Consider the following 57,252-nt stretch of genomic DNA (forward strand, 5'->3'; position numbering starts at 1 on the left):
ACCGCCTGGCCAGCGTCCGCTACGCCGACCGCATCTACGTCCTCGACCACGGCAAGATCACCGAACAAGGCGACCACGCCACCCTCATGACCCTCGACGGCCTCTACGCCGACCTCTACACCCTCCAGGCCACCGCCTACCGCTGAGGGCCTGTGCGCCGGGCCCAGGCGAGCGCGGGCCTCTGCGGGCGGGGCCTCTGCGGGCGTGGGTCTTATGCGCGGGTCCTAGGCGAGTGCGGCCTCGATGATGGCGCGGGCGATGGGCGCCACGGCGTCGGCCCGCGCGCCTGGACGCTCCAGGACGACCCCCACGGCCACCTCGGGCGCCTCAGCGGGCGCGAAGGCGGTGACGAGCGCATTGTCCTCGGTGCCCGGCAGCGTCTCCAGGATGGCGGTCTTGGCGGCCACCTCCACCCCGGGAATGGCCGCCCCCGTCCCCATGCCGCCCGCGCGCGTCACCGTCGTCATCATCCCCGCCAGGTGGCCGGCCAGCGTGGCGGGCAGAGCGGTCCGGTAGGGCGCGGGATTGGCGCGGTTGATGAGGGATCCGTCCGGCAGGCGTACCTCCTCCACCAGGTACGGCCGCATCAGCACCCCTTCGTTGGCCACGGCCGCCGACAACATGGCGATCATCAGCGGCGTGGCCCGGTTGTCGTGGTGCCCGATGGCCGCCAGCGCCGTCTGGGGCCGGTCCATGGCCAGCGGATACCTGCTGGTGGCCGTCGCCAGCGGGACCGTCAGGTTGGGGGCGTTGAAGCCGAACGCCTCCGCCTGGTCCCTGAGCAGGTCCTGCCCGAGCTGGAGCCCGATGTTGGCGAAGGCGGTGTTGCAGGAGGCCTGGAATGCGTACGTCAGGGTCGGGCGGGCGTCGCCGCAGGCCGTGTTGCCGGCGTTCTGGAGGTAGGTGGGGGTGCCGGGCAGTTGCAGCCGGGAAGGGGCGTCCACCAGCGCGGTGGGCGTGTACTCGCCGGAGGCCAGCGCCGCCGCCGTGGTGACCAGCTTGAACGTGGACCCGGGCGGATAGAGCTGGTTCAGCGCCCGGTTCAGCAGGGGCTGCGCGGGCGTCTGCCGGAGCCGCCTGGTGGTCTCGGCGATCTCGGCGGGCTCGAAGCCGGTGAAGGAGTTCGGGTCGAACGACGGATAGCTGGCCAGCCCCAGGATCGCCCCGGTCGCCGGGTTGATGGCCACCGCCGCCCCGGGGATCCCCGTCTCCTTGAGGCTCTGGTACGCCGCCCACTGCACCCGGTCGCTGATCGTCAGCCGGACGCCGGCTCCCTCGACGCGCCCGTCCCTGACCAGCGAACGCACCCTGACCTTGGGGTCGTCCCCGGACAGGACCGCGTCCTGCGCCTGTTCGATGCCGGTGGCGCGGCGCAGCGAGAGGTAGCCGGTGACGGGCGCGTAGAGCTCGCCGTTCCTGTAGAGACGCCGGTAGCCGTACGGGCCCGAGCCGGCCGGGCGGCTGGTGGCGATGACGGTGCCGTCGTAGGTGAGGATGTCGCCGCGCGGATGGTCGAACTTGGCGATGAGCGGGCGCTCGTTCCTGCGGTCGGCGTTGAGCGCGTGCGAGCCGAAGGCCTGGATGAGTGTGACGTGGACGAGCAGCGTGAACAGCATCACCGCGCAGAGCTGGGCGACTCGGCGCATCGGCAGATTGATCCGCCTCGCTCTCGGTCCGGCCATGGATCTTGGTCTAACAGCCGGACCGCAAAGGCGGCGCTACAGGAAGCTTCGGTAGTAGGAAATCTTGTTGTGGATGTAGCTCTGCCGCTCGGCGAGGTTCGCGATCTGGCCCTGGACCTGCCGGTCGTGCTCCTCCAGGAGCTTGATGCGGTCGGGGATCGTGTGGTCGCCGGCGCGTACGAGCTCGGCGAAGCGCAGCATCTTGGCGATGGGCATCCCCGTGTCGCGCAGGCAGCGGACCATGCCCAGCCAGCCCACGTCCTCCTGGCTGAACCTGCGCTGGCCGGCCGAGTTCCGGTCGATGCGCTCCAGCAGGCCGATCTTCTCGTAGTAGCGCAGGGTGTCGAGGCTGAAGCCGGTCTCCTCGACCACTTCCGCGGGGGTGTACACGCTCACGCGTATCAATATCCCACCTGGAGCCCACTCCAGGTCAAGCGGCTTGACATGGAGTGGACTCCAGCTCGCAGAGTCGTGCCCATGAACATCGCACTCGGCACGATCCCCTTCGGGACCAGCGTGAGCCTGGACGACACCTTCGCCATCCTCGACCGGTTCGTCGAGGCCGGCGGCACGAAGCTCGACACGGCCAACAACTACCCGTTCTGGGTCGAGGGCCGCTCGGGAGACGAGAGCGAGCTGGCCATCGGGGACTGGCTGGCCGCCCGCGGCAACCGGGACGAGATCGTGATCAGCACGAAGGGCGGCGCGCGCCCCAGCGTCCCCGGCGACCTCACCCTGGACTCCGCGGAGGGCCTGTCCGCGGCGGCCGTGGCCAAGGCCGCGGAGGGCAGCCTGCGGAGATTGCGGACGGACTACATCGATGTGTATTGGTCGCACATCGAAGACCGTTCCGTCCCGCTCGAAGAGACCTTGGGCGCGCTCGACGGGCTGGCCACGCAGGGCAAGGTCCGCAGCGTGGGCGCGAGCAACATCGCGGCCTGGCGGCTGGAGCGGGCCAGGAACATCTCCGCGGTGCGCGGCTGGCTGCCCTACACCCACCTGCAGCTGCGTCACACGTATCTGCGGCCGCGCCCGCTCACCAGGCTCGCGGAGGCGGGGCACACGCTGGTCTCCGACGAGACCCTCGACTACCTGGCCGCCGAGCCGGACGTGACGCTGTGGGCGTACAACACGCTGATGTTCGGGGCGTACACGCGGGAGGACCGGCCGATCCCGGCCAGCTACGACCACCCGGGCACCGCCCGCCGCCTCGCCGTCCTGCGCGAGGTCGCGAGCGAGCTGGGCGCCACCCCGAACCAGGTCGTGCTGGCCTGGCTGATGGCCGACGGCGTCCTGCCGATCGTGGGCGTCTCCACGATGGCCCAGCTGGAGGAGGCCATCGGGGCCGCTGACCTCAAGCTGGACGCCGAGCTGCGCACCCGGCTGGACTCCCCCGCCTGACCCGCCGACCTCCACCGGCCCTCACCGGCCCTCACCGGATGGCCGGGCAGGTGGCGGCGGCGGCCGGTCACGGCAGGTGGTCGGCCAGATAGCGGCGGACCAGTTGCTTGCACTCCGCGACCAGGAGGGGATCGCCGCACGGATCGATCTTGAAGGCCAGCTTGAGCACCGCGTCCGTGGCCTCGACCGCGACCAGCAGCGCGCGGTCGAGCCCGGGGCCCGCGGGCGCGTCCAGAAGGTCGCGCGTGAGGCTGCGCAGCCGCTCCGCCACCACGGCGTTGTTGTCCTGCTTCCCGTCGAGCGCCCGCTTGGTGCCCTCGACGGGAGTCCCGCCCGGCGTGGCGAGCACCTCGCCGAAGTCCACCACGGCGAACCCGGGCGTGCTGCGCTTCATGCCGACGAACTCGTCGATGGCGAGATCCACCAGATCCGTCCAGTGCCCGAGGTCGGCCTCCGCGATGCGCTCGGTGACGCGGTGCAGGAACGCCTCCAGGTTGCGCCGCGCCAGTGCCCGCACCAGGCCCTGCTTGTCGTGGAAGAACTGGTAGAACGTGCCGATCGGCACCTCGGCCCGGCGCGCGACCTCCTTGGTGGTCAGTGATTCGTAGCCGACCTCGTCGAGCAGGTGCGCACACTCGTCGAGCATCCGCTCCACCCGCTCCACGCTCCGGCGCTGGGCGGGACGGCGGCGCAAGGTACTCGTCATGTCCCCATCCTGGCGTATCACCAGCAGGAAAAGCTGCCCACTTAGACGTCAGATAACATGAGCCGAACTCGCGTCGTAGTGAGGAGCCATGGATGTTCCTATGGGGTACGGCCACGGCCGCCTACCAGATCGAGGGCGCCGCCGAGGAGGACGGCAGGGGCCTCTCCATCTGGGACACCTTCGCCCGCGAGCCCGGCCGCACCAGGGACGGGCACACCGGGGACGTGGCGTGCGACCACTACCACCGCTGGCGCGAGGACGTCGCGCTCATGTCCGGCCTCGGGCTGAACGCCTACCGCTTCTCGATCTCCTGGCCGCGCGTCCAGCCGCTCGGCGACGGCGCGGTGAACGCGCGCGGGCTCGACTTCTACGACCGGCTCGTGGACGCCCTGCTGGCGGCGGGGATCCAGCCGGTGCCCACGCTGTTCCACTGGGACCTGCCCCAGGCGCTGCAGGACCGTGGCGGCTGGATGAACCGCGAGATCGCCCCGATCTTCGCCGAGTACGCCCGCGTCGTCGCCGAGCGCCTGGCCGACCGCGTCCCGCTGTGGATCACCCTGAACGAGCCGTTCGTCCACATGGCCTTCGGCCACGCCCTGGGCATGCATGCCCCCGGCCAGGCACTCCTGACGGGCGCGCTGCCGGTCGCGCATCACCAGCTCCTCGCCCACGGCCTGGCCGTGGGGGCGCTCCGGGCGTCGGGCGCGCGCCAGGTGGCGCTCACCAACAACTGCACGCCCGTCTGGCCGGCCTCGGCGGAGGAGCCCGACGTGCGGGCCGCCGACGCGTACGACGTCCTGCACAACCGCCTGTTCAACGATCCCGTGCTTATCGGCAAATATCCGGACCTGTCGGCGTACACCGGCGACCTCGGCTTCGTCCACGACGGCGACCTGGAGATCATCTCCGCACCCCTCGACGCGCTGGGCATCAACTACTACAACCCCACCCGCATCGCCGCCCCGGCCGACGACGGGCTGCCCTTCAGCGACGCGGGCATCACCGGCCATCCGGTCACCGCCTTCGGCTGGCCGGTCGTCCCCGACGGCCTGCGCGAGCTGCTGACCGGGCTCAAGGCCCGCTACGGCGACGCGCTGCCCCCGATCCACATCACCGAGAACGGCTGCTCGCAGGAGGACGTCCTCACCGAGCGCGGCACGGTCGAGGACGCGGGCCGGATCGCCTACCTGGAGGGCCACATCGGGGCGCTGCGCCAGGCCATGGACGAGGGCGTGGACGTACGCGGCTACTTCGTCTGGTCGCTGCTGGACAACTTCGAGTGGGCCGAGGGCTACCACCAGCGCTTCGGCCTCGTACACGTGGACTTCGCGACCCAGCGCCGCACCCCGAAGGCGTCCTACGCGTGGCTCAGGAGCTTTCTAGCCGATCAGAACACCGACACGTGAACGTGGTCGTAGTGGTTGGCCGTCACGCCGCCGCGGTCCGACATCGGGTCCCAGCCGCCGCCTGAGCGGATGTCGTAGTAGCGCTGCTTCCAGATGATGTACATCACGCCCAGCCTGGAGCCGTTCTGGATGAGCCATTCGGCCAGGGCGTCACCGCGGTCGGCGTCGGCCCCTGAGGCCATCCTGCCGCCGCTGGACATCATGAAGTCGCAGGCCCGGCCCTTGCCGTGCTCGCCGGGGTCGCCTTGGCGCAGGCAGCCGACGCCGTACTTCATGGGGAAGTTCTGCATGATCTCCGCGCGGACCGTGATCATGCGCTGCGTCAGGCCGTCGGCCCCGCCGGGCTGCTGGAAACCGTACTTGGCCAGCAGGCGCTCGACGTCGCGCCGCTTGGCCTGCATGGCCTTGATCTCCTTGCGCAGCTTCTCGATCTTGTCGTTGGCGTCGACCTTCGCGTTCTTCGACTTCTCAATCAGCTTCTGGATGTTCTGGACGCGCTGGGTGCGCTCGGCGGCCATGTAGGCCATGTTGGACACCTGCCCCAGCAGTTTGTACGGGTCGTCGTTGGGCGTGATGAGCGAGACGTTGTCCAACGGGCCCACGATGTAGGAGGTCTGGGCGATCCGCGCCAAATCGGCCTGGGCGGCCTTGAGCTGCGCCTGGAGGCCGCCGGAGGTGTCCGTGGCCTTCTTGGCCTGGATCCTGATCTCCTCCAGGCTCTGGATCTGGCCGCGGTAGAGCTCGTTGAGCTTGGTCGCCTGCTTGGTGAGCTTGCGCAGCTCAGCGGGGCTGGGATCGGCCGCGGCGGGCTGCGGCGCGGGGAGTCCGAGCAGCCCGGCGAGAACGGCGACAAGAACGGCCACCCGCCAGATTCTCACGCCCGTCCCTCCCCTCATAGACGGACCGAAACTATAGAAGATGATCTTGATTCCTGTCATCCGAACGGCGGAACTGGCGCACCCTTGGTGATATTTTTAGGCATTTGTCCGAATTAAGGAGAACCTAAAAAGTTGGGTCTTGTATAGATCGCTCCAACGGTCTGAGATGGCGATCGAACTCGTCTCTGCGAAGGGGCAGACCGTGTCTCGAACCTTGACAATCGCCGCCGCCGTGATCATCGGCTTAGGCACCTCAATCGTGGCTCTTCCCGCGCAGGCCTCCGTGGACCCGTTGCCCGCGCGCGACCGCATCGAACTGTACGAGCTCGACAGCCCGCCCGGCACCGGCCAGACGCTCAGGGAGAAGGGCTTCGACGTCGTCCAGCAGGAGAACACGGGAAGCCAGGAGCACGTCGAGCTGACCGCCGCCCAGACCGACCTCGACGCGCTGAAGAAGCTCGGCTACCAGCCGCAGCCCGTACGCAACCCGCAGGGCCAGACCCAGCTGGAGGCCGCCAGGGCGCAGGCCGCGGGCGGCTACACCGTCTACAAGTCCTACTCGGAGCCCGGCGGCATCGCCGACCAGCTCAAGGCCATCGCGAGCGCCAACAGGGACATCGTCAAGCTCCAGTCGATCGGCAAGTCGCTGCGCGGCCAGGACATCCTGGCCGCCAAGGTCACCACCGGCGCCAGGCTGCTGCCCGACGGCATCAAGCCCGCCACCCTCTACTCGGCCACCCAGCACGCCCGCGAGTGGATCTCCACCCAGGTCGACCTGCGCCTGCTGAAGTACGTGGTCGCGAACAAGAGCGCGCTCAGGGACCTGCTCAACAAGACCGAGCTGTGGTTCGTCCCGGTGGCCAACCCCGACGGGTACGACTTCACCTTCACCGAGGGCAACCGCCTGTGGCGCAAGAACCTGCGCGACCACGACGGCGACGGCCAGATCACGGGCATCGACGGCGTCGACCCGAACAGGAACTTCCCCACGAACTTCCACTACGACGAGGAAGGCTCGTCGAGCATCCCCAGCAGCGAGACCTACCGCGGCACCGCGCCGGCCAGCGAGCCCGAGACCAGGGCCATGGACGGCCTGCTGCGGCGCGTCAGGTTCGAGATGCAGCTCAACTACCACTCCTACGGCCCGCTACTGCTCTACCCGCTCGGCGTGCAGATCGCCACGGAGACGGCCGACAACCCGATCTACGAGGCGCTCACCGGGAACGACGCGAACCCCGCCATCCCCGGCTTCGACCCGGACCTCGGCGCCGAGCTCTACACCACCAACGGCGACACCAACGACCAGGCGCACGCCCAGTACGGCACGCTGTCCTGGACACCCGAGCTCAACGAGGGCTGCGACGGCTGCGCCTTCGTCTTCCCCGATGACGAGGCGCTGGTGCAGGCCGAGTTCGAGAAGGGCCTGCCGTTCGCGCTCGACGTCGCCAAGTCGGCGGTCAACCCGGTCGAGCCGGTGAGCCACCTGGGCAACAGGACCCCGGACTTCGAGCTCGACCCGTTCGAGCTCAGCTACGGCAGGGACCAGGTCGTCCAGGTCAACGCCAAGCGCAAGCTCGGCCCGGTGTTCCTGAACTACCAGGTCAACGGCGGCCGTACCAAGACCTCCCTGACCGGCGAGTGGAAGGGCGGCGAGCGCTACGGCAAGGGCTACGACCGCTACTACCACCGGCTGCGCGGCAAGGTCACCGGCGCCAGGCCGGGCGACAAGGTCAAGGTCTGGTTCAGCTCGATCGGTAAGAAGAGCGCCGCCTTCACCTACACCGTCGCCACCGACATCGGCGGCCAGGTGCTGGTGCTGGCCGCGGAGGACGTCACCGGCATCAGCCCGGCGCAGGGCGTGACCGAGGCCAAGTACGCCGACGAGTACGCCGCCGCGCTCACCGCGGCCGGCTACACCTCGGACGTGTACGACATGGACAAGGCCGGCCGCAAGGCCCCGCACCCGCTCGGCGTGCTCAGCCACTACAAGGCGGTGGTCTGGGAGACCGGCGACGACATCATCCCGAGGACGACCGGCCAGGTGGGCGGCACCACCTCCAAGGGCGGCGTGGACACCGAGCTGGCGGTCCGCGACTACCTGAACGAGGGCGGCAAGCTGCTGCACGCCGGCAAGTACCCGTCGTTCGCGCAGAACAACAACGGCGCCTACTTCTACCAGCCCGACCAGCCGGCGCAGCCCGAGTGCACGGTCCCCGACGACCCGCCGTGCATCCCCGTGTTCAACGACTTCCAGCAGTACTGGCTGGGCGCCTACGTCTACTTCGACGACGCGGGCACCGACCAGGCGACCGGCCAGCCGTTCGGCCTCCAGGGCGTGGGCGGCACGTTCGACGGCTTCGGCGCCACGATCGAGCCGGGCCACACCAACTCGTTCGTGGCAACCTCCGCCATCCTGCCCGCGCAGCAGTTCCCGCTGTTCGCGAGCTCGGCCCAGATCAAGTGGGTACGTCCGGGCGGCCCCTTCGACCCGCACACCGGCGCATGGGACGTCTACAGCGGCATCGCCGACGTCTCGTGGAAGCGGCTGACCAAGACCGTCGACCTGACCGGGAAGAGCGGCGGCGACCTGTCGTTCTGGACGTCGTACGACACCGAGAGCGCCTGGGACTTCCTCACCGTCGAGGCCAGGACGGCGGGCGGCGACGACTGGACCACACTGCCGGACGCCAACGGCCACACCAGCACCGACACCGGCGAGAGCTGCAAGACGGAGAACAGCGGCGGCTGGCGCACCATCCACCCGTTCACGCAGCGCTACCAGGGCGTCGCGTGCGAGCCGACCGGCACCTCCGGCTCGTGGCACGCCGCCTCCGGCAACTCGGCCGGCTGGCAGCAGTGGAAGATCGACCTGACCCCGTACGCGGGCAAGCAGGTCGAACTGTCCGTCTCCTACATCAGCGACTGGGGCACCCAGGGCGCGGGCGTCTTCCTGGACGACTTCGCGGTCACCCTGGACGGCGCCACGACCGAGTCCACCTCGTTCGAGGCGGACCTGGGCGGCTGGGCCGTGAGCGATCCGCCCGAGGGCTCGTCCCCGTCGATCAACAACTGGTTCCGCACGGACCAGGTCTTCGAGGAGGGGGCGGGGATCACCACCAAGGACACGGTGTACCTCGGCTTCGGCGCCGAGAGCGTGACCGATCAGGCCACGCGCACGGACCTGGTCAAGAGGTCCATGCGGCATCTGCTCGGCGATCCTCGCTAGCACCGCGGAGGGGTCCGGCACCGGCGTGCCGGGCCCCTCTTGCGTGTCTGGACAGAACATGGTTCGGTCGGCTTGAGACATTCCTCTAGCAAGCAAGCATTCGGTCAAGCAGGAGGCTCACGACATGCGCCAGCACGACACGCTGTTCATCGGGGGCGAATGGGTGGCCCCAGCGGGCACCGGAACGATAGACGTCGTCTCTCCGCACACCGAGGAGCTGGTCGGCCGGGTGCCCGACGGCACGCCAGAGGACATGGACCGCGCGGTCGTGGCGGCGCGGGAGGCGTTCGACCACGGGCCGTGGCCGCGGCTGACGTTCGCCGAGCGGGCCGAGGTCATCAGCCGGCTGGCCGCGATCTACAACGAGCGCCAGGCCGAGATGGCCCAGCTCATCACCGAGGAGATGGGCTCGCCGATCACCTTCTCCAACCTGGCCCAGGCGCCTCAGCCGCTCGGCATGCTGCAGTACTACGCGGAGCTCGGCAAGTCGTTCGCGCAGGAGGAGCAGCGGCCCGGGCTGTTCGGCCCGATCACCGTGCGCAGGGAGCCCGTGGGCGTGGTGGCGGCCGTCGTGCCGTGGAACGTGCCGCAGTTCGTCACGATGACGAAGCTCGCGCCCGCGCTGGTGGCCGGCTGCACGGTCGTGCTGAAGCCGGCGCCCGAGACGCCGCTGGACGCGTACCTGCTGGCCGAGTGGGTGCTCGAAGCCGGCCTGCCGGCGGGCGTGCTCAACATCGTGGCCGCGGGCCGCGAGACCGGCGAGCACCTGGTCTCGCACCCCGGCGTGGACAAGGTGGCCTTCACCGGCTCGACCGCGGCCGGCCGCCGCATCGCCTCCATCTGCGGCGAGCAGCTCAAGCGGGTCAGCCTGGAGCTGGGCGGCAAGTCGGCCGCCATCATCCTCGACGACGCCGACCTGTCCGCCAGCATGGGCATGCTCGCGATCGCCTCGCTCATGAACAACGGCCAGGCGTGCGTGGCGCAGACCCGCATCCTGGCCTCGCAGAGCCGTTACGACGAGGTCGTCGAGGCGGTCGCGACCATGGTCAACTCCCAGCCCGTCGGCGACCCGGCCGACCCGTCCACCGGCATCGGCCCGCTGGTCGCCAGGCGGCAGCAGGAACGCGTCGAGGGCTACATCAGGATCGGCATGGAGGAGGGCGCCAAGGTCGTCGCCGGCGGGCTCGACCGGCCCTACGACCGCGGCTGGTACGTCGCGCCCACCGTCTTCGCCGGCGTCACCAACGACATGCGCATCGCCCGCGAGGAGATCTTCGGGCCGGTCCTGGCCGTGATCCCGTACGACGACGAGGCCGACGCCGTACGCATCGCCAACGACAGCGACTACGGCCTGGCCGGCACGGTGTGGACGGCCGACACCGAGCACGGCATGGACGTGGCCCGCCAGGTCCGCACCGGCACCTACGGCGTGAACTGCTTCATGCTGGAGTCCAACGCGCCCTTCGGCGGCTACAAGGCCAGCGGCATCGGCCGCGAGCTGGGCCCCGAGGGCCTGAGCAGCTACCTGGAGTACAAGACGATCGCCCGGCTCGGCTGACTCGTCATCGGGGGCCCCGCGCGTGCCGCGGGGCCCTCCTCTTCGCGGGCTGTGCACCCAGCGCGCCCCCGCGACGCTAGGTGCACCGAACCGCGGCCTGGATCAGGCCGCCGGACGGGCCCTACTGAGAGCAACCGCCCGACCACAGAAGTATGTCCTATGTCCACCGCATGGGTGGATTCCTTCCCATGGGACTTTCTCCCGGTGGTTTCTTTCCTTCCGCCCTAGGTAGACGTGTATTACTCACAAAAAGTTCGAGGAGATCCATTTGCCGATTCTGCGGATGAGATCGGGGGTCGCCGCGGACTCCGCGTGACCGTAGCCGGGCTCGATCCAGAGCTCCTTGGGCTCGCGTGCGCCCGCGTAGAGCTGGTGCGCGTGTTCGAGCGGGAAGAACGTGTCGGCGTCGCCGTGGACGACCAGCAGCGGGGTCGGCGAGATGAGCGCGGCGGCCTCGTACGGCGGCATCGGGATCGGGTCCCAGCGGCCCCGCATGATCCTCGTGCGCTTGGCCACCCGTGCCGCCAACCGGCCGACTGGCTGCTCGATCGCCCAGTGGACCTGGCGCATCGGCTTGGTGCCCCGGTAGTACCAGCGGGCCGGGCCGCTCACCGCCGCCACCGCGTCCACGCCGCCGCGCAGGCCCGCGTGCCGTACGGCCACCGCCGCGCCCATCGAGAACCCCACCACCGCGATCTTCGAGTAGCCGATCACGCGGGCGTGCCTGACCGCGGCCTCGACGTCGAGGACCTCCAGATCGCCCACGGTCGTCTCACCGCCGGAGCGCCCATGCCCGCGGAAGTCGAACGCGACCACGCCCCCGTAACCGCTCAGCACGTGCACGATGCGCCGCGCCGACCGCTCCCGCCACGACCCCGTGAACCCATGCGCCACAACGATCCCCAGGTCAGCGCTGATGGTGGGGGTGTGGGAGGCATCGATGCGGACCCCGTCCTCGGTCCTGAGCATCACGGGGAAATTGGGCGCGAAAGGCATGGATATGAGCTTATGTTCGCCCGGAATCCGTCCCGTGCTCGGCCGCCCACACCGCGATCTGCGCCCGGGAGGCGAACCCCAGCTTCTCCATGATGTTGGCGATGTGCCGCGCGACGGTCGCCGAGCTGATCACCAGCTCCAGCGCGATGGCCCGGTTGCTCAGCCCGCGGGTGAGCAACCGGGCGATCTCCCGTTCCCGGACGGTCAGCCCGCCGTAACGTGACGCGGGCGCCACGGACGCGGGCAGCCGCTCGGGCACCGCCTCGCTGTCGAGCACCCGCCTGACCACCTCATCCGTCGGCTGCTCCATGCCCCTCGCCCACAGCAGCGCCACCCGGCCCTCGCCGAGCCGAGCCCTGGCCAGCCCCAGCAGCTCCTGGATGCGCCCTGGCGTCCCGAACTGCCCGATGGCGTCCCGGAGCACCGTCGCGGCCGCCGCGGCCAGCACGGCCCCTTCGAGGTCGTCCTGCGCCTGCGCCAGCGCCGACGCGGCCATGAGCGCGCGCACGATCCCCCTGCGCTGGCCCGTCTGCCTGCTCAGAGCCAGCCCGGCGGCCACGTGGACCCGCGCGGCCGCGTAGTCGTGCAGCCCGGCGGCCACCCTGCCGAGCTGGGCCTGGCAGCGCGCCAGCTCCACCCGGTTGTCCATGTCCCGCAGCAGGGGCAGCGCGGAGGAGTGGTGGGACATCGCCGCCTCCAGGTCGCCCGCGGCCTCGGCCACCGCCCCCAGATGGGTCAGCGCCCTGGCCAGCGTCCAGTGGTGCCCCGACTCCCTGGCCAGGGCCAGGGCCTCCGAGCCGCAGCGCTGCGCCTGGTGCAACCGGCCGTGGAACAGCGCCAGGTTGAGCTGCGCGATCCGCACGGTGGCCAGGTTGAACAGGTCGTCGTGGGCGCGGGCCGCCGCCTCCAGCTCCTCCAGGTAACGCAGCGCCTTGTCGCTCTGCCCTGTGCGGAAGAACACGGTCAGCGCCACTCCGTAGGTGATACCGAGCCAGTGCGTGTAGGGGTGCTTCTTCTGCTCCTCGACGCCCTGCACGATGAGCTCCTCGGCGCGGGCCAGCTCGTCGCCGAGCTCCAGCCCGTACGCCAGGCCGCCCTTGGCCACCGCGATCAGCTCGGGCGGCACCGCGGACAGGTCGAGCGCCAGCAGCCGCTCGTGCCAGCCGACGCTCTCCCCCAGGTCGCCGCGGACCGCCAGGATGGCCAGCGCCGCGCGGGCCAGGCGCAGCCCGAGCACGGGCTCCTTCGAGGCCACCGCCCACCCGACCGCGACCCGGCAGTCGTCGAGCAGGCCGCGCCCCTTGGTGAAGTGCGCGAACCGCTCGGGCCACGGCGTGCGCCGATCCAGCGAGCCCGCCTCGTAGCAGTGCTCCATCTCCTCGCAGATCACCCGCAGGTGCCTGCCGCGCAGGCGCTCGGCCTCACCGGCCTCCGCCAGCCGCTCCGCGGCATATTCCCTGATGGTCTCCAGCAGGCGGTAGCGGCCCGCGCCGTCGTGGTGCAGCACCAGCGACTTGTCCACCAGGCCGCCGAGCAGGTCGAGCAGCTCGGCCCTGCGCACGATCCCGCCGTCCGCGCACACCCCCTCGGCCAGCTCCAGGTCGAACAGCCCGGCGAACACCGACAGGCGGCGCAGCAGCACCCGCTCCTTGGGCCTGAGCAGGTCATGGCTCCACTCGACGGTCGCCAGGAGCGTGCGCTGCCTGGCGGGGGCCGTCCTGTCGCCGGTGGTGAGCAGCCTGAACCGGTCGCCGATCCGGTCGGCGATGCGGCCGGGGCTCAGCACGCTGGTACGGGCCGCCGCCAGCTCCAGCGCCAGCGGCAGCCCGTCGAGCGCGCGGCACAGGCGTACGACGTCGTCCATGGAGCCGGTCACCGCCCGCGCGCCCACCGCCAGCGCCCGCTCGACGAAGAGCAGCACGGACTCGGCGTCCGGGTGGTGGTCGTCGGGCAGCTCCAGCGGCGGCACCCGCCAGATCAGCTCGCCGGGGATCCGCAGCGGCTCCCTGCTGGTCAGCAGGAACCGTAGTCCGGGGCACTCGGCGATCAGGCCGGTCACCAGCTCGGCGCAGCGCTCGACCAGGTGCTCGCAGTTGTCCAGCACGACCAGCGTGCGCGCCTCGCGCAGGCGTACGCGCAGGCCGTCGAGCAGCCGCCCAGGAGCCTCGTCACGGACGCCGAGCACCTCGGCCAGCTCGTTGACGATCAGCTCCGGGTCGCCGACGCGGGCCAGCTCCACCAGCCACACGCCGTCGGCGAACCGGGGCACGGCCTGCGCCGCGACGCGCAGCGACAGGCGGGTCTTGCCGATGCCGCCCACCCCGCTGAGCGTGATCACGCGTTGTTCGTGGACCAGCGCGCTCAGCTCGGCCACGTCTCTCGCGCGTCCGACGAAGTGGTTGGGCTCGGCGGGCAGGTTGTGCGGGAGTTGCGCGGTCATGAGGGGCCCAAGCGGTCGCGGCGGATCTCATCGGTGCCCAGTGTCCACCGCTTCAGCCCTCCGCGCGATCACTTTCCGCGCAGACCCGGCGACTGCCCGGATACGGGTGCAGCTCGCCCAGGTCCGCGACGCTCATCACGACGCGGACGCGCGACTCGTCCGCGGCGTCCAGGGCGTGCGGCAGATCGGAGATCATCACCCGCGCGCCGCTCGCCCTGATCCGGTCCCTGAGCGAGCCCTCGTCGAGGTCCGCGGGCACCGGCCAGGCGACGCCGCCCGCGGCGATCACCGCGTCGGCGGCCACCAGCAGGTCGGGTCCGACGGGCAGGCAGATGAGCACGGTGTCACCCGTGCGCACTCCTCTGCGCCGCAACTGGACGGTCGCGACGGCGGACCTCTCATCCAGTTGCTCCTCGGTGAGCTTCAGGCCGGTGCCTGAGTCCACCATGACGATGCGCTCATCCATGCAGCCCACGCTAGGGAGGGCGTCAGATGCATACATGGGGCGGAATATGCAGATCCCTATGCAGAATCGCCGGCGTGCTCGGCGGCCCACACCGCGATCTGCGCGCGCGAGGTGTAACCGAGCTTCTCCATGATGTTGGCGATGTGCCGCGCGACGGTCGCCGGGCTGATCACCAGCTCCTCCGCGATGGCCCGGTTGGACAGCCCCCGGGTGAGCAGGCCCGCGATCTCCCGCTCGCGGACGGTCAGCAGCGAGTGTCTGACCGGCTCGGTCGCCACGGTGCCCCTGACGGCCGTCAGCCGCTCGCCTTCGAGCACGTGGCGGGCGGCCGCGTCGGGGCTCATCGCCCGGCCCCGCGACCAGAGCGAGGTGGTACGGCCGTCGCCCAGCTTGGTGCGGGCCCGGCCGAGCAGCTCCTCGATCCTGATCGTGGCGGAGTGCTGGCCGATCGACTCGCGCAGCGTGGCCGCCGCCGCCGCGGCCAGCACGGCCCCCTCCAGGTCGCCTTCGTACTCCGCCAGCACCGACAGCCCCACCAGGCACCTAGCCACGCCCTGGCGCTGACCGGTCGCCCGGCCCAGCGCGAGGCTCGCCGCCAGCCGCTCCCTGGCGGTGCCGAACTCGTGCAGCATCGCCGCCACCCTGCCGATCCTGGCCAGGCAGCGCGCCAGCTCCAGATCGCTGCCCAGCTCCCGCAACCAGGGGACGGCCAGTTCGTACTGGGTCTGGGCGGTCACCAGATCGCCCCGGGCCTCGGCCACCGCGCCGAGCTGGGCCGCGGTCCTGGCCATGATCCAGCGGTGGCCGTGCGCGCGCGCCCGCGCGAGCGCCTCCTCGCCGTGCCGCTGCGCCTCGCGCAGCCGGCCGCGGGTCAGCGCCACCGCCGACAGCCCGGCCAGCCCCGCCGCCTGGTTCCAGGTGTCGCCGGAGCTCGTGGCCAGCGCCAGCCCATCCTCCGCGTGGTGCAGCGCCTCGTCGATCCTGCCCATCCGCAGCAGCACCACCACCATGAGGCTGTGCATGACGCAGCGCGGGAAGACGTTCGACGGCGACAGCCCCGCCAGGCTCTGCCCCGCCACCTCCAGCGAGCGGCTCAGCTCGTCTCTGGCCTCCAGCCCATAGGCCAGGTACGCCTTGGCGTGCGCGACCTGCTCGTCGGGCACGCCGGTCAGGTCGAGCGAGAACAGACGCTCGATCCAGGCGACGATCTCCGTCAGGTTGCCGCCGATGGGCAGCAGCCCGGTGCTGGTCGAGCACAGGCGCAGGCCCAGCGGCACGTTGCCGAACTCGGCCGCCCAGTCGAGCGCGACCCGCTGGTCGTCGAGCAGGCTCCGGCTCATGGTCAGCGACGCCAGCCGCTGCGGCCACGGAACGTCCGGCGTGACCATCTCGGTCGTGAAGTGGCGCTCCTGCAGCTCGCAGAGCACGCTGAGGTGGCGCTCGCGCAGGACCTCCCGCTCGCCCGCGTGTTCGAGGCGCTCGACCGCGTAACGCTTGATGGTCTCCAGCAGCCAGTAGCGCCTGCGGCTCTCGTCGCACAGCACGAGGGACTTGTCGACCAGGCCGCCGAGCAGGTCGACGATCTCCGGCTCCGAGATGGGCCGCTCGGCGCAGATCTGCTCGGCGAGGTCGAGGTCGAAGGCGCCGGCGAACACCGACAGCCTGCGCAGCAGCACCTGCTCCTTCGCCGACAGCAGGTCGTAGCTCCATTCGACGGCCGCGAGGAGCGTGCGCTGCCGGGCCGGGGCGGTGCGCCCGCCGGTGGTGAGCAGCGAGAACCGGTCGTCTATGCGGTCGGCGATCTGCCCGGGGCTGAGCAGGCTCGTGCGCGCGGCGGCCAGCTCCAGCGCCAGCGGCAGCCCGTCGAGCGCCTGGCACAGGCGCACCACGTCGGGCAGGCTCTCCTGGCCGAGCCTGGTGCCCGCCGCCACGGAACGGTCCATGAAGAGCTGCACGGACTCGGCGTCAGGGGTGCCCATGTCGGGCAGGTCGAGCGGCGGCACCCGCCAGATCAGCTCGCTGGCGATGCGCAACGGCTCCCTGCTGGTGGCCAGGATGCTCAGCCACGGGCAGGCGGCGATCAGCGCCGCGGACACCTCCGCGCACCGGTCGACCAGGTGCTCGCAGTTGTCGAGCAGCAGCAGGCAGCGCAGGCCGCGCAGCCTGGCGGTCACGGTGTCGAGCAGCGGCCGGCCGGGCTCCTCGCGTACGCCGAGCACGCGGGCGATCTCCTGGACGACGAACTCGGACCGGCTGAACCTGGCCAGCTCCACCAGCCACACGCCGTCGGGATAGGCGGGGACCAGACCGGCGGCCACCCGCAGCGCCAGCCGGGTCTTGCCGATGCCGCCGACGCCGCACAGCGTCACCACCCGCGTCTCGCCGAACAACCCGCGCAGATCGTCGAGATCACGCTCACGACCCACGAACCGGTTGGGCTCTGCTGGAAGGTTGTGCCGTGGGGGCTCTGGCATGTGTTCACCCTGCGTCGCGGAAGGATCACACTCTTCCACAGTGTCGCACTTTTCACAGTCCAAGCGAGCTTACGACCGCTCTTTCGTCGACGACACGCAGCATCGGGTCGCCGAGCAGTCGTCTGGCCAGGTCATATGGGGCGACGACCAGGGTGGCCCGGCGCTCCTCGGCCAGCACGCGGCAGCCCACCAGGCTCGGCTCGTGGGCGACGACGACGTGGGCGCCGGACATCATGGCCAGGTCGATCACCCGCAGGCCCCTGAACGACTCGCTGACCGCGTTGATCACGACGTCGTCCTTGCCGATGACCAGCCGCGCGGCCAGCCTGCGCAGGTCGCTCGCCAGCTCGTCGTGGTCGAACGTCCGGCCGCCGTCGAGGCAGACCGCCGGGCCCGCCAGCGGCCCGAACTCCAGGCCGCGCTCGCCCACCAGCTCGGCGAACGGCTTGGCGCCGGCCACCGGCTGGAAGGAGAAGACCTGCTCCACCCGCGCCGCCGCGGGGTCGTAGTGCCGCTGGGTGATCATCATGCGGGCGGCGCCGTAGGACCTGAGCACCGAGACCCCGCCCGCCCAGGCGACCGAGTGGACCGCGACGGGCAGCGTCGCGCCGAGCGGGACGTTGACGAGAACGTGATCGCCGTAACGCAGACCCAGCCGGCGCAGCCCCGCCGCGGCCCGCGTGACCCGCCGCATGAAGGCCGAGTACGACAACACCTCGCCGGTCCTGACATCGCTCACAGCCGGCTGGTCGCCCTGAATCGGTGCCGCGGCCATAACCAGCTCTGTCCAGGTCATGCCGCCAATCTAAGGAGCGCGGCCATGATTGCCATGCGCACAATTGTGCAACCACCTATGTAGGTGTCCCCGTACGCGGCTCGCCATGGGCGCGGCCCTTACCCTTGATCCATGCGGGACGACTCGCTCGATCGCATCCTCGACGCCGCCTACGCGGGGATGCTGGAGCAGGGCCTGCGCCGGCTGACCATGGACGACGTCGCCAGGCGCGCCGGGCTGGCCCGCGTCACCGTCTACCGGCGTTTCGCGCGCAAGGGCGACCTGATCCACGCGGTGATCCTGCGCGAGCTGAACCGGTTTCTGAAAACGTTCGGGCAGGCTGTCGCGCCGCTGCCGACGCCGGCCGACCAGGTGACCGAGGGGTTCGCCATCACGCTGCGGCTCGTACGCGGCCACCCCCTGCTGAGCCGCCTGCTCGCGACCGAGCCCGGGACCATCCTTCCCCAGCTCACGCTGGAGGCGGGGCCCTATCTCGCGGTCGCCAGGGAGCAGCTGGCCGCCCATCTCGACACCCCGGAGGCGGAGGCGGTGGCCGAGATGTTCATCCGGATAGCGCTGTCTTTCGTCCTCATCCCGGACAGCGCGATCCCTCTCCGTAACGACGAAGACGCCCGCGCTTACGCCCGCCGACACCTCGTCCCGCTCCTGCCATCTGGGGGGATCAACTAGACTTATAAGGTCGCGACTTCGCGCGGCCGACCCCACGACAACAGAGCGAGACGTCATCATGCCTTTGAACAGCCGCGACGACCTGCGGAACATCGCGATCATCGCGCACGTCGACCATGGCAAGACCACGCTGGTCGACGCCATGCTCTGGCAGTCCGGGGCCTTCCGTGCGAACCAGGATGTCGATGACCGCGTCATGGACTCCAACGACCTCGAGCGCGAGAAGGGCATCACCATTCTCGCGAAGAACACCGCGGTCAAGCACGGTGGCATGACCCTGAACATCATCGACACCCCCGGCCACGCCGACTTCGGCGGCGAGGTCGAGCGCGGCCTGTCCATGGTCGACGGCGTCGTCCTGCTGGTGGACGCCTCCGAGGGGCCGCTGCCGCAGACCCGTTTCGTGCTGCGCAAGGCGTTCGCCGCCAAGATGCCGGTCATCCTGTGCATCAACAAGGTCGACCGCCCCGACGCCCGGATCAAGGAGGTCGTGGACGAGGTCTACGAGCTCTTCATGGACCTCGACGCCACCGAGGAGCAGATCGACTTCCCGATCGTCTACGCCTCGGCCAAGGCGGGCCGGGCCTCCCTGGCGCGCCCCGCCGACGGCGGCATGCCCGACTCCGAGGACCTCGAGCCGCTGTTCGACATCATCAAGTCGACCATCCCTGCGCCGGTCTACGACCCGAACGCGCCGCTCCAGGCGCATGTCACCAACCTCGACGCGTCCTCCTACCTCGGCCGCATCGCGCTGTGCCGGATCCACCAGGGCGTCATGCGCAAGGGCCAGCAGGTGGCCTGGTGCCGTACCGACGGCTCGATCCAGCGCGTCAAGATCACCGAGCTGCTCATGACCGACGCGCTTGAGCGCAAGCCGGCCGAGGAGGCCGGCCCCGGCGACATCATCGCCATCGCGGGCATCCCCGAGATCATGATCGGCGAGACGCTGGCCGACCCCGAGGACCCGCGCCCGCTGCCGCTGATCACGGTGGACGAGCCCGCCATCTCCATGACCATCGGCACCAACACCTCGCCGCTCGTGGGCAGGGTCAAGGGCTCGAAGGTGACCGCCCGCATGGTGAAGGACCGGCTGGAGAAGGAGCTCGTCGGCAACGTGTCGCTGCGCGTGCTGCCCACCGACCGGCCCGACGCCTGGGAGGTCCAGGGCCGTGGCGAGCTGGCGCTGGCCATCCTGGTCGAGCAGATGCGCCGCGAGGGCTTCGAGCTGACCGTCGGCAAGCCGCAGGTGGTCACCAAGATCGTCGACGGCAAGGTGCACGAGCCCGTCGAGCGCCTGACGGTCGACTGCCCCGAGGAATACCTGGGCGCGGTCACCCAGCTCCTGGCCGTGCGCAAGGGCCGCATGGAGCACATGACCAACCACGGCACGGGCTGGATCCGGATGGAGTTCGTGGTCCCGGCCCGCGGCCTGATCGGCTTCCGTACCGAGTTCCTGACCGAGACGCGCGGCACCGGCCTGGTGCACCACGTGTTCGACTCCTACGAGCCCTGGTTCGGCGAGCTGCGCACCCGCAACAACGGCTCCCTGGTTGCCGACAGGTCCGGTCCCGTGACCGCCTTCGCGATGCTCAACCTGCAGGAGCGCGGCACCCTGTTCGTCCCGCCGACGACCGAGGTCTACGAAGGCATGATCGTCGGCGAGAACTCCAGGTCCGACGACATGGACGTGAACATCACCAAGGAGAAGAAGCTCACCAACATGCGCTCCTCCACCAGCGAGGAGACGGAAAAGGTGATTCCGCCGCGCAACCTGTCGCTGGAGCAGGCGCTGGAGTTCATCCGCGAGGACGAGTGCGTGGAGATCACCCCGGAGACGGTCCGCATCCGCAAGGTCGTGCTCGACGCCTCCACCCGCGGCCGCGCCGCCGCGCGCGCCAAGCGCGCCTGAGCCGAGGATTCCGGCAGCCGCGTTTTGCTCGCTTTTACGCGAACAAAACGCGGCTCCAGGGTAAGCATCGCCAGTAAGGATCCGGGCTCGGCCACGTGCGATGGATTGACGCTCCCGTGTCCCGCCGTAAAGAAAAGTTGTAATGGGAGCAGCTGTAATCACACCGTGACCCGATGAGATAGAACAATCGGGCATGCCGGAGAATCATCCAATTTGTGGGAAAGCTCCGGATCGCCATCGCGTTCGGGCTGGCTCTGGTGTCGTTCGGGGCGATCGTGTGGTGCACCATCGCAGCCAGACCGGTAGCAGGCCCTGCGCCGCCCAGAGGCATCGCGGCGCCCAACCCGTGGGCGGCCGCCGCCGGCCGCGCCGACACCGTCACCCGCTGGGCTCGCCAGGCCACCACCGAGGTGCTGGTCACCAGGGCGAGCGGCCTGGATCTGGCGGCGGTGCCCCAAGGACGGCTCGACCCGCGCCAGCGCCAGGTCAAGGTGACCGTCTTCCACTCGCTCACGATGGCCCCCAAGGACCCGCTCATCGAGGCGTTGCGCCAGGGCGGCGGGTTCCCGGGCGCGCTGCCGCAGGCCATCGACTCCGTGTTCGGCGCGATCAAGGTGGACGGTCCCGGTCTCAGTCCCACGACCCGGCTGGCGCCGGCCCTCGTCTCGGACGCCCGGCGCACCACGGCCAAGTTCACCGTGACGCTGCTGCGGCAGGTCAAGCTGGACGAGCTGCTCAAGCTGGACTTCGGCGCCCCCAGCATCACCGACCCGCTGATCGTGCCCGACAGGACGATCGCGGTGCTGCCCGGCGAGTGGACGGCGCTGCGGCTCGAAGGGATCACGCCGGACCGGGAGCTGGCGGAGCGGCTGGAGTTCACCGTCGGCGGCTACCCGGTGAGCATGACGCTGGCGCCCGACTCCTACGGGTTCGCCGACGTGGTCGTGGCCGACGACTTCTCGTGGGCCACGGCGCTCGGCGTGCTCACCGCGATCGCGCTGGTCATCTACCTGCTGCGCTCGCTCGGCAAGGGATGGTGGCAGCGGCCGCCCAACAGGGAGCTGGTGATCGGGCTCGCGCTGGCGGCGCCCACCCTGCTGATCCCGCTGGTCGCCGAGGACTGGTCGGCGGTGACGTACGTGGTGCTGTTCGTCGCGGTGCCGGCGCTCACGCTGCGGCACGCCGGGCGGATGCTGCCGACCAACCCGCCGTGGACCACCCGTGACCTGCTGATCGTGACCGGTCTTGGGGTGCTGGTCGGGCTCGGCATGCTGGTCTGGTCGTGGCTGCACGGGCAGCTCTCCGGGCAGGCCCTGCTGGCCGGCGGGGCGGTGGCCGCGCTCGCGGCGGCGGGGTCCGCGATCGCGTTCAGCGTGGACCTGGGCGTCCGGCCGGTGATCGTACGCCTGTCCGTGCTGTCGGCCGAGGCCGCGATCGGGCTGCTGGCGCTGGCGCTGTGGCTGCGGGCGTTGCTGGAGGGCGTCTATCCGCCCGACAGCAGCCGGCTGGTCCTGGCGCTGGGCTGGGCCGTGATCCCGATCTCCGCGGTGGCCGTGGCGACCAAGCAGTGGCAGCGCACCGCCGTGGTGGCGGCCGTCCTGATCAGCCTGCTGGTGCAGGGCTGGCCGACCGAGTGGCTGGACTCCGGCTCCTGGAGCCTGGCCGTGGACCAGCCGGTGCCGATGATCGGCAGCCTCGTCCTCGACCCGATCGTGCGCGGGGTGCTCGGCCTGTTGCTCATGGGGTTCGTGATGCTGGTGCTGCGGCTGAGGCGGCTGGGGGGCCAGCTCTCGGCGATCGACAACCCGGTCGCCGAGTCCACCATGATCGCCGTGCTGATGGTGGTCTACATCACGCCTGGCGGCAGCACCACGCTGGCCGACATCGACGTACCGCTGCCGCTGCTGGCGATCACGTCTCTCGTGGCCTGGGCGACGGCCCGATGGCTGCTCACCGGCCCGCGTCCGGTCCTGGCCGAGCCGGCCTCGCATGAGGAGCACCGGCAGCTCATCAGGGCCGCCCTGCACAAGCGGCTCCTGCTCGTCTCCGAACAGGAGCTCTACCGCATCGGGCGGGGCAGGCTCGGCGCGGGCGAGATGTCGATGGCCGACTTCGACCAGCGGCGGCACGCTCTGGAGGCGGCGCTGCGGGAGCACGGGCGGCAGCCCGAGACGGCGTTCGCCACGGCCGCCGGGTGCACGCCGTGGCGCAACGGCGTGTTCGCCTTCACCGTCAGCCTGCTGCTGAGCCTGCCCTTCGCGATCGTGTACGGCTGGCCCGAGGGGGTGGACGTGACCAGCTTCATCTTCGACGGGCGCTACCTCGTCACGCTTCCCGCCTTCGGCTTCCTGTTCGGCTACTTCTGTCCACGGGTCCGCGGCACCCAGCCCATGACCAAGGCGCTGCACCTGACGGCGGCGGCGCTGCTGACCGAGCTGTCGGGCTATCTGTCCACGCTCGTCGAGCCGGACATCGGGCCGTGGGACAAGGCGCAGGTGGTGGGCATCGTGGTGGGGCAGGTGATGATGGTCTGCGTCGGGCTCGGGTTGTTCTGGGAGTGGCGCATCATGCACCTGGCCGGTGAGCCCTGGGCGCGGGTGCGCACGCTGCGCAGCGTGCGCAGCCTGGCGGCGCCGACGCTGGCCATCGTCCTGGCGGCCGGTACGACGGCGGCGACGTCGGCGGCCGGGCAGACCGTGGACCGCATTCTCAAGGGCGACCAGGTCACCAGCGCCCCCAGATGACCGCCCCCGCAGGCGGTCAGCGGCGGGGGAGCTCGCTGCCCCTGACGTGCGCGCAGAGCCACTCGACCAGCGGGCCGAAGGCACGCCAGGTCTCCGCCACGCGCTCGCGCACCGCCGCCGTGTGCACCCACTGCTCCGGCTCGAAGCGCACCCCCGCGTAGAGCGACTTGTGCCGCAGCAGCTCGATCCGCGGATGGTCCTCGGTGAACCCCCTGGGCTTGGTCTTGAGCCGATCTCCGTGGAGCGCGTAGCCGGCCGCCGTCAGCGCGTCCGTGACCGACTCCAGCGCCTTGCCCGTGAGGTCCTCGTCCACGGCCGCGCGGAAGCGGGCGACCTGGTCGGACGCCTGCGTGTAGATGCCGCCCGCGGTGAACAGCCCCGCCGCGCTGATCTCGACGTAGAGCCCGATCCCCGGCTGCAGATCGATGAAGGCACCCTGATGGGTTTTGTAAGGCGTCTTGTCCTTGGAGAAGCGGACATCACGATACGGCCGGAAGAGCTGCGCCGCCCCGAACTCCGCCGCCAGCTCATCGGTGAGCGCGAGCATCGGACCCCGCACGGCCTCTTCGTAGAGCTGCTTGTGCCGGGTGAAGTAGGTCTTGGAGTTGTCCGCCTCGAGCCCCTCGTAATAGCGGAACGCGTCGTCGGGGATGCCGGTGAAACCCATGTCGACAAGGGTCCCACGCGGCACCGACATCCTGCGCGCGGCCAGGCCGGCCGTCACCGTTCCGTGTACGTACGGCCGGGCGCCGGCGTCTTGCCGTACAGCTCCGAGACCGTGACGAACGTGTAGCCCTTCTTGCCGAGCGTGTCCAGCATCGACGGCACGGCGTCCACGGTGGTGCGGTGGATGTCGTGCAGCAGGACGATCGAGCCAGGCTTGGCGTCCCCCGCCCGTTTGGCCACGGTCTTGGGGACCCGGTCGCGCCAGTCCAGGGTGTCCACGTTCCATAGGATCTGGGCCAGCCCCTCGCGCCGGGTCTCGGCCGCCACCTCGTCGTCCGTGGACCCGTACGGCGGCCGCATCACCCGCATCCGCACCCCCGTCAGCTTCTGCACGATGTTCTCGGTGTGCTTGAGCTGGTGTTTGAGCTCCTCGTGCGACAGGCCGGCCAGCGCGGGATGGCTCCAGGAGTGGTTGCCGATCTCATGACCGTCGTTCACGATGCGGCGGACGGTGTGGCCCCCCTTGTCGGCGGCCACCATCTGCCCGATGACGAAGAACGTGGCCCGCACGTCGCGCTTGCTCAGCACGTCGAGCAGCTTGCCGGTGAACTCCCCCGGGCCGTCGTCGAAGGTCAGCGCCACACACTTGAGCCGCGCGCAGTCGAACTTGCGGCTGCGCGGCCACCCGGACTGCATCGACACCAGCCACTTGGCCAGGACGACGGGATCGATGACGGCCGGCCTGCTGGGCACGACCGGGGCTCTGACCTGGTGGCGGCGCGGCACCGACTGGGTGACGCAGCCCACCAGGGCGAGCAGGGCCAGCGGCAAAGCCCATACGCGCATGCTTCCCCCCGAAACGCCGCATGCGGGGGCCTACGGATAGTCCTGGACCGGTCTCCCCCGCAGTTCCCTGGCCAGGTCGTCCCACCAGAGTGGGATATCCGCCTGCAATTCCTTGTAGCGGCGCGCCACGCGCATGGCACATCCGACCGGATCCGTACCCAGATGCCGACGTTTCACGGGGCCTTCCTGCCAGCGGTAAAAGCCGTCTCTGTACCGGACGACCAGACCTATCCACACGGAGATGGTCGCGTCGTCGCCCACTTCGTACGCGCTCGTGACGCCCAGGCCATGAAGCTCCGTATGGAGTTTCTCCGTCGCCGCTCGGGCCTCACTCACACGCCACCCCCCGGCCGGTGTGCACGCCGACGTTTCGCCGTACACCAGGGATGTACCCAACCACGGGCAGCAGCCGTCCAAGACATGGAGTAATCATTGAACTCCATGGAGTGATCCGGAGGGCATTCGGCGTTATTGGTCATGCGCCTCTCGCGGCTCAGCGACCACCATGACGAACCTCAGCTCCGACTTGCCCCTGTTCGCGTAGCGATGCGGCCGGTCGGCGGTGAACAGGACGGCGTCGTCCTTGCCGACCACGTGACTCTTGCCGTACACCGTCAGGGTCAGCTCGCCGTCCAGCACGGTCAGCATCTCGCGGGTCCCCGGCGGGTGGGCGTCGCCGTCATGGTGCTCGCCGGGCGCCAGCCGCCAGTCCCACAGCTCCAGGATCATCGGCATGTCCGCGCCGACCAGCAGCCGCGCGTGCACCTCGCCCTGGGTGAACGTGACCACGTCGGACTTGTCGACGATCCGGACGACCGGGACGTCGGCGACCTCGACCAGCCTGGCCACGGTGACGCCCAGGGCGGAGGCGATCCTGGTCAGGGTGGAGACGCTCGGGTTCGTCCGGCCCTGCTCCACCTGGACGAGCATCCCCCGGCTCACGCCCGACCTCGCGGCCAGCGCGTCCAGCGTCAGGCCCCGGTGCGAGCGCTGGGCGCGGACGTTGTTGGCGATCGCCTGGTTGATGAGGTCCGGATCTTCCATGCAGTGCAGTCTAGTGTTACCGGTTTGCAGTCTATTGCACCTAATGTGTTGTACTACCGGTGCAACCTGTTGAACCATGAGGAGTGAGACGTGACAGTGATCCTGGCCACCGCCTGCGCGGTGGTGTACGGCACCGCCGACTTCTTCGGCGGCCTGGCCACCAAGCGATCCCAGGTGCTCTCGGTCGTCGTGCTGTCACAGCTCGCCGGGCTCGCCCTGATCCTCGGGCTGCTGCCGCTGCTGCCCGGCGCGTTCGACGGCCGGGCGCTGGCCTGGGGGCTGGCGGCGGGCCTGGCCGGGGCCGCCGGGCTGGTGCTGTTCTACCGGGCGCTGGCCACGGGCGTCATGTCGGTGGTCGCTCCCACGACGGCGGTCACCTCGGCGGCGCTGCCGGTGACGTTCGGGCTGGCGGCGGGCGAGCGGCCCACGGTCTGGGCGCTGGCCGGCGTGGCGCTGGCACTGGGCGCGGTGCTCCTGATCAGCCAGGAGGGCTCGGCGGGGAAGCGCGGCTCGCTCGCCTCCGTGCTGGCCGCGCTGGCGGCGGGAGCGGGGTTCGGCGGCTTCTTCATCCTACTCTCCATGGCGCCGCACGAGGCTGGCCTGTGGCCGCTGGTGGGCGCCCGACTGTCGTCGATCTCCCTGGTGGCCCTGCTGGCCGTGCTCACCCGCCGCGCGCTCAAGCCAGGCCCCGGCTCGCTGCACATCATCGTGGCGGCGGGCGTGCTCGACATGGCGGCCAACGTCCTGTATCTGCTCGCCCAGCAGGACGGGCTGCTCAGCCTGGTGGCGGTGCTGGTCTCGCTCTATCCCGCCAGCACCCTGCTGCTGGCCAGGCAGGTGCTCGGGGAGCGGCTGCGGGCCGTCCAGATCGCCGGTGTCGCATGCGCGCTCGTGGCGGTGGCGCTCATAGCCGTTGCGCCGCACCTCTAGCGCTTGCTACGTTCTGGCCGTGCGCCCTGATCGGGCACGTTCCGATGGTGAGTCGCTGAAGCACGTTGCGGTGCCGTACGACTCCGACGAGGCCCTTCTGGGCCTGGCCGTGCCGCGCGTGCGGTCCGCGCTGCACGAGGACAGGCGCGTGCTGGTGATCACCTGCGCGACCAAGCTCGCCCTGCTGGCCGACGCGCTGGGGCGCGACGCCGGACGGATCGACAGCCGCGTCTCGACGGCCTGGTACGGGCACCCGTACCGGACGCTGGCCGCCTATCACGAGTACACCAGGGGCCGCCGCACCCTCATCATCGGCGAGCCCGCCTGGGACGGCAGGACCGAGCGCGAGGTCAGGGAGTACATCCGCTACGAGTCGGTGCTGAACGCGGCGCTGCAGGCGGCCGCGACCGTGATGCTGTGCCTGTACGACGTGCGCAAGGCGCCCGCGGCCGCGCTCGACTTCTGCCCGGTCAACCACCCGCTGCTCCTCGGCGCGGACGGCGAGGCGGCGAGCAGCCGCTTCGTCGCGCCGCACGAGCTGGTCCTGAACGGCGACCGCACCCCGCTCCCCGAGCCGGCCGGCGACGCCGAGACGATCCGGTTCACCGCCCGCGAGCTCAAGCGGCTGCGCCAGGCCGTCGGCGACTTCGCCAGAGCGGCCGGCATGGACCGCAACCTCATCACGTCGCTCGTGATCAGCGTCTCCGAGATCGCCGCCAACAGCGTCGAGCACGGCGCCGGGTACGGCACGATCACGATGTGGGTGAACGGCGGGGAGCTCGTCTGCGAGATCGCCGACCCCGGCGGCGCCCTGGACGACCCCTTACCCGGCTACATACCACCGGAGCCCGAGTCCCCTCGGGGATACGGGCTCTGGATCAGCAGGCAGCTCTGCGACCTCGTCGAGCTGCGCGCGGAAGGCGGCGTGTTACGCGTCCGCCTTCATCTCAATATGGGGGCCGTTTAGGAAGGTGCTCACGCGGCACGCTGGGCGGGCAGGCGCACGCCGCCCTCCTCGCGGGCGTACTCCTCCAGCATCCCCCGCAACTGGCGGCGGCCACGGTGGAGCCGGGACATGACCGTCCCGATGGGCGTGCCCATCCGCTCGGCGATCTCCTTGTACGCGAACCCCTCGACGTCGGCCAGGTAGACGGCCACGCGGAAGTCCTCGGGCAAGGACCGCAAAGCGTTCATCACCACACTGTCGGGCAGCCGGTCGAGCGCCTCGGTCTCAGCCGACCGCAAACCGGTCGAGCTGTGCGACTCGGCGGCGTGCAACTGCCAGTCCTCGATGTCCTCAGCCGCGGACAGCTTGGGCGAGCGCTGCTTCTTCCGGTAGTCGTTGATGAAGTTGTTCGTGAGGATCCGGTGCAGCCAAGCCTTCAGATTGGTGCCCTCACGGAACTGGTGGTAGGACGTGTACGCCTTGGCCACGGTCTCCTGCACCAGGTCTTCCGCGTCGGCGGCGTTACGGGTCAGGCGCATGGCGGAGGCGAAGAGCTGCGACGTCACGGGCACGACATCGCGCTCGAACCAGTCCTGGCGCTGCTCATCGGTCATAGTGATCAATTCATTCCCCCTTGCGCTATCCCCCGTTTCGGCACAAGCCGCCTGACGGCGATTCCATCATCGCAAGTCCCAAGTAAGGGACGCGTTAGAGTTTCCGCCTTGGTCAGAGGGGGGTTCCGTCCATCTGCTCGCGGCGTGCGTGGTCACGTCCACGGCCGGACAAGTCTCATTATCATAACATCACCCACCCAATTTCGCCTTAATAGTGGCGAGAGTCACATGGGATAGCGTATGAGGATGAGTTTCGTGGACCGGCACGACCCGGACGCACGCCGGTGGGTGGCGGAGGCCATCCGCAAGGTCGAGGCCGACGCCAACCGTAGTTGCGACACACACTTGCACGTCTTTCCGCTGCCCTCCGATTGGGGGGTAAACCTCTATCTGAAAGACGAGTCAGTGCACCCGACCGGTTCACTGAAACACCGATTGGCCCGATCTCTATTCCTATACGGTCTGGCGAACGGGTGGATCGGCCCCGCCACGACGATCGTGGAGGCGTCGAGCGGCTCGACGGCCGTCAGCGAGGCTTATTTCGCTCGCCTGCTGGGCCTGCCGTTCATCGCGGTCATGCCGGAGTCCACGTCGCCGGAGAAGTGTCAGCTCATCGAGTTCTACGGCGGCAAGGGCCACCTGGTGGCCGATCCCGGCACGATCTATGAGGAATCCCACCGGCTGGCGGCCGAGACGGGCGGCCACTTCATGGACCAGTTCACCTACGCGGAGCGCGCCACCGACTGGCGTGGCAACAACAACATCGCCGAGTCCATCTACTCCCAGATGTCCATGGAGCCCCACCCGGAGCCCTCCTGGATCGTGGTCGGCGCGGGGACGGGCGGCACGTCGTCCACCATCGGCCGCTACATCCGCTACCGCCGCCACGCCACCCGCCTGGCCGTCGTCGATCCCGAGGGCTCGGCCTTCTATCCCGGCTGGGTCTCCGGCGACGACTCGGCCACCGCTCCCGGCTCCCGCATCGAGGGCATCGGCCGCCCGCGCGTGGAGCCGTCGTTCCTGCCCTCGGTCATCGACCGCATGATCGCCGTACCCGACGCCCGCTCGATCGCCGCCATGCACTGGACCCGCGAGGTCACCGGCCTGAACGTGGGCGGCTCGACGGGCACGAACCTGGCCGCCTGCGTGGATCTCATCGCCGAGATGCGCGAGCGCGGCCAGCGGGGCAGCATCGTCACGCTGATCTGCGACAGCGGCGACCGCTACAAAGGCACGTACGGCAACCCGAACTGGCTCGCCGGCCAGAACCTGGACATCGAGCCCCACCTGGCCGAGCTCCGCGCGTTCCTGCCCGTCTGAGTACGCCGGGAAGGGCTAGGAGGCCGTTCTGGCCGGGTCCACGCCGAAGATCTTCGCCAGGTCGTCGAGCATGGAGTGCGCCCCCTGGATGCCCACGGCGCTCATCCACGTCAGGTCGCTGACCTCGTGCTTCTCGCCCTTGAGCTTGTTCCACAGCGGGTTGTTCACGAACTTCTCCTTAGGCCCGTCAGACGACGGATCCGGATATGTCGCGACAAAAAGGTGGTCGGCGTCCAGGTCCCCGATCCGCTCCTGGCTCACGTTCACCGCGATCGTGTCCTCCACGGTCGGCTGGCCCTCGGGCCGCGTGAACCCGACGTCCTTCAGCACCAGGCCCGAGTAGGACTTCTCCACGTACAGCCGCGTCGTGGGCTCGCCGGCGAAGCGCACGATCGAGATCGTCGGCAGCTTCCCGTCCTTCGCCTTGATCTCCTCGCCGATCTTCCTGGCCCGCTCCTCGTACGCCTTGATCCTGGCGTCGGCGAGCTCCTCCTTGCCCAGGGCCTGCCCCACGAGCCGGAGGTTGTCCTTCCAGATGGCCCCGGTGGTCTCGCTGAACACGGTCGGCGCGATCTTGGACAGCTTGTCGTAGTCCTTCTCGTGCCGGACCTTCGCCGAGACGATCAGGTCGGGCTTGAGCGCCATGACCTTCTCCAGGCTCGGCTCCTCCAGCGTGCCGACCGGGGTCGCCTCCTTGCCGTACTGCGCGGCGACCGTCCCGAGATAGCCGGGCAGCTTGGAGTCGATCGACCGGTACGTCGTGTACCCCACGACCGGCGTCTCCAGCGTGAGCACCGCGTCGACGAAACTCTGGTCGAGCGCCACCACCCGCTTCGGCTGGGCCGGAATGACCGTCTCACCCATCGCGTGCTTCACCGTCCTGAACGGCGCGCTCGACGACGGCGTCGCCGCCGGCTCGGCAGAACCGCAGGCCGCCAGCCCCGCCACCAGGACAGCACCGACCAGGGCACGCAACGGTCTCATCAGGATCCTTCCGTAAAAGATAAGGCAAACCTAAATTAGGTTAGCCCTGCCTAAGCTGGCATACTTCACCAGGATCCGGCAAAACGTTGAGGAGGAGCGGGTGAGCGCAACGGCGATCGCGCCGCGCCTGCACGGCATCCGCCACCGCCGCCTCACCGTCCTGACCGGCCTCCTGCTCGCGGTCGCCGTGGCGGTGCTGCTGAGCATCACGATCGGCGCGAAGTCCGTACCGGTCACGGACGCCTGGCACGCGCTCACCGCACCCACCGGCACCGAGAACGACATCGTCATCCGCTCGCTCCGCGTCCCCAGGACCGTGCTCGGCGTGCTCGCCGGGATCGCGCTCGGCGTCGCGGGCGCGCTCATGCAGGGCCACACCCGCAACCCGCTCGCCGACCCGGGGCTGCTCGGCGTCACGCAGGGGGCCGCGTTCGCGATGGTGGCCTCGATCATCCTGCTCGGCGCCTCCAGCCTGCTCGCCTACATCTGGTTCGGCCTGGCGGGCGCGCTGGTCGCGAGCGTGGCGGTGTTCGCGCTCGGCATGGTCGGCGGCAGGGGCGGGCCGACCCCGGTCACGCTCGCGCTGGCCGGCACCGCCGTCAGCGCCTTCCTGTACGCCCTGACCTCGGCCATCGTGCTGCTGGACGAGCAGGCGATGGACGTCTTCAGGTTCTGGCAGTCGGGCTCGATCGCCGCCAGGGGCTCCGACGTGGTCTGGCAGGTGCTGCCGTTCATCCTGGCCGGCCTGTTCCTCGCGATGGTGAACGCGCCGGGGCTGAACGCGCTCTCCCTCGGCGAGGACGTCGCCAGGAGCCTCGGCCAGAACGTCCCCATGACCAGAACCGTCGGCGTCGCCGCCGTCACCCTCCTGTCGGGCGCCTCCGTCGCGGCGTGCGGCTCACTGGCGTTCATCGGGCTGATCGTGCCGCACCTGGTGCGCCCGCTGTCCGGCACCGACCACCGGTGGCTGCTGCCGTTCTCCGGGCTGGTCGGCGCGGCGCTGCTGCTGGTCGCCGACGTGATCGGCCGCGTCGTGGCGCCGCCGGGCGAGCTGGAGGTCGGCGTGGTGCTCGCGCTGCTCGGCGCGCCGTTCTTCGTCGCACTCGTCCGCCGCAGGAAGCCCGTGCGACTGTGATGACCACGCTCCCCCTGCGCGTCGGCGGCCTGTCCTGGCAGGTACGCCCCCGTGGCGTCGTCGTCAGCCTGACCGGCCTCGTGCTCCTCGTCGTGCTGATGGCCATGAACATGCGCATCGGCGACATCCAGATGACGCTCGCCGAGGTCGTCGCCGGCACGTTCGACGTCAACAGCGCCGCCCACTTCGTCATCATGGAGCTGCGCCTGCCGCGCGCGCTGACCGGCGCCCTGGTCGGGGCGGCGCTCGCGCTGTCGGGCGCCATCATCCAGTCCATCGCGCGCAATCCCCTGGCCAGCCCCGAGATCCTCGGCGTCACCACCGGCGCCTCGGTCACCGTCGTGGCCGGCGTCGTGGTCAGCGGCAGCGCGTACGGGGGCGCCAGCGGCCTGCTGTCCACCCTCGGCATCCCCGCCCTCGCCCTGCTCGGCGGCCTGATCGGCGCGGCCGTCGTGTACGGCCTGGCCTGGCGGCGCGGCCTGGACGGCTACCGCCTGGTCCTGGTCGGCATCGGCGTGGCCGCCGTGTTCACCAACGTCAAGTTCTGGCTCCTGACCATCGGCGACGTGAACGACACCAGCCGCGCCATGGTCTGGATCAGCGGCTCGCTCAACGGCCGCGGCTGGGAGCACGTGACGCCCACGGCGCTGGCCCTGGTCGTCCTCGTGCCGCTGACGCTGCTCGGCACCCGCTCGCTCGACGCGCTGCGCTTCAGCGACGACACCGTCACCGCGCTCGGCGTCCGGATGAACCTCGCCCGCGCCCTCATGATCCTCGCCGCCGTCCTGCTGGCCGCCGTGGCGACCGCCTCCGCGGGCCCGATCGCGTTCGTGGCCCTCGCCTCACCCCAGATCGCCCTCAGGCTGGCCCGCTCCGGCCAGCCGCCGCTGCTGTGCTCGGCGGTCATCGGCGGCGTGCTCACCACGGCCGCCGACCTGATCGCCAGAACCACGTTCTCCCCGCTCGAACTGCCCGTCGGCATCGTCACCGCCGTCCTGGGCGCCCCTTACCTGATTCACCTGATCTGGAGGTCACGCAAGTGAGACTGCAGGCCGCCGACGTCAAACTCGGGTACGGAGACCGCACCGTCGTCGACGGACTCGACCTCGGCATCGAAGCGGGCACCGTGACCACCATCATCGGCCCGAACGGCTGCGGCAAGTCCACGCTCCTGCGTGCGCTCGGCCGCCTGCTCAAGCCCCAGGGCGGCGAGGTGCTGCTCGACGGCAAGCGCATCGACAAGATCCCCACCCGCGAGGTCGCCAAGATCCTCGGCGTGCTCCCCCAGGCGCCCAGCGCGCCCGAGGGGCTGACCGTGGCCGACCTGGTGGCCAGGGGCCGGCATCCGCACCAGACCTGGTACCGGCAGTGGTCCTCGGACGACGAGGGCGCGGTCGCCGCGGCGCTGGACATGACGGGCCTGGCCGACCTGGCAGAACGACCGCTGGAGGAGCTGTCGGGCGGCCAGCGGCAGCGGGCCTGGATCTCCATGGCCCTGGCCCAGGGCACGGATCTGCTGCTGCTCGACGAGCCCACCACGTTCCTTGACCTGGCGCACCAGGTGGAGGTGCTGGAGCTCGTACGTCATCTGCACCAGGAGGCGGGCCGCACGGTCGTCATGGTCCTGCACGACCTCAACCTGGCCGCCCGCTACGCCGACCGCCTGGTCGCGATGCGCGCGGGCAAGGTGATCGCCGCCGGCACCCCGCACGAGGTGCTGACGGAAGAGCTGCTGCGCGAGGTGTTCGAGCTGGACGCCAAGGTCATCGAGGACCCCGTGGCCGGGACTCCCCTGGTCGTCCCGATCGGCACGCGCCCGCGACCGACATCCGCCGAGCCGGCCGCCTGACCCCGCCCGAGCAGGCCCCATCGGGTCAGCCCTCGGCGAGCGCCCTTATGACGTCCTCGTCGCCGGGGGCCAGCTCGGCGGCCCTGGCCAGGTCCTGCCTGGCCTTCTCCCGCAGCCCCGCCGCCCGGTAGACCACGGACCTGTTGAACAGCAGCTCGGCCGTCTCCTCCAGCTTGAGCGCGCGCGTCAGATCGGTCAGGGCCGCCTCCCCGTCGCCGCGCTCGAAGGCCAGCTCCGCCCGGCTCGCCCAGGCCGCCACCAGCTCGGGGTCCAGCTCCAGCGCCTCGTCGAACGCGATCCGCGCCTCCGGGTAGCGGCTCTCCGCCATCTCGATCTGCCCGAGCACGCACAGCAGGTGCGGGTCGCGCGGCGCGAGCCGCAGCCCGCGCTCCACGTCCTGGCGCGCGCGGACGTAGTCGCCCGCGGCCGCGTGCAGGCCGCTCCTGTTGACGTACGCGGGCGCGAAACCGGGGTCCAGCTCCAGCGTGTGATCCAGGTCGGTGTGCGCGCCTTCGTGGTCGCCGGACGCGAACCGCACCTCGGCCCGGTTGTAGTACGCCTCGGGGAAGGGCGCGCTGAGCCGCATGACGCTCTCGTAGTCGGCCAGCGCCTCGGCGGGCCTGCCCAGCTTGTGCAGCAGATTGCCCCGGTCGAGGTAGTAGTCGGGATAGCCGGGATCGGCCTCGATGGCGCGGGTGTAGTCGGCCAGCGCCGCCTCGTGCTCGCCCGCCATGGCCAGGAGCTGGCCCCTGTTGGCGTACAGCACCAGCCGGTGGATCGGGTGCTCGTCCGTCAGGTCGGACTCGGCCAGGTCGATGGCCTGCCGGACGAGCTCCAAGGCCGCGGCGTGGCGGCCCCTGCGCACCTCCACCAGGGCCTTGCCGTTGAGGTCGAACCCGAGGTGGAAGGCCCGTTCGCGGCGGTCGGGCAGCAGGGAGGTGATCGTGATGGCCTCGTTGGCCCAGGCCAGCGCCTGCTCGGGGTCGCGGCGGGCCGGGTCGTGGTGGCGTACGAGGATCATCGCGGTGGCGTAGGCGGCCGTGGCGCGGCGCTTCGGGTCGACGCACTCACGCCTGGCCCGGTCGTAGAGCTCGCGGGCCTCGTCCTCGCGCTCGATGGCCTCCAGCGCGCCGGCGACCCGCTGCAGGAGGTGCCCCCAGCCCGCCGGATCGTCCTCGTACGCCAGCCCGCGCAGCGCTTCGACACCCGACTCCGCCATGGCGTGGTGGAAGCCCTCGTCGCGGTAGCGGTCGAAGTCGGCCTGCAGCGGCCCGGCCCCCGGCGCCGACGGGCCCTCCTCGATGCGCAGCAGCTCGGGGCCGAGCCTGCGGCGCAGCACGGTCACGAGCTCGGCGTCGGTGTGGTCGGCCTCGCCGAGGTTGTGCACGGTGAGCGCGAGCGGACCCGCGCGGAGCAGGTGCTCGCGGACGAGCTCGGCCAGCCCGTTCGCGATCCTGAGGCTGCGGCGGGCGCCGGGGACGAGGATGCGCTGCGCCCTCGGCAGGTCGTCGGCCAGCGACCGGCGGACCGCGGGGACGAGCTCGCGCAGTGCGGGCGCCGCGGCCCTGATCTCGATGTCGTACGCGGCGACCAGGTCCGGCCAGCGCTCCAGCGCCACCGGGACCAGGTGGCCGAGCAGCCCGGCGCCGAAGGTGTAGGGGCCGCCGATGCGGCGGTCCGCGTCAAAGATCATGGTGCCCACCCCTCCCAAGATCGGGCACCGGCCGGCGCCCCCTGCGAGGCGCCGGCCGAGTCGTCCAGCGGAATCGATCAGCTGGGATGCGTCAGGCCGCGTGCCTCGGCGCGGCCGCGGCGGTGGGCTTAACGGTTCCGGGCCTGTGCACGACGATCTTCTTCATGGGGGCCTTTCACGATCAATGCGGGACCGAGCGATCATAGGGATGACCGGTACATGTCAGCACAGTGAAAAGTGGCCGATCAAGATTTATCTGGTAAGGGCCATTTCGGGGATATTTTTGGCCTTGGCCGTAACCCGTCAATCGCCCAGGATCGCGTCCACGAACACCTCAGGATCGAACGGCGCCAGATCGTCGGGCCCCTCGCCCAGCCCCACGAGCTTCACCGGGACGCCGAGCTCCCGCTGGACCGAGATCACGATGCCGCCCTTGGCCGTGCCGTCGAGCTTGGTCAGCGCGATGCCGGTGATGTTCACCACCTCGGCGAACACCTGGGCCTGGCGCATGCCGTTCTGGCCCGTGGTGGCGTCGAGGACCAGCAGCACCTCGTCGACCGTGGCCTTCTTCTCGATGACCCGCTTGACCTTGCCCAGCTCGTCCATGAGCCCGGTCTTGGTGTGCAGCCGGCCCGCGGTGTCGACGATGACGACGTCGGCCTTCTCCGCCATGCCCCTGGCGGTGGCGTCGAAGGCCACGGAGGCCGGGTCGCCGCCCTCGGGGCCGCGCACCACGTCGGCGCCGACCCGGTCGCCCCAGGTCTGGAGCTGGTCGGCGGCCGCCGCGCGGAACGTGTCGGCCGCGCCGAGCACGACCTTCTTGCCGTCGCCGACGAGCGAACGGGCGAGCTTGCCCGTGGTGGTGGTCTTGCCGGTGCCGTTGACGCCCACGACGAGGACCACCGCGGGCCGCTCACCGTGCTTCTGCACGTGCAGCGTACGGTCGAGGTCGGGGTTGATCTGCGCGAGGAGCTGCTCGCGCAGCAGCTTGCGCACCTCGTCCGGCGTGCGGCTGCCGAGCACCTTGACCTTGGTGCGCAGCTCCTCGACCATCGCCTGGGTCGGGGCCACGCCCACGTCGGCGGTGATCAGGCTCTCCTCGATCTCGTCCCACACCTCGTCGTCGAGGCGGTCGCGGGAGAGCAGCTCCAGCAGCCCGCGCCCGAACGCGCTCTGCGAGCGCGCCAGCCGGGAGCGCAGCTTCACCATCCGGCCCGCGGACGGCGGCGGCTTCTCGATCTCGGGCGGGAGGACGACCGGCTCCGCCGGCTTGACCGGCGGCGGCAGCGTGGTGGTCGCGCCCTCGTCCTCCTCACCCGCTCCGGCGGGCCGCTTCTCCTCCGGAAGCGTGGGGGCCTCCGGCGGCTTCACCGGCGGGGCCGCCTTGCGTCCCGGTCTGAAGAGCAGGAAGAGACCGCCGGCCGCCAGCAGGGCGACGACGGCCACGATCACTATGACGCCGAGATAACCATCCACAAGATGTCAGTTTTCCAGATCGACCGGCATGGTATGCCCAATGCCACCCCGATCAGGCCGACTCACGCTCGCGCAACCGCTGGCTGACCACCTGTGTGACGCCGTCTCCGCGCATCGACACGCCGTAGAGGGCGTCGGCGATCTCCATCGTGCGTTTGTTGTGGGTGATCACGATGAGCTGCGAACTCTGCCGCAATTCCTCGAACAGGGTCAGCAGCCGCTGCGTGTTGGTGTCGTCGAGCGCGGCCTCGACCTCGTCCATCACGTAGAACGGCGAGGGCCGGGCCTTGAAGATGGAGACCAGGAACGCCACCGCCGTCAGCGAGCGCTCGCCGCCGGACAGCAGCGACAGCCGCTTGACCTTCTTGCCCGGCGGCCTGGCCTCGACCTCGATGCCGGTGGTCAGCATGTCGGAGGGCTCGGTGAGCACCAGCCGCCCTTCGCCGCCGGGGAAGACCCTGGTGAAGACCTGCTGGAACTCCCTGGCCACGTCCTCGTAGGCCGAGGTGAACATCTGCTCGACCCGGTCGTCCACCTCTTTGACCACGGTCATCAGGTCGCGCCTGGTCTTCTTCAGGTCTTCGAGCTGCGAGGTCAGGAACGCGTGCCGCTCCTCCAGCGCCGCGAACTCCTCCAGCGCCAGCGGGTTGACCTTGCCGAGCTGGTTCATCTGGCGCTCGGCGGCCCTGGCCCGCTTCTCCTGCTCCTCGCGCACGTACGGCACGGGCGGGTCGCCGGGCACCGGGGCCTCAGGCCCGTATTCGGAGATCAGGGCCTCGATCTCGACCCCGAACTCCTCCATCGCCCGCTGCTCCATCTGCTCCAGCCGCAGGCGCTGCTCGGTGCGGGCCACCTCGCTGCCGTGCACGCGGTTGACCAGTTTGTCCAGCTCCTGGCCCAGCTCGCGGACGCGGAGGCGGACCTGCTTGAGCTCGGCGTCGATGGCGACCCTGGCCAGATCTGCCTCGTCACGCTCCCTGGAGGCGAGCTGGATGGACTGCGCGAGGGCCCCGAGCACCCGCTTGGCCCCCTTGCTGACGGCCTCGGCCACGGCGGCCTGCCGCCTGCGCCTGGCGCGCTGAGCGGCCGCCTGGGCGCGCTCCTGGCGCTCTCTGGTCGCGGCCCGCAGCAGGCCGTCGGCCCGGCCCTCGACACCCTTGACGCGCTCCTCGGCGGTGCGCACCTGAAGCCGGGTGTCCATCTCGCGCTGCCTGGCGGCCTCACAGGCGACGGCCAGGTCGTCGCGTACGTCGGTGGTGGGCTCGGACTCCAGCTCCTGGGCGTATTCGGCCTCGGCCAGCCGGATCTCCAGGTCGGCCAGCTCCTCCAGCCCCTCGGTCCGGGCCTCCGTCGCCCTGGTGACGCTCTTGGCCAGCCGCTCGGCCTCGTCGCGGGCGGCATTGGCGGCGGCCTCGATCTGGGCCAGCCGCCTGGCCGCGGCGGCGTTGAGCTGGTCGGCCTCCCGCTGACGGCCTCTGACCTGGTCGAGCGCGCCCTGCGCGGCGCTGACGCCGGCCTGGGCGGTGGTGACGGCGGTCTGGATCTCGCTGACGTGGGCCTGGGCGGCTTCGAGAGCGGCCTGCGCGGCCTGCTCCCCGGCGATCGCCTCGTCCAGCGCCGTGGCGCTCTCCTCGGCCCCGGCCTCGGCCGCCTCCAGGTTCCTGACGGCCTCGTCGAGCGCCGCACGCACCTGGAGCACGGAGGTGCCGCCCTCGGCGCCCCCGGTGGCGAGATGGGCGCCGACCAGGTCGCCCTTCGTGGTGACGGCTCGCAGGCGGGGATGGCGCTCGGCGATCGAGCGCGCGGTCTCCAGGTCGTCCACGACCACGACGTCCGCCAGGACGTGGTCGAGTGCGGGCCGCAGATGGTCGGGCACGGTCACCAGATCGGCCGCCCACCGGCCGCCGCCGGGAGCGGCGGTGGCCGCCCGGCCGGCGTCCGGGTCCGCGCCCGCCAGCGCGACCAGGAGCGTGGCCTGGCCGGCGCTCTGGGCGCGCAGCAGCTCCAGCGCCTCCACGGCGGTGTCCAGGGTCTTGACGGTGATCGCCTCGGCGACCGGCCCGAGCACGGCCGCCACCGCGAGCTCGGCTCCCGGGGTGACCTGCATCGAGGCCGCCAGCGGCCCGAGCACCCCGCCCAGATCGGCGTCCAGCAGCGCCGCGCCGCCGTCGCCCTTGGCCAGCCCCAGCTCCAGCGCGTCTCTGCGGGCCTGGAGAGCGGCCACCGAGCGCTGGCCCGCCTGGTCCGTGGCGCGGGCGGTGCCCACGGCCGCCTTGGCGGCCTGCAGGGCGGAACGCGGCGCGTCGAGACTCGACTTGGCCTCCTCCGCCGCCGCCCTGGCCTCGTCGGCCACGGCCCTGGCCTCCTCGACCACGGCCTGCGCGGTGGCCAGCTCCTCGGCGAGCGCGGGATCGACCGCGGGCTCCTCCTCGCGCTGCGTCTCCAGGTCTTCCCTGGCCTGCCGCTCGCGCTCGGCGGCGTCGGTCACGGCCTGCTGGAGCCGGCCGATCTCGTCCTCGGCGGCCCTGGCGCGGCTGCGTACGGAATCGACCTGGCCGCGCAGCCTGGCCAGCCCTTCGCGGCGGTCGGCGGCGGCCCTGGCGGCCAGCGCGAGCCGCTGCTCCTCAGCGCTCAGCTCGGACTCGGACTGCGCGCGCCGCTCGACGGCCGCCTCCAGCAGCTCGTGCGCCTGCTCCAGCTCGGCCCTGAGGATGAGCTCCTGCTCACGGGCCTCGCCCGCCTCGCGTTCGAGGTCTTCGGGGTCGCGGCCACGGCGCTCGATGGCGGCGGCGTCGATCGCGTGCCGGTGGCGCTCGGCGGCGAGCTGCTCCAGGCCGGTGGTGCGCTCGCGCAGCGACGACAGCCTGAAGTAGGTCTCCTGCGCGGCGCTCAGCCGGGGCTGCGCCTCGGCCTCGGCCGCCTCCAGGGCGGCCTCGCGCTGCTGGCCCTCGGCCAGCTCGGTCTCCACCTGATGGCGCCTGGTCGTGATCGCGGCCTCGTCGGCGGCCTCGCGCTCCAGCGTCGTACGGAGGATGCCCATGTCGTCGGCCAGCAGCCGCAGCCGGGCGTCACGCAGGTCGGCCTGGATGACGGCGGCCTTGCGGGCGATCTCCGCCTGGCGGCCCAGCGGCTTGAGCTGGCGGCGCAGCTCGGTGGCGAGGTCCTGGACGCGGGTCAGGTTGGCCTGCATGGCGTCGAGCTTGCGCAGCGCCTTTTCCTTGCGCTTGCGGTGCTTGAGCACGCCCGCGGCCTCTTCGATGAAGGCCCGCCGGTCCTCGGGGCCCGCGTGCAGCACGGCGTCGAGCTGGCCCTGCCCGACGATGACGTGCATCTCGCGGCCGATGCCCGAGTCGGACAGCAGCTCCTGGATGTCGAGCAGGCGGCAGATGTCGCCGTTGATCGCGTATTCGCTCTGCCCCGACCTGAACATCAGCCGGCTGATCGTGACCTCGGTGTAGTCGATCGGCAGCGCGCCGTCGGAGTTGTCGATGGTCAGCGTGACCTCGGCGCGGCCGAGCGGCGGCCTGGACGAGGTGCCGGCGAAGATGACGTCCTCCATCTTGCCGCCGCGCAGCGACTTGGCGCTGTGCTCGCCCATGACCCAGGCCAGGGCGTCGACGACGTTGGACTTGCCGGAGCCGTTGGGGCCGACGACGCAGGTGATGCCCGGCTCGAACCGCAGGGCGGTCGCGGAGGCGAAGGACTTGAAGCCGCGCAGGGTGAGGGTCTTCAAATACAAGCGCGGCCCCCTTCTCCCTGAACGGACTTCGGAAAAGACTACTGGTCCTTACTGCCCTTCGCGGGCACGTACAGTCAGGACCGCCCCGACCAGGGCAAAGGAAGTTTTCCGAATCAGCGCAAATAACAAGGGACGCCTCTTCGAGACGTCCCTGGGTCTTGCGCTCCGATCACTCTCAGGTGAGTGCCGGCTCGCGCTCTTGCATGCGACTTAGCGCTTCGTCGCGGGTTTGCGCCGCAAGAGCGTCATTGGTGGCCTGAAGTCGGATGAGTTCTGCCTCCAGATCCCGGATACGCTGCTGCAAACGGCGCATCTCCGAGACCATCCGAGGGTCAGGACCGCCGACGTGGCCGAGTAGAGCCTTCGCCATGGTAAAGGGTCCTCCACGCTGAGTGACCAGACTGGTTCGCGCACTTCTATTCCGCGGGAGGGGTGCGCGTGGTACCTAACAAGAGTCGCACCGGCAGTGTGGGCGGTCAAGTCGAACAAACCGCTGAGCCCTACTGATGGGCACTCCCGACATACAACTATACCCTATTTAGGCTGTTTGACGAAACGCGTCACCGCTCAGCAAACCCGGTCAAACTACCTCGGGGTTCGCTCCAGCGTTCCACTACTCCATCCACTCTGCCCGGCGTGTCGCAACCTCTGAGCAGCTCCAGCAGCTTGACGCACGCCGCACGCGGCCCTTCCGCGACGACCTCGACCCGGCCGTCCTCGGTGTTGCGGGCCCAGCCCGCGAGGCCGAGCTCCAGCGCCCTGGCTCTGGTCCACCAGCGGAACCCGACACCCTGGACCCTCCCCCGGACCCAGGCGGTCATGCGGGCGTTCTCCCCGTTCTCCGACATTTCCTCTCCCGTACAGGACGTCAAGCCACCAGGATCTCGCTCCCGAGCGCGAACCGCGTCGCCGCTTCGTCGAACGCCAGGATGGCGGCGGTCTCCTCCGCTTTCACCCAGGCCAGGCCGAAGATCGACGCGGGCAGCCCGGCGACGGGCACGAAACTGATGTCCGGGCGGCGGTGCTGGGCCGCCGTGGGCGTGCAGAACAGCATCCCGCCCCGGCCGAGCGCCACCTCGGTCAGGCCCTCCTGGGTGGTCGCCACCCTACCGGCCAGCGGAATCGGCAGGCCGGACGGGGTGACGGGCGGCGCGACCCGCTCGTGCCACGAGCGCGGGGCCGGGCCGTCCAGCCCGATCAGCGGGACGCCGGCCAGCTCCTCCACCCCGATGCCCGCACGCCCCGCGAACGGATGCCCGGCGGAGACGCCGAGCTGGTAGGAGACGTGGTTCAGGGCCTCGCCGGTCCGCAGGTCCCGCTCGTCCACCGGGAGCAGCGTGAACGTGATGTCCACCTGCCCGGCCCGCAGCTTCGTGAAGGGGTCGGAGAGCGGGATCTCCACCAGCTCGACCGCGCATCCCGGGTAGCGCTCCTCGAAGGCCCTGACGCTGCCGGTGACGACGTCCGTGGGCGTGGCCAGGAAGCCCACCCTGATGACGCCGGTCACCTCGCGGGCGGCCGCCTTGGCGCGGCTCACGGCGCCCGCCAGTCCGTCGTACGCGGGGCGCAGGTCGGCCAGGAACCGCTCGCCCAGCGGCGTGAGCCGGACCCGCCTGCTGGTCCTGTCGAAGAGCCGGCCGCCGATCCTGGTCTCCAGCGCGCGCATGAGCTGGCTCACGCGGCCGGGCGACAGGTAGAGGCGCTCGGCCGTCCGCGCGAAGTGCAGCTCCTCCGCGAGCACCACGAAGCACTCCAGCTCCCTGAACTCCATCCCTGCCTCCGCGTGATCGGTTAGCCCACCTAAACCAAGGCTTCGGACTTCGCCATTGTTCCCGCCGGTCGCGCGCCGGAGGCTGACTCGCATGACTATGACCGGCGTTTCTGCCAGTACGCGGGCCCGCTGGCCCGCCGTGCTCTCCGTCGCGGTGGGCACCTTCACGATCGTGACCAGCGAGATGCTGCCCGTGGGCCTGCTGACCTCGATCGCCTCGGCCCTGGGCGTGTCCGACGGCACCGCGGGACTGATGATGACCGCGCCGGGGCTCGTCGCCGCCGTCTCCGCGCCCGTGCTCGCGATCACCACCCGGCGGCTGGACCGGCGGACCACGTTGCTCGCGTTGATGGCGCTGCTGGCGGTGGCGAATCTCGCGGGCGCGTTCGCCCAGAGCTATCCGGTCATGCTGGCGGCCCGGCTGCTGACCGGGGTGAGCATCGGCGGTTTCTGGGCCTTCGCGGCCGGGATCGGGGTGCGGCTGGTGCCTGAGCGCGCCGTGGGGCGGGCCACGTCGATCATCCTGGCGGGGGTGTCGGTGGCGTCGGTGCTGGGGGTGCCTGCGGCGACGTTCGTCTCGTCGTTCGCGGGGTGGCGGACGGCGTTCGCCGCCATGGGAGTGCTGGCCCTGGCCCTGCTCGCGCTGCTGGCCGTCACATTGCCGCCGCTGCCGGGCGAGAGCGCCGCGCCCAGGCCTGAGCCCGCCTCCACGCGTGGGGAGCGCCCTGCGTGGCTCTCGGGCCCGCTCACGGTCATCCTGATTTTGACCGTCCTGATCGTGGCCGGCCATTTCGCCGCCTACACCTACGTACGGCCGTTCCTGGAGCAGGTCTCCGACGCCGGCCCCGGTCTCGTCGGCACCGCGCTCCTCCTGTACGGGGCCGCGGGCGTGGCGGGCAACTTCGCGGCGGGCGCGCTGGCGGCCAGGGACCCCAAGCCGGTCCTCGTCGTGCTGGCCGTGCTCATGGCGCTCGCCACCGCGGCGCTGCCCCTGATCGGCCTGCCCCTGGTCATGCTCGTGGTGTGGGGCCTCGGCTACGGAGGCGTCGGCGTGACCCTGCAGCTGTGGATCATGCGGGCGGGCGGCGGCGAGATGGGCACGGCCCTGTTCGTCGGCGCGTTCAACGTCTCCATCGCGCTCGGCGCGTTCGCCGGCGGCCGGGTCGTGGACGGCGTCTCGATCTCCGCGGTCATGTGGGCAGGCGCCGGCCTCGCCGTGCTCACCGCGCTCGTCGCTGGCATCTGGGGCAGGAGTAGGACGACCGGTTCATGAACGCCTCGCGCTTGATCGCCGTGCCGCAGCGGGAGCAGGGCAGGTCGCGGCGGCCGTAGGCCTCCAGCGAACGCTCGAAGTAGCCGCTCTCGCCGTTGACGTTCACGTACAGGCTGTCGAAGGACGTGCCGCCCTGCAGCAGCGCGGCGCCCATGACCGTGCGGACGGCGGCGACCAGCTCGGCGATCTTCGGGCGGGTGAGCGTCTCCGTGGGCCTGGCCCAGTGCAGCTTCGCGATCCACAGGGCCTCGTCGGCGTAGATGTTGCCGACGCCGCTGATCAGCGACTGGTCGAGCAGCGCCCGCTTGATCTCGGTGCGCTTGGCCCTGAGCCTGCGGGTGAACTCGGCCTCGTCGAACGCCGCCTCGAACGGGTCGGGCGCGATGTGGGAGATCGGCTCGGGCACGCCGTCCACCAGGGCGGTGAGCATGACGTGGCCGAACGTGCGCTGGTCCACGAAACGCAGGTCGGGGCCGCCGTCCTCGAAGCGGAGCCGTACGCGGAGATGCTTCTCCAGCGGCGCGTCCTGGTCCACGACGAGCAGCTGACCGCTCATCCCCAGGTGGGCCAGGAGCGCCTCCTCCGCGCCCGAGAGCGGCAGCCACAGGTATTTGCCGCGGCGCGCGGCGGACAGGACCGCGCGGCCCTTGAGCCGCGCGGTGAACTCGTCGGCGCCGGGCACGTGCCGCCTGATCGCGCGGGGGTGCAGGACCTCCGCGGCGGCGATCTCACGGCCGACGACCCACTGTTCGAGGCCGCGCCTGACGACCTCGACCTCCGGCAACTCAGGCACTGAAGACCTCGCACTCCGATCTCACGGGCGCCGCACGGCTCTCGAACGCGCAAGCACCCATCGTCCGTCAAAAGGGCAACAGAACTCTCGCCCTCCGGTAATCCCCGGGGACGGCGCGAAACGCGGCGCTCAGCCCGTGGGCTGGCTCTCCCGCTGCTCCCTGCGCGCCCTGATCCGGGTCCACGCCGCCTCGGCCGCCTGCTGCTCGGCCTCCTTCTTGCTGCGCCCGGTGCCGGAGCCGTAGGACTCGCCGCCGACGCGCACCATGGCCGTGAACGACTTCGCGTGGTCGGGGCCGCTCTCCTCGACGTGGTATTCGGGCACGCCGAGCGCCTCGGAGGCGGTGAGCTCCTGCAGCGAGGTCTTCCAGTCGAGGCCCGCGCCCAGCGAGGCCGAGCGGACGATCAGCGGGTCGAACAGCAGGTGGACGACCCTGAACGCCTCGTCCAGCCCCTTGTCGACGTAGACCGCGCCGATGAGGGCTTCGAGGGTGTCGGCCAGGATCGAGGACTTGTCGCGCCCGCCCGTGCCCTCCTCGCCCCTGCCGAGCCGCAGGAACCGGCCCAGGCCCAGGTTGCGGGCCACGTCGGCCAGCGCGCGCATGTTGACCACCGCGGCGCGCAGCTTCGCGAGCTGGCCTTCCGGCAGGTCGGGGTGGTTGCGGTAGAGGGTGTCGGTGACCACCAGGCCCAGCACCGAGTCGCCGAGGAACTCCAGGCGCTCGTTGGTGGGCAGGCCACCGTTCTCGTACGCGTAAGAGCGGTGCGTCAGCGCCCGCTCGAGGATGTCGAGCCCGAGGCCGACCTCGAGGACCCGCTCCAGCTCGTCTTTGGCGACCTCCACGGCCACCGGCTTAGGACCTGCGCCCACGTGCTTCCTCCTCGGACATCTTCACATGGCGCGCCGACTGCGGAAGATGCCCGAAAACGTGGTGGGCGTCGGGGTAACGCGTAGCCCCGGCGTCCACCACGGCCGCGGGCGAACCGCCGCCGTACGCAACTGAGACGGTAACGCCGACCGAGGCACAATGGCACCCGGTCGGCATTACGTCAATCAGGCAGACGGCTCGATGACCTGACGGCGGTTGTAGGTGCCGCAGGTGGGGCACGCGATGTGCGGCTGCTTCGGCGAACGGCACTGCGGGCAGCTCACCAGGGCGACAGCAGTCGTCTTCCACTGGGAGCGACGGGCGCGGGTGTTGCTCCGCGACATCTTTCGCTTCGGGACGGCCACGTCACTTCTCCTGATCGTTATCGTTCTCGGTAACCAGACCTTGCAACGACGCCCAGCGGGCGTCGATCTTCTCGTGCCGGTGATCCGCGCCGGCCTCGGCCAGCTTGATCCCGCACTCCGTGCAGAGCCCGTCGCAGTCCTCGCGGCACATAGGGCTCAACGGCAGTGCGAGCACCACCGCGTCACGGAACGTCGGCTCGAGGTCGAGCAGCTCACCGTCGAGCAGTGAGTCCTCCTCCGAGGCGTCCTCGTCGGAGTAGAAGAACAGCTCCTGCAGGTCGACCTCGATCTCCGAGGAGACCGGGTCGAGGCACCGCGCGCACTCCCCGGCGAGCGGGGCCTGCGCCGTGCCTGTCACGAGCACGCCTTCCATCACTGCTTCGAACCGGAGCTCCAGCTCGACTTCGGCATCCTTGGGGACACCGATCATGTCGACGCCGAGATCCACCGGTGCCGGGAGGGCTAGGGTCGTCTGCCGCATCGTCCCCGGCCGCTTCCCCAAGTCATGAGTGGAGAGCACCCAAGGGGAGCGGGGGTCGAGGTGCTGAGTCATCCTGCTCTCGCTAGGCATGGCGAAAACGATCGCCGTCGTACAAGGCCGAAATGAAAGGATAGCAGGTCGCGGTCAGCCCCTGAGCCGCTCGATGAGCAGCTTGTGCACCAGATCGGGCACGAGACCGGACACGTCCCCACCATACCGGGCGATCTCTTTCACCCTGCTGGAGGACAGGAAGGAGTACTCGGGGTTCGTCGGCATGAACAGCGTCTCGACCCCCGACAGCCGATAGTTGAGCTGAGCCATCTGCAGCTCGTAGTCGAAGTCGCTGACCACCCTGATGCCCTTGACGATGGCGGGGATGTCGTTGTTGCGGCAGAAGTCGACCAGCAGGCCGTGGAACTTCCGCACCTTGACGTTGGGGTATTCCTTGGTCACGGTCTGCAGCATCTCGATGCGTTCGTCCACCGTGAACAGGCTGCTTTTCTCGACGTTGATGAGGACTGCCACGGTCACCTCGTCATACAGCCTGGCGGACCGGCCGATGATGTCGAGATGTCCATTGGTGATGGGGTCGAACGACCCCGGGCAGACTACGCGGCGCAAGACGCCTCCCAGGTCTACGGGTTCCCGGCGGCGCGACCGTACCAAACGGACGCTTCGCCATATCTACGGACCCTCTCCTCAACGTACCCTTCTGGCCACATCAACGCCTTTCCCCTGCTTTCCCTCTCGAATGCCACCAACGCCTCATCGGCCAGCCAACCGTTATCTCGCAGTGACTCGAGATTCCTCACCACCTCGTCGTCGGACACCGCGTACGGCGGGTCGGCGAACACGATGCCGTACGGCTGATCAGGCGTTTTGGCGAGCACCCGCGCCACCTTGTCGGCCACCACGACGGCCCCGGCGAAGCCGAGCGAGCGGATGTTGTCCTTGATCGTCCGGACCGCCTTGGGATCGGACTCGACCAGCACGGCCCCGGCGGCGCCCCGCGACAGCGCCTCCAGGCCGACGGCCCCCGAACCGGCGTAGAGGTCGAGGACGCGGGCGTCGCGCAGTCCGTAGAGTGAATCGAGCGTCAAGAGGATCCCTTCTCGCGCCCTGTCGCTGGTCGGCCTCGTCCCGCGCCCCGGCGGCACGGCCAACCGCCGCCCACCTGCGCTCCCCGCGATGATCCGAGTCATGTGACCCATTGTTCCGCATGTCCGCGCAGGTCAAGAGTGGACAAGTGTCTGCCTCAAGAGCGCAAGGGTGATTGGAATCGGCACGGCGGCCCCGCATGATGAGTCTGCGGCCTTCGAGGTGACCCACATGAAGGCCGACCGGCGTGATCGTGAGCCCTTCCGCACGCCGGTTCCCTCGGCACCTGACCCGAGGGTGGGCCCAGCCGGGGACGGCATTCGGGGGGAGGCCGTCCCCGCGGCTGGGTTCTTTTCTTTCTAAGCCCGCGCTGCGGGCGCCACACCCCCTGGAACGCCCTCAAGCGGCCCTGTGGGGCATCTCAGGTCTTCTCCAGGTATTCCGCCCGTTCGTCGGCCAGCAGCCGGTGGATCTCCGCTCTGAGGCCCTCGTGGGACGTCAGCTCCGGATCGCCGGCCAGCAACGCCCCCGCCTCCTCCCGCGCGGTGGCGATCACGTCCTCGTCGCGCAGCAGCTGCAGCAGCTTCAGCGAGGACCGCTTGCCCGACTGGGCCGCGCCCAGGACGTCGCCCTCACGGCGTTGTTCGAGGTCGACCCTGGACAGCTCGAAGCCGTCCAGCGTGGCGGCCACCGCGTCCAGGCGCCCACGGGCCGGGGTGCCCTCGGGGAAGTCGGAGACCAGCAGGCACAGCCCGGGGAGCCCGCCACGGCCCACCCGCCCACGCAGCTGGTGGAGCTGGGAGACGCCGAACCGGTCGGCGTCCATGATGATCATCACGGACGAGTTGGGCACGTCCACGCCCACCTCGATGACCGTGGTGGCCACCAGCACGTCGAGCTCGCCCCTGGTGAACGACCGCATGATCGCGTCCTTCTCCTCGGGCGGCAGCTTGCCGTGCAGCGTGGCGACGCGCAGGTCGTGGAACGGGCCCTCGGACAGCAGCTCGGCCACGTCGAGGACCGCCAGCGGCGGCCTGCGCTCCTCCTCCGCGGTCACCGACCCCAGATCGCCCTCGTCGCCCTCCAGGTCACCGATGCGGGGGCACACGATGTACGCCTGCCGCCCCAGGCCCACCTCCTCCCTGACGCGCTGCCAGGTGCGTTCGAGGTAGTGGGGCTTCTCGGCCGCCGGCACGACGTGCGTCGTGATGGGCGCGCGCCCCGAGGGGAGCTGCGACAGCGTCGAGACCTCCAGGTCGCCGAAGACCGTCATGGCGACCGTGCGCGGGATCGGGGTGGCCGTCATGACCAGGACGTGCGGCCGGGCCTCGCCCGCCTTCTCCCGCAGGGCGTCGCGCTGCTCGACCCCGAAGCGGTGCTGCTCGTCCACCACGACCAGCCCGAGGTCGGCGAACTGCACGTGCTCCTGCAGCAGCGCGTGGGTGCCGACCACGATCCCCGCCGTGCCTGAGGCGGCGTCGAGCAGGGCCGAGCGGCGGGCGGCCGCGCCCATCGAGCCGGTCAGCAGCGTGACCGCCGTGCCACCGAACATGCCGCCCTGCGCCAGATCCCCCAGCATGGCGCTGATCGAGCGGTGGTGCTGCTGGGCGAGCACCTCCGTGGGCGCGAGCAGCACCGCCTGGCCGCCCGCGTCGACCACCTGGAGCATCGCCCGCAGCGCCACCACGGTCTTGCCCGCGCCCACCTCGCCCTGCAGCAGCCGGTGCATGGGGTGCTCCAGCGCGAGGTCGGCGGCGATCTCCTCGCCGACCTCCGACTGCCCCTCGGTCAGCGAGAACGGCAGCCGCCCGTCGAAGTCGGCCAGCATCCCGTCACCGCGCCTGGGCCTGGACTTCGCCGGCCAGGCGGTGGCGGCCTCGCGGCGCTGCAGCAGCACGGCCTGCAGCACGAACGCCTCGTCGAACTTCAGCCGCTTGCGCGCCCGCCCCACCTCCGCGAAGTCCTTCGGCCGGTGGATGGCCACCAGCGCGTCGGCCAGATCCTGCAGGCCGTGCCTGGCCCGCAGGTCGGCGGGCAGCGGATCGTCCAGCGGGCCGAGCGTGTCGAGCACGACGCCGACCGCGCGCCTGATCGCCCACGGCGTCAGGTCCTTGCCGGCCGGGTAGATCGGCACCGGCGCCGCCGCGAACTCCTCCGCGCTGGCCTCGCTCTCCTCGAACAGCTCGAACTCCGGATGCGCGAGCTGCCAGCGCGGGCTGGTGCGCGAGCCGAAGAGCCCCACCTTGCCGGCGAACATCCCGCGCCGCCCGGCCTTGAGCCGCGTCTCGGCCACGTGGGAGCCCTTGCCGAAGAACGACAGGTAGAGCTTGTTGCCGTTGCCGTCGACGACCTCGACCTCCAGCCAGGTGCCGCCCCGGTTGCGCATGGGCTTGCGCATCAGCCTGGTCACCTCGCCGACCACGGTCACGTGCTCGTCCACGGCCAGCGCGCCGAGCGAGGTCAGCTCGCCGCGCTCGGCGTAGCGGCGCGGATAGTGGCGCAGCAGGTCGCCGACCGTCTCCAGGCCGAGGACGCTGTGCAGCAACTTGGCGGTCTTGGGGTCGAGGGCCTTCGTCAGAGGCTCGTCGAAACGGCTCACGGCAATAAGTTCTACCGCCTGCGGCCGACAGGAACCCCGTCCGAGCCTCCCGGCCGCGTCGGCGTGCCGGTGACGCCGGTCAGTGGCGCGGCGGTCCGGGGACGCCGATCAGTGGCGCGGCGGGCTCGGATGCGCCGGGCCCGGTCACTCCACTGCACCGCGCCCGGTTACTCCACTGCGCCGGGCCCGGTCACTCCACGCCGATCAGCAGCGGGTAGCCGCCCTGCTCGCCGTCGTACACGACCAGGTCCACGTCCGGTCTCGTGCGCCTCAGGTGCTCCTCCACGTGGCCGGCCAGGCCCGGCGGCGCCTCGGCGCCCGTGACCAGCGTCACCAGCTCGCCGCCGCCCGCCACCATCCGGTCCACGACCATGGCGGCCACGCTGCCGAGCGAGCCGCCGATCACCGCGACGTCCCCGTCGATCAGCCCCAGCACGTCGCCGGGACGGCACACCCCCGCGCTCGTGAACGCCTCCTTGTCGGCCACCACCAGATGCCCGTGCCGCGTGTGGCCCGCCGCGTCCGTCATCGCCACCACGTCGTCGTCGAAGCGGCGCAGCGGATCGTGCACGGCCAGCGCGGCCAGCCCCTGCACGGTCGCCTTCGTGGGCAGCACGCTGACCACGACCCCGTCCTCGCGGGCGATCTCCGCCGCCGCGGCGGCCACCGCCCGGACGCCCTCGTCGTTCGGCAGGACCGCGACCTCGCTGCCCGCCTCCCTGATCGCGGCGAGCATGGCGGGGATCGTGGGCCTGGTGCCGGGGGCGCGCCCCACCACGACCGCGCCGCACTCCTCGAACAGCGCCGCGATCCCGTCCCCCGCCGCGACCGCCACGATCCCCCTGCCCTCGCTGCCGCGGTGGGTCCGTTCGGCCAGGTACGTGATCCTGATCCGGTGCGGGCGGCCCGCCCGCAGCCCGGCCTCCACGGCGGGACCCGCCTCCGCCACGTGGACGTGCACGTTCCACAGGCCCTCGCCGCCGACCACGACGAGCGAATCGCCCATGGCGTCGAGCTCCGCGCGCAGCACGGCCACCGCGCCGTCGTCGGCGTCCAGCAGGTACATGACCTCGTATCCGGCCCCGACCTCGGTCATCGGCGAGACCCGCGAGGTCGGCGCGGGCACCTCGTAGTGATCGAGGTAGGCGCCGGTGATCACGGAGGCCAGGGTCTCCAGCACGATCGCCGCCCCCGCGCCGCCCGCGTCCACGACGCCGCTGCGGGCCAGCACCTCCAGCTGGTCCGGCGTACGGCGCAGCGCGGCGCGGGCCTCACCCGCGGCCTGCCGCGCCACCTCGTTCAGGTCGTCGTCCACGTCCTGCACGGCCCTGGCGGCCGACTCCAGCACGCTGAGCACCGTGCCCTCCACCGGCCTGGCCACGGCCTCCCTGGCCAGCACGGCCGCCCTGAGCAGCCCGGCACGCAGGTCGGAGCCGTCCTTCAGCACCTCGGCCAGACCGCGCAGCGCCTGGCTGACGATCACCCCCGAGTTGCCGCGCGCCCCGATCAGGGCGCCGTACGAGAGCGTCTGCCAGACCACGGCCGCGTCCACGTCGTCGGGCAGCGACTCGACGGCCTCGGCCGCGGACAGCATGGTCAGGTGCAGGTTCGTGCCGGTGTCGCCGTCGGCCACGGGGAACACGTTGAGCGCGTCGATCTCCGTCCTGGCCTGGCCGAGCGCGTCGGCGGCCAGGCGGGCCCAGCGGCGTACCGCGGGCGGGTCGAGGATCCTCATCTACGCGCTCCGACCTCCCTGAGTGCGCTACGGTTGTCGGTGGAGGATATCGCCGCGCGGGGCTCCGTCCAGCGCTCCCGGTTCGCGCCCATAGGGGTGGATCGGATATTCTCGTCTGGCTGGCCGGTTGTACCGGCATGCCCACTGCCCGGAAAGCATCAGCGGACAGGGCTACATCGACTGTTTTGAAGGAGCGATACCGTGGCTTCCGTCTGCGATGTCTGCCGCAAGGGGCCGACCTTCGGCAACAACGTGTCCCACTCTCACCGCCGTACCCGCCGTCGTTGGAACCCCAACATCCAGACGGTTCGCGCGGTCATCGGCGGCACGCCGAAGAAGCTGAACGTCTGCACCTCGTGCATCAAGGCGGGCAAGGTCACCCGCTAGTTTCGACTTCCACGAACGCCCGTCGCCCCAGCAGGAGCGGCGGGCGTTCGTCATGCCCGGTGGCCGTCACCAGGCGTCAGCGCCAGCGCCAGGCGTGGTCCACGGGGCCGATGCCGGCGCCCAGGGGGAAGCCGTGGGCGATGGCGCCCGTCACGTACTCCTTCGCCTTGCCCACCGCCTCGGGGACGTCGTCGCCCAGCGCCAGCCGGGAGGCGATCGCCGAGGCGAGCGTGCACCCGGTGCCGTGGGTGTGCCGGTTGTCGAGGCGCTCGGCGGCGAAGCGATATTCGCTCGTGCCGTCCGTGAGCAGGTCGATCGGGGCGCCGGGCAGATGGCCGCCCTTGATCAGCGCCCAGGCCGGCCCCAGCTCCAGCACGGCCTCCGCCGCCCCGCGCAGCCCGTTCTCGTCCTCGACCTTGACGGAGGTGAGCTGCTCGACCTCCCACAGGTTCGGGGTCACGACGGTGGCCACGGGCAGCAGCCGCGTCCGCATCGTCTCGACGGCCTCGGGCGCGAGCAGCGCGTCCCCGTGCTTCGAGACCCCGACGGGGTCCACGACCACGGGCGCGGCGCAGGAGGCGAGCACGTCGGCCACGGTCTCCACCAGCACCGGCGAGGCGAGCATGCCGGTCTTCACCGCCCGCGCGCCGATGTCGCCGAGCACCGAGTCGAGCTGGGCGCGCACGGCCTCCGGCGGCAGCTCCCAGTAGCCCTGGACGCCGAGGGAGTTCTGTGCCGTCACCGCGGCGATGACGCTCATGCCGTGGACGCCCATGGCCATCATGGTCTTCAGGTCAGCCTGGATGCCCGCGCCGCCGCCGGAGTCGGAGCCGGCGACGGTCAGCACACATGGAGGGGTCGAAACCGTCATATCCCCCATCCAACCACTCAGGTGACGGAGCACTCCCCAGTGACCATGCCGCAGTTCTCCGCCTTGGAGCCCTTGCCGGTGGCGGTGAAGGTGACGTCGACCGACGTCCCGGCCGCCAGGTCCGCCGACAGGTCCAGGATCAGCAGGTCGCCGTCCTGCGTCCATTCGGCGCCGGTCACGTTCATGACCTGGCCGTCCACGGGCAGCGAGACCGTGGGGTCCGCCACGGTCTCCGTGGAGGTGTTGGAGAGCTGCAGGGTGGCCGCGTAGCTGGTCAGGCGCTGCTTGATGGTCTGCTGAACGCTCACCGACTGGCCGCCGGCGTTGCCCGAGCCCATCGTCCCCGTGCTCGTGGGGTTCGCGGTGCTGGGCATGGTCGGAACGACGCCCGTGTCGTCGTCGTCCAGCGTCGACGTCTCCTGGGTCGGCGTCTCCGACACGCTCTCCTCGACGGGCGGCGGGGTGGTCGGCTCCTTGGTGGGCTTCGCCGACTGCTTCACCTTCGTCTTGGTGGGCGTGGGGGTGGGCGTCGCACTGCGGCGCGGTGTGCGGGCCGCGTACGTGGTGGTCGGCGTCGGGGTCGATGCGGACTCGGTGTCGTCCGACGGCTCCTCTTCCGGCTCCTCCTCCGGCACGTCCGCCGCGGGATCGGCGGCATCGGCGCTCGGCGGGCCGCTCGCCTGTACGGCGGCGCAGCTCGTACCCGTGCACTTGGCCGGGCCTTCCGGGGAGCTCATGAGCTTGACGCCCGCCACGGTGCCGCCGAGCACGACGGCGACGGCCGCGACGGACAGCAGCGCGACCCGGCCCTTGCCGGCGCTCGCGGGAGCGGCGGCGAGCAGCTCGTCGTTCCGCGGCGACTTGCGGCGGCCGCGGCGGCTCTTGGGCTCGTCCGGCTCGTCGTCGATGCCCGAGTCGGAGGACCAGCCGGAGTCGAGGAAACCGGTCTCGGCGCTCGCCCAGGCGGGGGTGTTGTGGATCGCCGTCGGCTCGCCGGCCACCTTGATGTCACCCGGCTCGGGCGGGCCGACGTACATGGGGTTGGGGCCCGAAGGGACGTCGAATCTGGCGGTACGGTCGGCGGGCCCGTCGAAGGGACCGCTGGGCGGCCCATCAAAAGGCCCACCAGCAGGCGCGTCGAAGGGCCCTGGGCGCTCGGGACGCCCGTCGAAGCCCCCCGGGTGGCCGGGCGGGCCCTCGAAGGGCCCTGGACCACCAGGCTGCCCGCCGAACGCTCCCGGATGGCCCGGCTGCCCGTCGAAGGCCCCTGGGCCGCCGGGCGGCCCGTCGAACGGCCCCTGGCCACCAGGAGGACCGCCGAAAGGACCCGGACCTCCGGGCTGGCTGTCGAAAGGACCCGGACCCGCGGGCGGACCGTTGAACGGCCCCGGGCCGCCGGGCTGGACGGCGAACGGACCTGAGTTGTCCTCCTGGCCCTCGAAGAAGGGTGAGCGCTCGGGCGGTCCCGCGAAAGGCACAGGGCCGCCGGAGCCGCCCTGCTGTCCGGGGCCCGCTGGGTCGAAGGGGCCTCGCGGGCCGCCGGGGTTCGGCTGGCCGGGAGGCTGGTCCCACTCGGACGGGCGGGCGAACGCGCCCGTCGTCTCGAACGGCCCGGCCGGCTCCCCCATACGGTCCTGCGGGAAGGCGCCGTGGCCGGTGTCACCGGGCGGCATGGACCCGCCGGTGGAGTCATTGGGCAGCGCGAACGCGCCGGTGGTCTCGAACGGCTCCCCCTGCGGACCGCCCTGTGGACCGCCCTGTGGATCGCGCTGCGGATCGCGCTGTGGCGGCCCGTCCCCTCGCCGTGGCATGGGAGCCCACTGGCCCGTCACCTCAGGCTGGTCCGGCAGCGAAGGCCAGCCTGGCGGCTCGGCCTGCTCGTCAGGACCCCAAAAAGCGCTGCTGTCCCCCCGTTCATCCTCATCGTCGGATCCACCTGTGCCGTGGCGGCCCATGGCTGCCCTTTCTCGCGGTTACAGTGGCCGCCAATCTTCATAACACCTTCGCTACACCCTTGTCACAGTAATCCCGGTAGTCACGCCACAAATCCGGAAAATATAACTTAAATCGGGACAACTCATCACCGAAAGTGATCCCATCCTGGTTGGCCAATCTCGCGCCCATACACCAGAACTCCGTCACCTTCGACCACCCGGCCCACGACCCGCCACGACGACGGCAGGGGCGCCTCCGCGGGGAACACCGCCGCGAGCGCGTGGTCCTCACCCCCCGTGAGCACCCACTCCAGCGGATCGGCCGCCAGCTCCTTGGCCGCCGCCGCCACGGGCTCCCCCACGGCGAACGCCTGCGGGTCCACCTCGACGCGTACGCCGCTGGCCGCCGCGATGTGGCCGAGGTCCTGCAGCAGGCCGTCGCTGACGTCCAGCATGGCGCTCGCGCCCAGCTCAGCGGCCTGGGGGCCCATCGCGTACGGAGGACAGGGCCTGCGGTGCCCCGCCACGGCCTCCTGGAGCGCGGCGGAGTCCAGCGGCACGCCCGCCTCCAGCAGCGCCCATCCTGCGGCGGCGTACCCCAGCCGGCCCGCCACCGCCACCAGCTGCCCCGGCCTGGCCCCCGAACGCGTCACGGGCGCCCGCCCGCCCAGGTCCCCCAGCGCGGTCACGCCGATGACGACCAGGTCACACCGCGTGACGTCGCCGCCCGCCACGCTCGCCCCGATCGTCGCGCACTCGTCGCGGAGCCCGTCGGTCAGCGCGTCGAGCCACTCCAGAGGCAGGTCCGCAGGGATGCCGAGCCCGACCACGATGGACGTCGGCGCGGCACCCATGGCCGCCACGTCCGCCAGGTTCTGGGCCGCGGCCTTGCGGCCCACGTCATAACCGCCGGACCAATCGCGGCGGAAATGCCTGTTCTCCAGCAGCAGATCCGTCGAGACCACGACCCGGCCGTCGGGTGCGGCGACCACCGCGGCGTCGTCCCCCGGACCGAGCATTACCGCCGCACTTTGGGGCAGACGTCTGGTAATACGATTTACCACACCAAATTCGCCGAGATCTCCGACTGTGATGACGCACCTCCTGACGCACACAGGGTACGGTGGCCCTTCGGCGTGATCCAATCGCCCGGGAGGACGTAATGGTGCAGGCCTACATCCTTATTCAGACCGAGGTCGGCAAGGCCGCCGCCGTCGCTCGCGAGATCGCCGGGATTCCCGGGGTCACTCAGGCGGAAGACGTGACGGGGCCCTACGACGTGATCGTGCGCGCGGAGGCCAACAACGTCGATGAGCTGGGCAAGCTCGTCGTCGCGCAGATTCAGGCCGTGGATGGGATCACGCGTACGCTTACGTGTCCGATCGTCCACATTTAAAGGTAGTCGTCGCATGCGTGCCGCCGCCGTCCTGCTCGTTCTCCTAGCACTCGCCGGTTGCGGCGGCACCCTACAGGTCGATCCGCCCAAGCCGCAGGGCGACGCGGTGACCGCCTGCGACAAGCTGGCCACCTTGCTCCCCGGCGCGCTGGACGGCGAGCAGCGTGGCACGTCCACCCCGCAGTCCCCGTACGTCGCCGTCTGGGGCGCGGGCACCATAGCGCTGCGCTGCGGCGTGCCGCGGCCGGTCAGGATGGCGCCCACCGACCAGCTCCAGGAGATCGGCGGCGTGGGCTGGTTCGCCGATCCGGACAAGCCCGCGTTGTTCACCGCTGTGACGGACACCGCTTATGTGGAGGTCACGGTCGGCGGCGAGCACGTGGCCGCCGAGGTGCTCGCCGACCTGTCCAAGCCGGTCGGCCAGATGGCCCCGCAGCCCCGCTGACGCCCAGGACTCAACGCAGGCCCACCGGCCGGGCCAGGGCGAGCTGGATGAGGTGGTCGACCAGCGCCGGGTAGGGCAGCCCCGACGCGGCCCAGAGCTGCGGCGCCACGGACAGCGCGGTGAACCCGGGCATGGTGTTGATCTCGTTGAGTATGAGCTCGCCGCCGGGCGTGTAGAAGAAGTCGACCCGCGAGAGCCCCTCGCAGTCGAGCGCCTCGAACGCGCGCACCGCCAGCGCCCTGAGCTCCTCGGCCGTCTCCTGGGGAATGTCGGCGGGCACGGTCAGCGACATCTGGTCGGGGTAGTACTTCGCCTCGAAGTCGAAGAACTCCTGGCCGCCCTCGACCTTCACCTCGCCGGGCATCGACGCGGCGGCGGGCTCGTCGCCCGGCGACTCCAGCACGGCGCACTCGATCTCGCGCCCCACGATCGCCGCCTCGATGAGCACCTTGGGGTCGTGCTGCCTGGCGAACTCCACCGCCGACTCCAGCTCCGCCCGGTCGGAGGCCTTGGAGATGCCCTGGGAGGAGCCGGCCCTGGCGGGCTTGACGAACACCGGGTAGCCGAGCTCCTCGGCCTCCTTGAGCACGCATTCGCGGTTGAGGCGCCAGTCGCGGTCGCGTACGACGACGTAGCGCCCGGT

Annotated in this window: 49 protein-coding genes (1 of these 49 only partly in view); 17 read left to right on the forward strand and 32 right to left on the reverse strand. The window is 70.8% G+C overall.

From position 1 onward, the window contains the following. Nucleotides 1-224: 224 nt before the first annotated feature. Nucleotides 225-1,646 carry a peptidoglycan D,D-transpeptidase FtsI family protein gene (locus tag ABEA43_RS25085; RefSeq protein WP_345565399.1) on the reverse strand — a complete coding sequence of 474 codons (1,422 nt, stop codon included), beginning with the start codon at nt 1,644-1,646 and terminating at the stop codon, nt 225-227. 72 nt (nt 1,647-1,718) lie between these two features. Next, entirely contained in the window at nt 1,719-2,078 is a 360-nt protein-coding gene (locus ABEA43_RS25090; protein ID WP_345565401.1) for a MerR family transcriptional regulator, read from the reverse strand. Between the two features lie 81 nt (nt 2,079-2,159). On the opposite strand from ABEA43_RS25090, the gene ABEA43_RS25095 reads away from it, so the two are divergent. Next, the gene (locus tag ABEA43_RS25095; protein ID WP_345565403.1) at nt 2,160-3,083 is read left to right on the forward strand and encodes an aldo/keto reductase; all 924 of its coding nucleotides are present in this window, start codon (nt 2,160-2,162) and stop codon (nt 3,081-3,083) included. 67 nt (nt 3,084-3,150) lie between these two features. On the opposite strand, the gene ABEA43_RS25100 is transcribed toward ABEA43_RS25095, so the two are convergent. Further along, on the reverse strand, nt 3,151-3,789 hold the full coding sequence (locus ABEA43_RS25100; RefSeq protein ID WP_345565404.1) for a TetR/AcrR family transcriptional regulator: 639 nt from the start codon (nt 3,787-3,789) through the stop codon (nt 3,151-3,153). 92 nt (nt 3,790-3,881) lie between these two features. Between ABEA43_RS25100 and ABEA43_RS25105 the strand changes: the two genes are divergently transcribed. Further along, nucleotides 3,882-5,195 carry a GH1 family beta-glucosidase gene (locus ABEA43_RS25105; protein ID WP_345565405.1) on the forward strand — a complete coding sequence of 438 codons (1,314 nt, stop codon included), beginning with the start codon at nt 3,882-3,884 and terminating at the stop codon, nt 5,193-5,195. Here ABEA43_RS25105 and ABEA43_RS25110 read toward each other — a convergent pair. Beyond that, a complete protein-coding gene (locus ABEA43_RS25110; RefSeq protein ID WP_345565407.1) occupies nt 5,177-6,058 on the reverse strand; it encodes a coiled-coil domain-containing protein in 882 nt (293 codons plus the stop codon). The genes ABEA43_RS25105 and ABEA43_RS25110 overlap by 19 nt on opposite strands. 274 nt (nt 6,059-6,332) lie before the next feature. On the opposite strand from ABEA43_RS25110, the gene ABEA43_RS25115 reads away from it, so the two are divergent. Beyond that, nucleotides 6,333-9,299 (forward strand): M14 family metallopeptidase, encoded by a 2,967-nt coding sequence (locus ABEA43_RS25115; RefSeq protein WP_345565408.1) that lies wholly within the window; start codon nt 6,333-6,335, stop codon nt 9,297-9,299. 124 nt (nt 9,300-9,423) lie between these two features. Beyond that, nucleotides 9,424-10,857, forward strand: coding sequence for an aldehyde dehydrogenase (locus ABEA43_RS25120; protein WP_345565410.1), 1,434 nt, complete (start codon nt 9,424-9,426; stop codon nt 10,855-10,857). Nucleotides 10,858-11,100: 243 nt separating this feature from the next. Here ABEA43_RS25120 and ABEA43_RS25125 read toward each other — a convergent pair whose 3' ends face one another. From ABEA43_RS25125 to ABEA43_RS25145, 5 genes are read right to left on the reverse strand one after another with little or no spacing between them, the layout of a single operon-like run. Next, complete coding sequence (locus ABEA43_RS25125) at nt 11,101-11,853, reverse strand: alpha/beta hydrolase (RefSeq protein ID WP_345565412.1); 753 nt, start codon at nt 11,851-11,853, stop codon at nt 11,101-11,103. Between the two features lie 10 nt (nt 11,854-11,863). Then, on the reverse strand, nt 11,864-14,293 hold the full coding sequence (locus ABEA43_RS25130; RefSeq protein WP_345565414.1) for a LuxR C-terminal-related transcriptional regulator: 2,430 nt from the start codon (nt 14,291-14,293) through the stop codon (nt 11,864-11,866). Nucleotides 14,294-14,345: 52 nt separating this feature from the next. Continuing rightward, nucleotides 14,346-14,759, reverse strand: a complete 414-nt coding sequence (locus tag ABEA43_RS25135; protein ID WP_345565416.1) for an AMP-binding protein — start codon at nt 14,757-14,759, stop codon at nt 14,346-14,348. 56 nt (nt 14,760-14,815) lie between these two features. Then, the gene (locus tag ABEA43_RS25140; protein WP_345565417.1) at nt 14,816-17,233 is read right to left on the reverse strand and encodes a LuxR C-terminal-related transcriptional regulator; all 2,418 of its coding nucleotides are present in this window, start codon (nt 17,231-17,233) and stop codon (nt 14,816-14,818) included. 52 nt (nt 17,234-17,285) lie between these two features. Next, complete coding sequence (locus tag ABEA43_RS25145; RefSeq protein WP_345565419.1) at nt 17,286-18,029, reverse strand: AMP-binding protein; 744 nt, start codon at nt 18,027-18,029, stop codon at nt 17,286-17,288. Between the two features lie 111 nt (nt 18,030-18,140). Here ABEA43_RS25145 and ABEA43_RS25150 point away from each other — a divergent pair, with 111 nt between their 5' ends. The 3 genes from ABEA43_RS25150 (at nt 18,141) to ABEA43_RS25160 (ending at nt 23,351) form a co-directional block, all read left to right on the forward strand. Continuing rightward, the gene (locus ABEA43_RS25150; RefSeq protein ID WP_345565420.1) at nt 18,141-18,698 is read left to right on the forward strand and encodes a TetR/AcrR family transcriptional regulator; all 558 of its coding nucleotides are present in this window, start codon (nt 18,141-18,143) and stop codon (nt 18,696-18,698) included. 58 nt (nt 18,699-18,756) lie between these two features. Continuing rightward, complete coding sequence (gene typA, locus ABEA43_RS25155) at nt 18,757-20,607, forward strand: translational GTPase TypA (RefSeq protein WP_345565421.1); 1,851 nt, start codon at nt 18,757-18,759, stop codon at nt 20,605-20,607. Nucleotides 20,608-20,822: 215 nt separating this feature from the next. Then, nucleotides 20,823-23,351 (forward strand): hypothetical protein, encoded by a 2,529-nt coding sequence (locus ABEA43_RS25160; RefSeq protein WP_345565423.1) that lies wholly within the window; start codon nt 20,823-20,825, stop codon nt 23,349-23,351. 16 nt (nt 23,352-23,367) lie between these two features. Here ABEA43_RS25160 and ABEA43_RS25165 read toward each other — a convergent pair whose 3' ends face one another. The 3 genes from ABEA43_RS25165 to ABEA43_RS25175 form a co-directional block, all read right to left on the reverse strand. Continuing rightward, nucleotides 23,368-24,018, reverse strand: coding sequence for a DUF2461 domain-containing protein (locus tag ABEA43_RS25165; RefSeq protein WP_345565425.1), 651 nt, complete (start codon nt 24,016-24,018; stop codon nt 23,368-23,370). Nucleotides 24,019-24,071: 53 nt separating this feature from the next. Beyond that, entirely contained in the window at nt 24,072-24,863 is a 792-nt protein-coding gene (locus tag ABEA43_RS25170; RefSeq protein WP_345565427.1) for a polysaccharide deacetylase family protein, read from the reverse strand. A 468-nt stretch (nt 24,864-25,331) separates the two neighbouring features. Then, complete coding sequence (locus tag ABEA43_RS25175) at nt 25,332-25,907, reverse strand: helix-turn-helix domain-containing protein (protein WP_345565428.1); 576 nt, start codon at nt 25,905-25,907, stop codon at nt 25,332-25,334. A gap of 90 nt (nt 25,908-25,997) precedes the next feature. Here ABEA43_RS25175 and ABEA43_RS25180 point away from each other — a divergent pair, with 90 nt between their 5' ends. Together ABEA43_RS25180 and ABEA43_RS25185 are read left to right on the forward strand one after the other, a co-directional pair. After that, complete coding sequence (locus ABEA43_RS25180; RefSeq protein WP_345565429.1) at nt 25,998-26,837, forward strand: EamA family transporter; 840 nt, start codon at nt 25,998-26,000, stop codon at nt 26,835-26,837. A 19-nt stretch (nt 26,838-26,856) separates the two neighbouring features. Beyond that, the gene (locus ABEA43_RS25185) at nt 26,857-27,804 is read left to right on the forward strand and encodes an anti-sigma factor RsbA family regulatory protein (RefSeq protein WP_345565431.1); all 948 of its coding nucleotides are present in this window, start codon (nt 26,857-26,859) and stop codon (nt 27,802-27,804) included. An 8-nt stretch (nt 27,805-27,812) separates the two neighbouring features. Here the strand turns inward: ABEA43_RS25185 and ABEA43_RS25190 are convergent, their stop codons facing one another. After that, nucleotides 27,813-28,397, reverse strand: coding sequence for a sigma-70 family RNA polymerase sigma factor (locus tag ABEA43_RS25190; protein ID WP_345565433.1), 585 nt, complete (start codon nt 28,395-28,397; stop codon nt 27,813-27,815). A 246-nt stretch (nt 28,398-28,643) separates the two neighbouring features. Here ABEA43_RS25190 and ABEA43_RS25195 point away from each other — a divergent pair, with 246 nt between their 5' ends. Then, nucleotides 28,644-29,717 carry a PLP-dependent cysteine synthase family protein gene (locus ABEA43_RS25195; RefSeq protein WP_345565435.1) on the forward strand — a complete coding sequence of 358 codons (1,074 nt, stop codon included), beginning with the start codon at nt 28,644-28,646 and terminating at the stop codon, nt 29,715-29,717. Between the two features lie 15 nt (nt 29,718-29,732). Here ABEA43_RS25195 and ABEA43_RS25200 read toward each other — a convergent pair whose 3' ends face one another. Continuing rightward, nucleotides 29,733-30,701, reverse strand: a complete 969-nt coding sequence (locus ABEA43_RS25200; RefSeq protein WP_345565436.1) for an ABC transporter substrate-binding protein — start codon at nt 30,699-30,701, stop codon at nt 29,733-29,735. A gap of 100 nt (nt 30,702-30,801) precedes the next feature. Between ABEA43_RS25200 and ABEA43_RS25205 the strand changes: the two genes are divergently transcribed. From ABEA43_RS25205 to ABEA43_RS25215, 3 genes are read left to right on the forward strand one after another with little or no spacing between them, the layout of a single operon-like run. Next, the gene (locus tag ABEA43_RS25205) at nt 30,802-31,836 is read left to right on the forward strand and encodes a FecCD family ABC transporter permease (RefSeq protein ID WP_345565438.1); all 1,035 of its coding nucleotides are present in this window, start codon (nt 30,802-30,804) and stop codon (nt 31,834-31,836) included. Continuing rightward, nucleotides 31,836-32,879, forward strand: coding sequence for a FecCD family ABC transporter permease (locus ABEA43_RS25210; RefSeq protein ID WP_345565440.1), 1,044 nt, complete (start codon nt 31,836-31,838; stop codon nt 32,877-32,879). Before ABEA43_RS25205 ends, ABEA43_RS25210 begins: the two co-directional genes overlap by 1 nt. Continuing rightward, nucleotides 32,876-33,685 (forward strand): ABC transporter ATP-binding protein, encoded by an 810-nt coding sequence (locus ABEA43_RS25215; RefSeq protein WP_345565442.1) that lies wholly within the window; start codon nt 32,876-32,878, stop codon nt 33,683-33,685. Before ABEA43_RS25210 ends, ABEA43_RS25215 begins: the two co-directional genes overlap by 4 nt. A 25-nt stretch (nt 33,686-33,710) precedes the next feature. Here ABEA43_RS25215 and ABEA43_RS25220 read toward each other — a convergent pair whose 3' ends face one another. From ABEA43_RS25220 to ABEA43_RS25245, 6 genes are all read right to left on the reverse strand, one after another. Continuing rightward, complete coding sequence (locus tag ABEA43_RS25220) at nt 33,711-35,378, reverse strand: tetratricopeptide repeat protein (protein WP_345565444.1); 1,668 nt, start codon at nt 35,376-35,378, stop codon at nt 33,711-33,713. A gap of 303 nt (nt 35,379-35,681) precedes the next feature. Beyond that, entirely contained in the window at nt 35,682-36,854 is a 1,173-nt protein-coding gene (gene ftsY / locus ABEA43_RS25225) for a signal recognition particle-docking protein FtsY (protein ID WP_345565445.1), read from the reverse strand. A gap of 52 nt (nt 36,855-36,906) precedes the next feature. After that, nucleotides 36,907-40,593: an AAA family ATPase gene (locus ABEA43_RS25230; protein ID WP_345565446.1), complete on the reverse strand. Its 3,687-nt coding sequence runs from the start codon at nt 40,591-40,593 to the stop codon at nt 36,907-36,909. A 175-nt stretch (nt 40,594-40,768) separates the two neighbouring features. Next, the gene (locus ABEA43_RS25235) at nt 40,769-40,963 is read right to left on the reverse strand and encodes a hypothetical protein (protein ID WP_090938435.1); all 195 of its coding nucleotides are present in this window, start codon (nt 40,961-40,963) and stop codon (nt 40,769-40,771) included. A 190-nt stretch (nt 40,964-41,153) separates the two neighbouring features. Continuing rightward, complete coding sequence (locus tag ABEA43_RS25240; protein WP_345565448.1) at nt 41,154-41,441, reverse strand: acylphosphatase; 288 nt, start codon at nt 41,439-41,441, stop codon at nt 41,154-41,156. 20 nt (nt 41,442-41,461) lie between these two features. Next, on the reverse strand, nt 41,462-42,364 hold the full coding sequence (locus tag ABEA43_RS25245; RefSeq protein WP_345565450.1) for a LysR family transcriptional regulator: 903 nt from the start codon (nt 42,362-42,364) through the stop codon (nt 41,462-41,464). 91 nt (nt 42,365-42,455) lie between these two features. On the opposite strand from ABEA43_RS25245, the gene ABEA43_RS25250 reads away from it, so the two are divergent. Next, complete coding sequence (locus ABEA43_RS25250; protein ID WP_345565452.1) at nt 42,456-43,637, forward strand: MFS transporter; 1,182 nt, start codon at nt 42,456-42,458, stop codon at nt 43,635-43,637. Here ABEA43_RS25250 and mutM read toward each other — a convergent pair. The 8 genes from mutM to ABEA43_RS25290 all read right to left on the reverse strand — a co-directional run bounded on the left by mutM (nt 43,585) and on the right by ABEA43_RS25290 (nt 51,576). Beyond that, nucleotides 43,585-44,430: a bifunctional DNA-formamidopyrimidine glycosylase/DNA-(apurinic or apyrimidinic site) lyase gene (gene mutM / locus ABEA43_RS25255; protein WP_345565454.1), complete on the reverse strand. Its 846-nt coding sequence runs from the start codon at nt 44,428-44,430 to the stop codon at nt 43,585-43,587. The two genes, ABEA43_RS25250 and mutM, sit on opposite strands and share 53 nt — an antisense overlap. A gap of 129 nt (nt 44,431-44,559) precedes the next feature. After that, nucleotides 44,560-45,279: a ribonuclease III gene (gene rnc, locus ABEA43_RS25260; RefSeq protein WP_345565906.1), complete on the reverse strand. Its 720-nt coding sequence runs from the start codon at nt 45,277-45,279 to the stop codon at nt 44,560-44,562. A 204-nt stretch (nt 45,280-45,483) separates the two neighbouring features. Then, nucleotides 45,484-45,663, reverse strand: coding sequence for a 50S ribosomal protein L32 (rpmF, locus tag ABEA43_RS25265; RefSeq protein WP_033409409.1), 180 nt, complete (start codon nt 45,661-45,663; stop codon nt 45,484-45,486). Nucleotide 45,664: 1 nt separating this feature from the next. Further along, nucleotides 45,665-46,234, reverse strand: a complete 570-nt coding sequence (locus ABEA43_RS25270) for a YceD family protein (RefSeq protein WP_425570363.1) — start codon at nt 46,232-46,234, stop codon at nt 45,665-45,667. Between the two features lie 54 nt (nt 46,235-46,288). Beyond that, nucleotides 46,289-46,765 (reverse strand): pantetheine-phosphate adenylyltransferase, encoded by a 477-nt coding sequence (gene coaD / locus ABEA43_RS25275; protein ID WP_345565458.1) that lies wholly within the window; start codon nt 46,763-46,765, stop codon nt 46,289-46,291. A gap of 14 nt (nt 46,766-46,779) precedes the next feature. Further along, nucleotides 46,780-47,346 carry a 16S rRNA (guanine(966)-N(2))-methyltransferase RsmD gene (rsmD, locus tag ABEA43_RS25280; protein WP_345565460.1) on the reverse strand — a complete coding sequence of 189 codons (567 nt, stop codon included), beginning with the start codon at nt 47,344-47,346 and terminating at the stop codon, nt 46,780-46,782. Between the two features lie 317 nt (nt 47,347-47,663). Beyond that, nucleotides 47,664-49,841: an ATP-dependent DNA helicase RecG gene (recG, locus tag ABEA43_RS25285; protein WP_345565462.1), complete on the reverse strand. Its 2,178-nt coding sequence runs from the start codon at nt 49,839-49,841 to the stop codon at nt 47,664-47,666. A gap of 190 nt (nt 49,842-50,031) precedes the next feature. Next, entirely contained in the window at nt 50,032-51,576 is a 1,545-nt protein-coding gene (locus ABEA43_RS25290) for a DAK2 domain-containing protein (RefSeq protein ID WP_345565464.1), read from the reverse strand. A gap of 201 nt (nt 51,577-51,777) precedes the next feature. Here ABEA43_RS25290 and rpmB point away from each other — a divergent pair, with 201 nt between their 5' ends. After that, entirely contained in the window at nt 51,778-51,963 is a 186-nt protein-coding gene (rpmB, locus tag ABEA43_RS25295; RefSeq protein WP_049556934.1) for a 50S ribosomal protein L28, read from the forward strand. 76 nt (nt 51,964-52,039) lie between these two features. Here the strand turns inward: rpmB and thiD are convergent, their stop codons facing one another. The 3 genes from thiD to ABEA43_RS25310 all read right to left on the reverse strand — a co-directional run bounded on the left by thiD (nt 52,040) and on the right by ABEA43_RS25310 (nt 55,862). Further along, complete coding sequence (thiD, locus tag ABEA43_RS25300) at nt 52,040-52,843, reverse strand: bifunctional hydroxymethylpyrimidine kinase/phosphomethylpyrimidine kinase (RefSeq protein ID WP_345565466.1); 804 nt, start codon at nt 52,841-52,843, stop codon at nt 52,040-52,042. An 8-nt stretch (nt 52,844-52,851) separates the two neighbouring features. After that, nucleotides 52,852-54,645: a hypothetical protein gene (locus ABEA43_RS25305; RefSeq protein ID WP_345565468.1), complete on the reverse strand. Its 1,794-nt coding sequence runs from the start codon at nt 54,643-54,645 to the stop codon at nt 52,852-52,854. 269 nt (nt 54,646-54,914) lie between these two features. Beyond that, entirely contained in the window at nt 54,915-55,862 is a 948-nt protein-coding gene (locus ABEA43_RS25310) for a thiamine-phosphate kinase (RefSeq protein WP_345565908.1), read from the reverse strand. A gap of 68 nt (nt 55,863-55,930) precedes the next feature. Here ABEA43_RS25310 and ABEA43_RS25315 point away from each other — a divergent pair, with 68 nt between their 5' ends. Both ABEA43_RS25315 and ABEA43_RS25320 read left to right on the forward strand, forming a co-directional pair. Next, nucleotides 55,931-56,164 carry an Lrp/AsnC family transcriptional regulator gene (locus ABEA43_RS25315; protein ID WP_345565469.1) on the forward strand — a complete coding sequence of 78 codons (234 nt, stop codon included), beginning with the start codon at nt 55,931-55,933 and terminating at the stop codon, nt 56,162-56,164. A gap of 13 nt (nt 56,165-56,177) precedes the next feature. Next, the gene (locus ABEA43_RS25320; protein WP_345565470.1) at nt 56,178-56,609 is read left to right on the forward strand and encodes a DUF3515 family protein; all 432 of its coding nucleotides are present in this window, start codon (nt 56,178-56,180) and stop codon (nt 56,607-56,609) included. A 10-nt stretch (nt 56,610-56,619) separates the two neighbouring features. On the opposite strand, the gene ABEA43_RS25325 is transcribed toward ABEA43_RS25320, so the two are convergent. Continuing rightward, nucleotides 56,620-57,252: the 3' portion of a D-alanine--D-alanine ligase family protein gene (locus ABEA43_RS25325; RefSeq protein WP_345565472.1), read on the reverse strand. The gene runs 462 nt beyond the window's last position; the window shows 633 of its 1,095 coding nt (coding positions 463-1,095); the start codon falls outside the window, past its right edge — the gene reads right to left on this strand; its stop codon occupies nt 56,620-56,622.

This window comes from Nonomuraea rosea, assembly GCF_039539705.1.
GTDB classification, from domain to species: domain Bacteria; phylum Actinomycetota; class Actinomycetes; order Streptosporangiales; family Streptosporangiaceae; genus Nonomuraea; species Nonomuraea rosea.

Coding starts and splice junctions, on each gene's coding strand:
- ABEA43_RS25235 (WP_090938435.1), bottom strand. CDS start 40,963: ATGGCGAAGGCTCTACTCGGCCACGTCGGCGGTCCTGACCCTCGGATG.
- ABEA43_RS25270 (WP_425570363.1), bottom strand. CDS start 46,234: ATGCCTAGCGAGAGCAGGATGACTCAGCACCTCGACCCCCGCTCCCCT.
- thiD (WP_345565466.1), bottom strand. CDS start 52,843: ATGGGGGATATGACGGTTTCGACCCCTCCATGTGTGCTGACCGTCGCC.
- ABEA43_RS25250 (WP_345565452.1), top strand. CDS start 42,456: ATGACTATGACCGGCGTTTCTGCCAGTACGCGGGCCCGCTGGCCCGCC.
- ABEA43_RS25210 (WP_345565440.1), top strand. CDS start 31,836: ATGACCACGCTCCCCCTGCGCGTCGGCGGCCTGTCCTGGCAGGTACGC.
- ABEA43_RS25095 (WP_345565403.1), top strand. CDS start 2,160: ATGAACATCGCACTCGGCACGATCCCCTTCGGGACCAGCGTGAGCCTG.
- ABEA43_RS25245 (WP_345565450.1), bottom strand. CDS start 42,364: ATGGAGTTCAGGGAGCTGGAGTGCTTCGTGGTGCTCGCGGAGGAGCTG.
- ABEA43_RS25135 (WP_345565416.1), bottom strand. CDS start 14,759: ATGGATGAGCGCATCGTCATGGTGGACTCAGGCACCGGCCTGAAGCTC.
- typA (WP_345565421.1), top strand. CDS start 18,757: ATGCCTTTGAACAGCCGCGACGACCTGCGGAACATCGCGATCATCGCG.
- ABEA43_RS25130 (WP_345565414.1), bottom strand. CDS start 14,293: ATGACCGCGCAACTCCCGCACAACCTGCCCGCCGAGCCCAACCACTTC.
- ABEA43_RS25120 (WP_345565410.1), top strand. CDS start 9,424: ATGCGCCAGCACGACACGCTGTTCATCGGGGGCGAATGGGTGGCCCCA.
- ABEA43_RS25315 (WP_345565469.1), top strand. CDS start 55,931: ATGGTGCAGGCCTACATCCTTATTCAGACCGAGGTCGGCAAGGCCGCC.
- ABEA43_RS25125 (WP_345565412.1), bottom strand. CDS start 11,853: ATGCCTTTCGCGCCCAATTTCCCCGTGATGCTCAGGACCGAGGACGGG.
- ABEA43_RS25240 (WP_345565448.1), bottom strand. CDS start 41,441: ATGTCGGAGAACGGGGAGAACGCCCGCATGACCGCCTGGGTCCGGGGG.
- ABEA43_RS25200 (WP_345565436.1), bottom strand. CDS start 30,701: ATGAGACCGTTGCGTGCCCTGGTCGGTGCTGTCCTGGTGGCGGGGCTG.
- ABEA43_RS25175 (WP_345565428.1), bottom strand. CDS start 25,907: ATGGAAGATCCGGACCTCATCAACCAGGCGATCGCCAACAACGTCCGC.
- ABEA43_RS25220 (WP_345565444.1), bottom strand. CDS start 35,378: ATGATCTTTGACGCGGACCGCCGCATCGGCGGCCCCTACACCTTCGGC.
- ABEA43_RS25100 (WP_345565404.1), bottom strand. CDS start 3,789: ATGACGAGTACCTTGCGCCGCCGTCCCGCCCAGCGCCGGAGCGTGGAG.
- ABEA43_RS25145 (WP_345565419.1), bottom strand. CDS start 18,029: ATGACCTGGACAGAGCTGGTTATGGCCGCGGCACCGATTCAGGGCGAC.
- ABEA43_RS25305 (WP_345565468.1), bottom strand. CDS start 54,645: ATGCCACGGCGAGGGGACGGGCCGCCACAGCGCGATCCGCAGCGCGAT.
- ABEA43_RS25105 (WP_345565405.1), top strand. CDS start 3,882: ATGTTCCTATGGGGTACGGCCACGGCCGCCTACCAGATCGAGGGCGCC.
- ABEA43_RS25195 (WP_345565435.1), top strand. CDS start 28,644: ATGAGTTTCGTGGACCGGCACGACCCGGACGCACGCCGGTGGGTGGCG.
- ABEA43_RS25290 (WP_345565464.1), bottom strand. CDS start 51,576: ATGAGGATCCTCGACCCGCCCGCGGTACGCCGCTGGGCCCGCCTGGCC.
- rsmD (WP_345565460.1), bottom strand. CDS start 47,346: ATGACTCGGATCATCGCGGGGAGCGCAGGTGGGCGGCGGTTGGCCGTG.
- ABEA43_RS25190 (WP_345565433.1), bottom strand. CDS start 28,397: ATGACCGATGAGCAGCGCCAGGACTGGTTCGAGCGCGATGTCGTGCCC.
- ABEA43_RS25085 (WP_345565399.1), bottom strand. CDS start 1,646: ATGCGCCGAGTCGCCCAGCTCTGCGCGGTGATGCTGTTCACGCTGCTC.
- ABEA43_RS25170 (WP_345565427.1), bottom strand. CDS start 24,863: ATGCGCGTATGGGCTTTGCCGCTGGCCCTGCTCGCCCTGGTGGGCTGC.
- ABEA43_RS25150 (WP_345565420.1), top strand. CDS start 18,141: ATGCGGGACGACTCGCTCGATCGCATCCTCGACGCCGCCTACGCGGGG.
- ABEA43_RS25140 (WP_345565417.1), bottom strand. CDS start 17,233: ATGCCAGAGCCCCCACGGCACAACCTTCCAGCAGAGCCCAACCGGTTC.
- ABEA43_RS25165 (WP_345565425.1), bottom strand. CDS start 24,018: ATGGGTTTCACCGGCATCCCCGACGACGCGTTCCGCTATTACGAGGGG.
- ABEA43_RS25320 (WP_345565470.1), top strand. CDS start 56,178: ATGCGTGCCGCCGCCGTCCTGCTCGTTCTCCTAGCACTCGCCGGTTGC.